We start from the raw sequence: 56,594 nt of genomic DNA, 5'->3' as shown, positions 1-56,594 counted from the left end.
CGCTGGCGCCGGACATCAACCTCAAGACCATCGCGCGCGGCACTCCGGGTTTCTCGGGTGCCGATCTGATGAACCTCGTCAACGAGGCTGCTCTCACCGCCGCGCGCCGCAACAAGCGCATGGTGACGCAGGCCGAGTTCGAAGAGGCTAAGGACAAGGTGATGATGGGCGCCGAGCGCAAGTCGCTCGTCATGACCGAGGAAGAGAAGCTGCTGACGGCGTACCACGAAGGCGGTCACGCCATCGTCGGCCTCAACGTCGTCGCGACCGATCCGATCCACAAGGCGACCATCATTCCGCGCGGCCGTGCGCTTGGCATGGTCATGCAGTTGCCCGAGCGCGACAAGCTGTCGATGTCGCTCGAGCAGATGACGTCGCGTCTTGCGATCATGATGGGCGGCCGTGTCGCCGAAGAACTGATCTTCGGCCGCGAGAAGGTCACGTCCGGTGCATCGTCCGACATCGAGCAGGCGACAAGGCTTGCTCGCATGATGGTGACGCGTTGGGGTCTGTCGGAAGAACTCGGCACGGTGTCCTACGGTGAGAACCAGGACGAGGTGTTCCTCGGCATGTCGGTGTCGCGCACACAGAATGCTTCGGAAGCAACCGTGCAGAAGATCGACAAGGAAATCCGCCGCTTCGTCGAGGAAGGCTACAACGAGGCGACGCGCATTCTGACCGAGAAGCGCGCCGATCTTGAAACGCTCGCGAAAGGTCTGCTGGAGTTTGAAACGCTCTCCGGCGACGAGATCACCGATCTGCTGAACGGCAAGAAGCCGAACCGCGAGTCGGTGCTCGAGCCGTCGGGCCCGCGCACCTCGGCGGTGCCGCCCGCCGGCAAGCCGCGCCCGCGCCCCGATCCGGGCCTGGAGCCGCAGCCGCAGGCGTGATTGCTGCGCACGGATGGAATGAAAAACGCTGCGGAAACGCAGCGTTTTTTTGCGCTGCGTCTTGGGCATTTCGCCTTCGGTACTGGCCGGTGCGCTGTGGGACTTTGCGAGGTCCAGCGCGACGTTCTTCGCCGGTGCGGCGTTCACCGCCGTTGCGCTGCTGGGGATGCTGTCAATCTGTCCGGCTGCCTGCGCGCCGACGCATCCGAACGCCTGTCAGGAGGCTCATGTATCGGGTCATTTTAAGCCTTCCTCAAGTCAAAACAGGCAGTCTCGGGCCGCGTGAAATGCTTCGCGCGCAAGGGTTCTAAAGGGTTTTGCATGTTGTCGCCGGCTGCCCAATCAGCATCTGCTTGCAGCGTGCCTGCGCCGACGTCGCCGTTCGTCGGCGCGTCGCGTCAGACCTCGGCGATACGCGCGCGATGACAGCGGCGGCGCCTCCCGGCAACGATCCGGCGTCCGCACTTCCACGCGTCGTGATCTCGGTCGCGCTGGCTTTGTGCGTCATGAGTGCGGTGTCGCTGCTGGTCTCGGCGCTGAGCGGCCAGTGGATTCTCGATAGTCATGGGCTCGGCATCCCGACCGATTTCGCCAATGTCTACGCCGCGGGCCGGCTTGCGATCGAGGGCCAGCCGGCGCTGGCCTATGACTGGGATGCGCACAAGCAGGTACAGACGCTCGTCCTCGGCCAGAATTTCGACGGCTATTTCGGCTGGCATTATCCGCCGCCATTTTTGTTCGTCGCGGCGTTGCTTGCGAAGCTGCCTTACACAGTGGCGTTCGCGGGTTGGGTCGTTCTCACCTTCGTTCCTTATCTTCTGGTGACGCGCGCGCTGGTCGGGCATCGTCTCGGCTGGCTGTTCGCCTGCGCGTTTCCCGCAGTCCTCACCAATGCAATGATCGGACAGAACGGCCTGCTGACGGCGGCGCTGATCGGCGGCACGCTGGTGGCGCTGCCGAAGCGTCCGATCGTCGCCGGAATCTGTCTCGGCCTTCTGACCTACAAACCGCAATACGGGTTGTTGTTTCCGCTGGTGCTGATCGCGGGGCGGCAATGGACGGCATTCCTGTCGGCGGCGGTCACGGCGCTGCTGCTCGCCGCCGCGTCGTGGCTCGCGTTCGGCAGCGAGACATGGCTGGCGTTCTTTCACTGGCTGCCGCGGGCGTCGGAGGCTTTCCTATCCGATGGGTATGCCGAATTCGGCAAGATGCAGAGCGTGCTGTCGCTGGTGCGATTTGCCGGTGGCGGCGACAGTCTCGCATTCGCGATGCAGTGGAGCGTGGCGATCGCCGCCGCCGTCGCGGTCGTGATGGTGTGGCGCAGCCGTGCCGCTTACGAGATCAAGGCGGCGGCGCTGGCCACCGGTGCGCTGCTGACGACGCCCTATCTTTATCTCTACGATCTGGCGGTGCTTGCGGTGCCGATGGCGCTGCTGCTGCGGATCGGCATCGCCACCGGCTTTCTCCATTATGAACTTCCCGCGCTGGGATGCGCGATTGCGCTGCTGGTATCGTTTCCGTTTATCGTTGCCCCGGTGGGACTGGGCGCGACGCTGATCGTTGCCGCTCTCATTGCCGGCCGGTTACGCGCCGGTCAGTTTGATGCGGCGGCCCTCGTTGTGGCGCGCACATAGCGCATATGCGCTGCCGTTATTGACGCGCCGCGCCGTTCCCGACGACTGTCGGCGCGGGGAGAATCAATGTCACCGCCTGACCATTTCCATGCGCCGGCCTACTGGTCGCGAGCCGCGATCATGCCCGGGATTTACGCCATCGCGCCGATGCTGCCCGGCACCATCGCGTTCGGTCTGGCGTTCGGTGCGCTGTGTGCGCAGAAGCATTTCTCCCTGTTCGAACTGCAAACCATGATGGCCATCGTCTATGGCGGCCTCTCGCAGTTCGTCGCCGTGCAGTCATGGCCGGCTACGCTCACGATATCGTCGATCGCGACGCTTGCACTGCTGACGACCACGGTGAACATCCGCTTCGCGCTGATGAGCGCCAGTTTGCGGCCATGGTTCGGCACCCTGCCGGCATGGCAGGCCTATCCGTCGATGTTGCTGGTGACCGACGGCGGCTGGCTGGCGGCGGAACGCTACCGCAAGCATGGCGGCGCGGATGCCTCGTTCTTCGTCGGCGGCGGCATCGTGCTGTATGTGGCGTGGTGCTTCTCCTCGATTCCGGGCTTCCTGCTCGCAGAGCAACTCACCGATCCGAAGAAATACGGCGTCGATCTGGTGATGCCGGCGTTCTACGCCGCGATGCTGGTGCCGGCGTGGCGCGGGCCGCGGCGTGCAATCCCGTGGGCGGTGGCGGGCGCTGTCGCGGTGGCGATGCATCACTTCGTGCCGGGGTGGTGGTTCATCATCGCGGGCGCGCTGTCGGGTGCGATCAGCGCCGGCCTGATGGAAGACGACGACACGGAGCGAGCCGCATGAGCGAGTTCGCGCGCTCCGATGTGATGCTGGCGTTCGCGGTGATGATGGTCGTCACCGTGGCGTCGCGGCTCGGCGGTTTCTGGCTGATGGGCTATGTCAACATCACGCCACGGGTGCGGCGGATGCTCGATGCGCTGCCGGGATCGATCATCGTCGCGGCGTCGCTGCCGATGGTGACGACCGGCGACCCGGTGATGATCTTCGCGATCATCGCGGCGATCGTGGTCACCATCGTCCGCCGCAACGAATTCCTCGCCGTCGTCACCGGCATGACGGTGGCCGCTCTGGCGCGGGCGGCCGGATTCGGCGGCTAACGGGCGATTTTCGGCCGATTTCAGAAAATGCTGCAGTGCGAATTTTATCACTCGCGCAATCAACACCTTGTCACCTTATTTGAACTGGTGTTCACTCTTTACCGGGGAGACTAACACCTTCAATGGTTTATCGCCGGACACATCAGGTGGTGAAGCGCCTCGCGGCGCGCCGCACTTCCATCCTTTCCGCCGCCCGGGACGCCGCCGCAGAAGGCGGCATGGTGGCAGTGCAAATCGCACCGGTTGCCGCGCGCGCCAATGTCGCAGCCGGCACGGTTTATCGGTACTTCCCGTCAAAGGCCGATCTGATTTCCGAACTGATCGCCGACGTGTCGCGCGCCGAACTGATCGCGATCCGCCGCGCCGCCGATGCCGCGCCGGGGCCGTCGTCGGCACTCGCCGCCGCCGTCACCACGGTCGCGGTGCATGTGGTGTCGAATCGCAAGCTGGCCTGGGGAATTCTCGCCGAGCCGGTCGATGTCGACGTCACCGCGTCGCGGCTGGCGAGCCGGCGCGAAATCGCCGCCGAGATCGAGACCCGCATCGAAGCGGCCGTCCGCGCCGGGCATCTGCCCGCGCAGGACACCGCTCTGGCTGCGACCGCCTTGATCGGCGCGTTGCACGAGGCGCTGGTCGGGCCGCTGACGTCGGAGGAGATCGACGATCCGGTCAAGCTGCGCGATGCGGTGCAGAATATCGCGCTGTTTGCGTTGCGCGCCGTCGGTGTGCTCGACGCCCGTGCCCGCGGGCTCGTGGTGCAGGCGGTGCTGCCGGTGAAGATGGTGGTCGGCGCCTGAGCGCGGCAGCATTTTCGGACTTGCAAAAGCTGCATTGATGCCGACAAAGGCCCAATGTTTGCGGCCTATCCAAATGCGCCCGGACATGCTTGTTTCAAGGACAGCGAGACGCCCGCGATGGCGCGCGATCGCAACGCCGGAGTGTTCCAAATGTCCATCATGATGCCCGCCGCAGACGAGGCGATTCTGGGCCGTCGCGACGAGATCGTGGCTGCGCTGCGCAACATCGTGCCGGGAGAGGGCGTGATCGCCAATCCCTCCGAGATGCTGCCCTACGAATCCGACGCGCTGACCGCCTATCGCCAGCTGCCGATGGTCGTGGTGTTGCCCGACACCACCGAGCAGGTGTCGCAGGTGCTGAAATATTGCCACGCCAACGGCATCAAGGTGGTGCCGCGCGGCTCGGGCACGTCGCTGTCGGGCGGCTCGCTGCCGCTCAAGGACGGCGTGCTGCTTGGTCTGAGCAAATTCAAGCGCGTCCGCGAGATCGATTTCGAGAACCGCGTCGCCGTGGTCGAGCCGGGCGTGACCAATCTCGCGATCAGCCAGGCCGTCGCCCACGCCGGATTTTACTACGCACCCGATCCGTCGTCGCAGATCGCCTGCTCGATCGGCGGCAACATCGCGGAAAATTCCGGCGGCGTGCACAGCCTGAAATACGGCATGACCACCAACAACGTGCTCGGCTGCGAATTCGTGCTGATCACCGGCGAGATCCTGCGGATCGGCAGCAAGGCGCCGGAGAACGACGGCTACGACCTGATGGGCGTCATCACCGGCTCCGAAGGTCTGCTCGGCGTCGTCACCGAGGTCACGGTGCGCATCCTGCAGAAGCCCGAAACGGCGCGGGCGCTGATGGTCGGTTTTGCCGAGGTCGAGGCCGCGGGCCAGTGCGTCGCCGACATCATCGGCGCGGGCATCATTCCCGGCGGCATGGAAATGATGGATCGCGACGCAATCCACGCCGCCGAAGCCTTCGTTCACGCAGGCTATCCGCTCGATGTCGAGGCGCTGCTGATCATCGAACTCGACGGACCGAAGGTCGAGGTCGACGAACTGATCGCGCGGGTCGAAAAGATCGCGCTCGGCTGCGGCTCGACCACGTGCCAGATTTCCAATTCCGAGCAGGAGCGGCTGCTGTTCTGGGCGGGCCGCAAGGCGGCATTCCCGGCGGTCGGGCGGCTGTCACCGGATTATCTGTGCATGGATGGCACCATTCCGCGCGGCAAGCTGCCCGAGGCACTGGCCGGCATCCGTGATCTGTCGAAGAAATACGGCCTGCGCTGCGCCAACGTGTTCCACGCGGGCGACGGCAATCTCCATCCGCTGATCCTGTATGACGCGAACATTGCCGACGAGATGCAGCGGGCGGAAGATTTCGGCGCCGATATCCTGCGGCTGTGCGTGAAGCTCGGCGGCGTGCTGACCGGCGAGCATGGCGTCGGCGTCGAGAAGCGCGATCTGATGCCGGAGATGTTCACCGAGATCGATCTGGCGCAGCAGCAGAGGCTGAAATGCGCGTTCGATTCCGGCGGACTGCTCAACCCCGGCAAGGTGTTCCCGACTCTGCATCGCTGCGCCGAACTCGGGCGCGTGCATGTCCATCACGGCAAGCTCGCGTTCCCCGACATTCCGAGATTTTGATGTTTCGTGTGTTCCAGGCGTTGTCATTGCCGGGCATAGACGTCCAAAGGACGGCGTCGCTTCGCTTGCCTATGCCCCGGCAATCCATCGCACCGGAAATGTTTCTTTTTATGGATGCGCGGGTCGAGCCCGCGCATGACGGGCAGAAGATGCTCGTGAGAAAAGGCAATCGACGTGGATACCCTGAAAGTACGTGACGCAAAGGATGTCGAGCTGGCGGTGCGCGATGCCATCGCCGCCGAACAGCCGCTCGGGATTATCGGCCATGGCAGCAAGCGCGCCATCGGTCAGGTCACCGCGACCAACGCGGTGCTCGATCTGTCAGCGCTCAACGGCGTGACGTCGTATGAGCCGAACGAACTGATCATCACCGTGCAGGCCGGTGCGCCGCTGGCAGACGTGCTGTCGCTGATCGATTCCAAGAACCAGGAATTCGCCTTCGATCCGATGAACACATCGGTGCTGCTCGGCACGCAGGCTCTGGCCGGGACCATCGGCGGCATGATCAGCGCCGGGCTCGCGGGACCGCGGCGGATCAAGGCGGGCGGCGCGCGCGATCATCTGCTGGGTGCGACCGCAGTGTCGGGCTTCGGCGATACGTTCGTCGCCGGCGGCAAGGTGGTGAAGAACGTCACCGGCTACGATATCTGCAAGCTGCTGGCGGGGTCGTGGGGCACGCTGTCGGTGATGACCGAGGTGACGCTCAAGGTGATGCCGAAGGCGGAAAGCGAGATCACGCTGGTGCTGCGCGGTCTCGACGATGTCACCGCCAACCGCGCCATGAGCGCGGCGCTCGGCTCGCCGTTCGATGTTTCCGGCGCGGCGCATCTGCCGGGGACAGCGCTGCGCGGCGCGAACGGCCCGCTGGCGCTACTTGCAGGCCCGGACCAGAGCGTGACGCTGCTGCGGCTGGAAAGCATCAAGGTCTCGGTTGCCGAGCGCGCCAGATCGCTGGCCACGTTGCTTGCGCAATACGGCAAGGCGGAGACGGTCGAGGATGCGGCCTCGGCGGCGCTGTGGGCCGCGATCCGCGACGTCACGCCGTTCGCGGCGGCGGGTTCACGCGGCAGCCTGCCGGTGTGGCGGATCGTCTGTCCGCCGGCGTCGGGCGGCGCGTTCGGCGAACGGCTGGCGCGCGAGACCGGCGGCGAGGTTGTGTATGACTGGGGCGGCGGGCTGATCTGGGCCGCGTTGCCCGAGGCGCCCGATGCCCATGCCGGTTCGCTGCGCGCGGGGCTGAAGGCGATCGGTGGCCACGCCATGCTGCTGCGCGCGCCGGAAACCGTACGCAGCGCGATCGACGTGTTCCACCCGCAGGCGCCCGGTGTGGCGGCGCTCAGCCAGCGCGTCAAACACAGCTTCGATCCTCGCAACATCCTCAATCGCGGTCGCATGACCAGAGACAGCCAGCCATGAAGACCGAATTCTCCCTCGCCCAGCTTGCCGATCCGGACATCAAGGAGGCGGACAAGATCCTGCGCGCCTGCGTGCATTGCGGATTCTGCACCGCGACCTGTCCGACCTACGTGCTGCTCGGCGACGAACTCGATAGCCCGCGCGGCCGCATCTACCTGATCAAGGACATGCTGGAGAACGACCGCAAGCCGACGCAGGAGGTGGTCAAGCACATCGACCGCTGCCTGTCGTGCCTTGCCTGCATGACCACGTGCCCCTCGGGGGTGAACTACATGCACCTCGTCGATCAGGCGCGGGTGCGGGTCGAGCAGCAGTATACGCGGCCGCTGACCGAGCGGGCGCTGCGGGCGATTCTCGCTTACGTGCTTCCGCGCCCCGGCCTGTTCCGGGTCAGCATGATCGCGGCGCGGCTGGCCAAGCCGTTGGCCGGCCTGCTGCCGTCATCTCCGGCCGGCAATGTGTCGCCGACGGTGTTCGACCGGCTGCGGGCGATGTTGGCGCTGGCGCCGATCAAGCTGCCCGAGCCCGGGCCGGCCGGCGGCACGGTGTTTCCGGCGCAGGGTGCGAAGAGAGGGCGCATCGCGCTGTTGCAGGGCTGCGCCCAGCAGGTTCTGTCGCCTGGAATCAATCAGGCCGCGATCAGGTTCCTGACTCGGCACGGCATCGAGGTCGCGCTGGTCGCCGATGAACAATGCTGCGGTTCACTGACGCACCACATGGGGCATGACGACGATGCGCTGGCGCGGGCGCGCGCCAACATCGATGTGTGGTGCGCCGAGGCCGACCGGAACGGTCTCGATGCCATCCTCATCACCACGTCGGGATGCGGCACCACCATCAAGGATTACGGTTATCTGCTGCGCGAGGACGCAGCCTATGCCGCAAAGGCCGCGCGCATTTCGGCGCTTGCCAAGGATGTCACCGAGTATGTTGCCGGCATGGATATCGCGTGGCCAAAGCGCAGCGACGGTCCTGTTGTCGCCTATCACTCCGCATGTTCGCTGCAACATGGGCAGAAAATCACACAGCTTCCGAAAGAATTGCTTTCCAAGAGTGGATTCGTGGTGAAAGATGTGCCGGAGAGTCATTTGTGTTGCGGTTCGGCTGGCACGTACAACATTCTCCAGCCCGATATCGCGAGGCGATTGCGCGAACGCAAGATCGCCAACATCGCTTCGGTGGAGCCGGACATCATTTCAGCCGGCAACATCGGATGCATGGTGCAGATCGGCTCTGTGAAAAACTCCGCAGGGGCGCAGGTGCCGGTCGTGCACACCATTGAATTGCTTGACTGGGCAACAGGCGGTCCCCGGCCGGAATAAGGTGCGTCGATGGAAAGCCTCCGGATCCGGAGTGCTTGAACGCCGGATGGGACATCCGGACCGGCGGAAACAGGAGGATGGCAATGGCTAAAGCGAAAAAGAAGAAGGCTAAGAAGGTCAAAAAGGTAGCGGCCGCGAGAAAGACGGCCAAGAAGTCGGCAAAGAAATCCGCGAAGAAGGCGGCGAAGAAGTCTGCCAAGAAGGCTGCGAAGAAGAGCGCGAAGAAATCTGCCAAGAAATCCGCGAAGAAGTCTTCAAAGAAATCCGCCAAGAAGTCGGCGAAGAAGTCCGCGAAAAAGTCGGCCAGGAAGGCTGCAAAGAGCCCTGCGAAGAAGGCTGCCAGGAAATCCGCGCCGCGCAAGCGCGCCGCCAAGCCAGCCCCGGCGCCAATGGCCGAGCCTGCTTCCGAGCCAGCTCCGGCCCCGAGCTGGTCGACGCCTGCGCCGTCACCGGCTTCGTCGTCGAGCTGGGGGTCGTTCGGTAACGGTGACGACGACAGCAACCACTGAACCGGTCACCGCGTTCTCAGCGGTGAGCCTGACCGGATCGAAGGCCGCAACCTCCGCGTTGCGGCCTTTTTCGTTTGCCGCGCCGCCCCCGATGCACCGGCCTGACATGCCGCATCGTTGCCTTATCCGCCCCGCCCGATCTGCATCGAGGCTTGATCGTTCCGGCGAAGTTGCGATGCGCGATCGTGTCGGCCGGCTGTGAGGGCATCGCCCGAATCGTACTGCGCACGCCCGCCGTGAGGCCGTTGCGGGAGGCGCAAAAGATTGTTGTGCGAATGTCACACCACTGCGGAAGTCGATGTGACGATACCTCGCCGGGGGCTTGAACGCCTAAAAAGGCGGCATTTGCTCGGGTTTTTTGCTTTCGGTTTATCGCATCCCCTCGCAGATTGGCTTCACCGGAATATCAATCGCAGCCGATGAGCCGTTGTCATCAGACCTCGATCATCCGGCTGGACCACAAACGATGATGGGGATCGTCATGAAGAAAGTCAGTCTGTCAGTCGCGGCGCTGGTCGCGATGGGGGTGGGCACCGCCTCCGCCGCCGACCTCGGCAAGGTCTACACCAAGGCTCCGCCGGTCGCTTATGTCTCACCGTGGGATGTCGCCTTCGGCGCCGGCATCATGAACGACTACGTTTTCCGTGGCATCACCCAGTCGAACCACAAGCCGGCGGTGACTGCGTATTTCGAACCGCGCTACAACATCAACAAGGACCTGCAGCTCTACGTCGGTTCAGCGTTCTCGAGCATCTCCTTCGCCAACCGGGCCTCGGCTGAAGTCGACATCTACGGCGGTATCCGCCCGACCTTCGGTGCGCTGTCGTTCGACTTCGGCGCCTGGGGCTATCTCTATCCGGGCGGCCAGTGCGTCGATACGGTCGTTGGCGGCGGTGGCGTCTGCCCCGTCGACGTCAACACGATCGTGCTGCCGAACGGCAACGTCATGAAGAAGGACGTCAGCTTCTACGAAGTCTACGGCAAGGTCGCCTACGCATTCACCGACAGCTTCACCGCAGGCGGCAGCGTGTTCTACTCGCCGAACTTCCTGAACACCGGCGCCGACGGCACCTATGCGGCGATCACCGCCAAGCTGACCGCGCCGAGCGGCTGGCTGCCGAACGGCATCGGCAGCTACGTCTCGGGTGAGTTCGGCCATCAGTGGCTCGGCACCTCGGATGCGTTCTACGGTCTGGCCCCGCTGTTCCCGAACGGCATTCCCTATGCCGACTACAACACCTGGAACATCGGCGTCGGCTTCACCTACAATGTGTTCACGCTCGATCTGCGCTACTCGGGAACCGATCTCGACAAGGGCGCCTGCAACGCCTTCACCAGCGACTTCACCGCTTCGGGCACCGGCTTCCCGGCCGGCGGCATCAATGGCGGCGCTCCGTCGAAGTGGTGCGGCGACACGTTCATCGCCAAGCTGTCTGCCGACCTGACCGCCGCCACCAACCTCAAGTAAGCCTTCCCCCGGGAAGACCGAACTGGGCGGCAGATGCCTCTGCCGCCCTTTTCTTTTGTGATGTTTCGCGGCTAAGAGACGGGTATCGATCCGCACGCCGTTAGCCGACAGCCATGAAGCTCAATCGTTATGCCGCGCACATGGGAACCCGCTCCCGCATCGCGTTCAAGCGATGGACGCGACGGCTGATGTTCCTTGCGGGCGGCATTGTCGTCGGTCTCGCCGCGATTCTGATGGCCTATCTCGCCGATCATGCCCAGGCCGCGTTCGGCCGGCTGCTGGCTTATTCTCCTTATCTGGCGCTGCTGGTGACGCCGCTGGGCTTCGGGTTCGCCACGTTTCTGGCGACGACGGTGTTTCCCAATTCGCAGGGCAGCGGCATCCCGCAGGTGATCGCGGCGCTGCGGCTGCCGCCAGCCGCGAGCGCGCCGCTGGTGTCGTTACGGGTGGCGCTCGGCAAGATCGTGGTGATGGGGCTTGGCCTGCTGTTCGGCGCGTCGACCGGCCGCGAGGGCCCGACGGTCCAGGTCGGCGGTGCGATCATGTACGGCATCGGGCAATGGGCGCCATTCCGGCAGCCGGGCTTCCTGGTCGCGGGCGCGGCCGCCGGTGTCGCCGCCGCCTTCAATACGCCGCTTGCCGGCATCGTGTTCGGCATCGAGGAACTGAGCCGCTCGTTCGAGACGCGCACCAGCGGCCTGATCATCGGCGCAGTGATCGCCGCGGGCCTGACCTCGCTCGCCATCCTCGGCAACTACAATTATTTCGGCCAGACCGCGGCCGAACTGCCGCTCGGCAAGGCATGGATCGTTGTGCCGGTTTGCGCGATGATCTGCGGCATCGCGGGCGGGCTGTTCAGCCGCATTCTGGTGTTGTTCGCACGTGGCGTGCCGGGAACCACTGGTGCTGCGATCAAGCGTCGGCCGGTGATTTTCGCCGTCATCTGCGGCCTCGGCGTCGCGCTGTGCGGCGTGCTTTCAGGCATCCATGTCTATGGCACCGGCTACGATCAGGCCCGCGCCATCCTTCATGCGACCGAGGCTGGCGACTACGGCTTCGGCCCGCTGAAATTCATCGCCACGGTGCTGTCGGCGATTTCAGGCCTGCCGGGCGGCATCTTCTCGCCGTCGCTGGCGATCGGCGCCGGGATCGCGTCCGATCTCAGTTACTTTTTCCCGCATTCGCCGCTCGGCGCGCTGGTGCTGATCGGCATGGTCTCGTACCTGACCGGCGTGGTGCAGGCCCCGATCACGGCCTTTGTCATCACGTCCGAGATGACCAACGATCAGGCCATGGTGATTCCGTTGATGGCGGCGGCGCTGATCGCCAACGCCGCATCGAAGACCGTCGCGCCCGAGGGCGTCTACCATGCGCTCGCAAAACAGTTCATGCGCGCGGCCGAACCGGTCGTCAGGACAGAGTCCGGTCCGGCCTGAGCATGGTCACTGTGTCTTCGCCGTCTCCGCGTCCGCGATCGTGAACTGCTCGCCGCTGCGCTTGAGCGCGATCTGGCGCTGGTGGAAAGCCGCGAGCGTGTTGCGGTGGCCGATCGATATCACGGTGGTGTCGGGGAGGCGCTCGGCGATCAGCTTGTAAAGGGCCGCTTCCGACGGCTCGTCGAGCGAGGCGGTGGCCTCGTCGAGGAACAAATATTGCGGCGCGTGGAGCAGGGCGCGGGCAACGCCAAGCCGCTGCTGTTCGCCGAGCGACAGCATCCTGTTCCAGTGCTCCTGCTCGTCGAGCCGCGTTGCCAGCGCCGGGATACCGACCGCCGTCAGCACCTCGGCGAGATGTTTGGCATCGTAGCTGCCTTCCTTCGCGGGATAGGTGATCGCGCCGCTGAGCGTGCCGACCGGGAAATACGGCCTCTGCGGCAGCATCATCAGCGAGGCGTTGGCCGGAATCGACACCGCGCCCTTGCCGAATGGCCAGATGCCCGCAATGGCGCGGAACAGCGTCGACTTGCCGGAGCCGGACGGGCCAGTGAGCAGGGTGCGTTCGCCGGCTTTCAGGCTGAAGTCGTTCGCGGCCACCAGCGGCTTTCCGTTCGGCAATTGCAACAGCAGGTCGCTCAGTTCGATCGCCTTGCCGGTGGCGGGCTTGATCGCGATGGTGCCGTTGTGTGTGGTCATCGCCGCGGCATGGGCGATCGAGGCCTCGAAGCCTTCGAGACGGGCGACGACCGCTCGCCATTCGGCGAGCGAGCGATAGGCGCTGACGAAGAACGACAACGCGCCCTGAACGCTCAGGAACGCCGATCCCGCCTGCATCATGCCGCCAAGCTGGGTCTTGTTGGCGAAGTAGGCGGGCGCGACCAGGATATACGGGAAGATCTGCGAGGCCTGCGCGTAGCTCGCGGTGAAGGCCGTGATCTTCTTGGTGCGGTTCATGATGTCGATCCAGTTGCCGACGACAAGGCTGAACTTGCTCATCAGCCGCTGGCGCTCCGCCGGTTCGCCATGGAGCAGCGCGATCTGCTCGGAGTTCTCGCGCACGCGCACAAGGTTGAAGCGGAAATCCGCTTCGTATTGCTGCTGCTTGAAGTCGAGATTGACGAGCGGCCAGCCGATCACATGTGTAAGCCAGGTGCCGAAGATCGCGTAGATCAGCGCGCTCCACACCAGATAGCCGGGGATCGCGAGTTCGGACCCGAACAGGTGCAGCGGCGCTGCTTCCGAAAGGCCCCACAGGATGACCACGAAGGAAACCAGCGTGACGACCGAGTTCAAAAGGCCGAGGGCGATGTTGAGGGTGCGATCGACGAACAGCTTGACGTCATCGGTGATGCGCTGGTCGGGGTTGTCGGCGGGATCGCCCTCGAGCTGCATCCGGTAGTGATTGGCGTCGTGCAGCCAGTCGCCGAGATAGCGCGCCGTCATCCAGTTGCGCCAGCGAATCTGAAGCCACTGGTTGAGATAGAGCTGGTAGACCGCGATCGCGATGAAGATCGTCACGATCACCGAGAAGTAGATGATCTCGTGAACGAAGTTGTCCCAGTTGCGCTCTTGCAGGGCGTTGTAGAACCGGTTGCGCCACTGATTGAGAAGGACGTCGATGGCGACCACCGCCAGCTCGATGGCGATCACGGAGGCCAAAAGGATACGTCCGGCCCATTTGTCGTCCGAGCGGAAATACGGAATGGCAATGCGCCAAACCGTCGCGAGCGTCGAGCGGATGCTATTCACAGATTTGATATCTCCGGGAAAAAGGCGGCAATACTTTGATAAATCACCATAAATTCATTTCAATCGTCTGACGCCGCGAGCAGGCCTTGCCTGCGTCATCTTGTCTCGACTCCCCAACCCACCCTACCATAGTGACGTCGGCGAGGGTCGGGGGGCCCTGAGTTCGCGGTTTTGTGACGAGTCGTGCATCCGCAGCACCTTCGTTCGCCGTTGGATCAGTCCTCCGCCACGCCTCAGCTCCTGACCCAGCCACGCTGGTCCGGCGGCATAACAATGGCGTGGGGAGAATCCACAATGTGGAATCAGGTTTATAATCCATTCAATAATGCGGTGTTGTCGACGATCGCGGCGGCAATTCCCGTGGTCACGCTGCTTGTCCTGATCGCCTCCAACAAGGTCAAGGTCCACATCGCCGCGATCATCGCGCTGGTTGTGGCCAATCTTGTGGCGATCTTCTTCTTCACGATGCCGGCCGGCATGTCGATCCGCGCGTCGCTGCTCGGTGTCGTTACCGGCTTCTTCCCGATCGGCTGGATCGTGCTCAACGTCATCTTCCTCTACCGGCTTACGGTGGAGAAGGGCGTGTTCGAAACGCTGCAGACCACGATCGGCGGCGTCACCGAGGACCGGCGCCTGCAGATCCTGCTGATCGCATTTTCGTTCGGCGCGTTCTTCGAGGGCGCGTCGGGCTTCGGCACCCCGGTCGCGGTGACCGGCGCAATCCTGATCGGCCTCGGCTTCTCGCCGCTCGCCGCCTCCGGCCTGTCGCTGATCGCCAACACCGCGCCGGTCGCTTACGGCGCGCTCGGCACCCCGATCGCCGGCCTGTCGAGCGTCACCGGCATCGACCCGTTCCTGCTCGGCGCGATGGTCGGCCGCCAGTTGCCGTTCTTCTCGCTGATCGTGCCGTTCTGGGTGGTGTGGGCCTTCGCCGGCTTCAAGGGCATGAAGGAAGTGTGGCCGGCGATCCTGGTCACCGGCGTCTCGTTCGCGGTGCCGCAGTTCCTGATCTCGAACTACGTCAATCCATGGATCGTCGATATCGGCGCGTCGCTGATCTCGATGGCAGCCCTGATCGGCTTCCTCAAGATCTGGCAGCCGAAGACGATCTGGCGCAACGCCACGCTCGGCGCACAGGATGAATCGGCTGCGACGATGCCGCCGCCCAAGATCAACACGGAAAAGCCGAGCCGGGCTCAGGTCTGGGCGTCGCTGACGCCGTGGATCATCGTTTGTATCGTGTTGCTGATCTGGGGCACCGACCACTTCAAGAACGTGGTCAATTCGTGGGCGACCTGGAAGTACGCGGTTCCGGATCTCGACAAGATGATCATGAAGGTTGCACCGATCGTGGCCAAACCGACGCCCGAAGGCGCGGTGTTCGCGTTCACCTGGCTGTCCTACACCGGTTCGGGCATGTTGATCGCCGCGATCATCTCGGGCTTCATCATGGGTTACACACCGGCGGGCCTGATCGCGACCTACGGGCGCACGATCAAGCTGTGCGCCTATTCGCTGATCACAATCTCGGCGATGCTGGCGATCGGCACGCTCACCCGTCTGTCGGGCATCGACGCCACGCTCGGTCTGGCCTTCGCCGCGACCGGCGTGCTGTACCCGTTCTTCGGCACCTTGCTCGGCTGGCTGGGCGTCGCCTTGACCGGATCGGACACCGCGTCGAACGTGCTGTTCGGTAATCTGCAGAAGATCACCTCTGAACAGCTCGGCCTGTCGCCGATCCTGATGAGTGCCGCGAACTCATCGGGCGGCGTCATGGGCAAGATGATCGACGCCCAGTCGATCGTGGTGGCCTCCACCGCGACCAACTGGTACGGCCATGAAGGCTCGATCCTGCGCTTCGTGTTCAAGCATTCGATCGCGCTGGCCTGTCTGGTCGGCGTGCTCGTGATGCTGCAGGCTTATGTCCATCCATTCACGGAGATGGTCATCGTCGCGCCGAAATAAGCGCGCATCCCGCACAACGAAATCCCTGCGGCGCAAGCCGCGGGGATTTTTTTATGGCGCGATTCTTTATGACACGATGGCGTGCGGCAAATTTGACCGCTGCCGCTCTGGCCATCGCCGCCGTCGGTGGCTAGAACGGCGGTGCCCTGGATAGCCAAAGGTTTGCCGATGACAGTCTCGCGATATGCCGCGCTCATTCTCGCCGTCATGTGCCCGGTGCTCGGAACCGCTTCGGCGCAGGCGGACAACGAGTTTCCGTTCGGCGTCGACATGATGCTCGAAACGCGGCCGCAGCCGGGCTCGAAACGGATTCCGTCACTGGAGATCGGCGATCAGGGTGAAGCCCGGCTCGATCTGTGGTGCAAGCGCGGCAGCGGTCAGTTCTCGGTCGCCAACGACACCGTGATTTTCGTGCCCGGCACGATGGCCGAGACGGCATGCACGCCCGACACGGCGCAGGCCGACGATGCGCTGGTCAATGCGCTCGCGCAGGCGACCAACTGGAAGCGGCAGGGCGACATCGTGTCGTTTATCGGCCCGACCACGCTGCGGTTTCGCGTCAATACGAACTGATTTCTTTTCTCCCTCTCCCCGCTTTCGGGAGAAGGGAAGGGGGACTGTCGCTCATGGAGAGACGGGCCAACGCGCGACTTACCCTTCGCCCAGGATCATGTCCGCGCATTGTCCGGCCGCCTGGATCACGCCGGTGTAGCCGCCGAAGCCGGCATAGGCCGACGACAGATAAAGCCCCGGGATCGGCGTTTGCGGCGACCGCGCGGGCGTATCCAGCAGCGAGCGCGGCGGCCGTGGCGCGAAGCCATAGACCGCGCCATGCGGCGCGCCGAGATATTGCCGCACCGACCACGCGGTGTTGAACGACGCGGCGACCACCGCGCCGGAAAGGCCCGGATAGTGCGTGTCGAGATAGGCAAGGATCGCATCCTGCCAGTGCGCGCGCTTCTCGCGATAGGCGTCCTGATCGAGGCCATCCCAGTTCGACAACTGATCCGGCGCGATAATCGACAGCACATAAGGCGGCGCCGGCACGCCGGACTCGATCGCCGCGAAATCGACGATCGCCAGCGGCGGCATCCTGTCCGCGGGCTCGCCCGCCATCAGTGCTGCCGCCTGTGCGTAGTCGTCGAGCGTTGTCATCCAGTCCGGCAGCAATTGTGTCGAGTAGCTGGTGACGCCGAATTCGCCGGGCGGCCTCGACAGCCCGAGCGTCAGCGCGAACAGCGAGATCGAAGGCGACAGGTCGCGATAGCGTGCGGTGAATTTGCTCGCAGCGTCATCCGGCAGCAATATCGCGATACTCTCCGGCGCGCCGTTGCAGATCACGCGCGTGGCCTCGACGTTCTGCGGATCGCTGCCGTCCTTCGCGGTGTGGGTGATCGTGAACGGCCCGCCGCCGGAGCCGGGCGCAATCGCCGTCACCAGCCGCCGCAACACGGCATCGCTTCCGGCCTTCTTGATCTCGCGGGCCAGCGCGCTCGACAGCCGCTGCGATCCGCTGTGGACGTAGCGCGCGCCGCTTTGCAGCAGGCTGCCCTGCGCCAGCGCGAAGAACACCCACCACAGCGTTTTCGGATCGCCGTGATAGTAGCAAAGATTGGCGGCGATCGCGGTTTTGACCGCTTCGTTGTCGCCGAAGGTGCGGTCGAGTTTTTGTGCCAGCGACAGGTTCCAGTCGCGGACCGCCGGCGCGAGCTTGAGCACCGCGCGCAGGCCCTCGAGCGGATTGCGGAACGCGCTGGCGCCGCGCGACAACGTGCTCATCGCCGTGGCGATACGCTCCATGTCGGTCAGCAGGCTTTCGATGCCGTCGCGGGCTTCGGGGAAGCGTTCAATCAGTGCGCGGCGAGCGCCGTCGAAATTGTCGGGCACGGCGAGGGGCGCACCGAGCGGGCCGCCGCGTACCTCATAGAGCGTGTCGCCGGGAATCCATTTGACCGCGTCGAGCACGCCGGCGCGTTTCAGCACATCGTGCTTGGGGTCACGCGGGTCGTGCGGATCGCTGGTCTCATGCAGCGAGCCTTCGACGAACAGGTCGCCGACCTTGTAGCTCGAGGCCGCGCCGCCGACCGAATTGCTCTTCTCGATCACCAGCACCTTGCGCCCGGCACGCGCGAGGATCGCACCGGCGGTGAGGCCGCCGAGACCGGCGCCGGCAATCACGATGTCATAATGCGCCATCCGCCGTCAGACTCCGTGACGTCGGCCGCGCCGGATGCGGGCTGCTATTTCCATGACGATTTGTCGGAGTCCCAGCGTTGCCCCTTGAGCGCTTCGGCCACTGACTGGATCACGCCGTTATCCTCGGTGAAGCTGCCCTCGTCGTCGCTGTTGTCGGGCTCGGTGAATTCGAGGCGCGAGCCGGTGGCGTCATCCTTGGTGGTGCTTGACGGCACCCAGAGCCAGACGATCAGGCGGTCGGATACGCCGGGCCGCTCGGGGCCGACCAGCACGGTCAGCTCCAGCGTTTCGGTGAAGCCGAGCGCCGGCGCCAGCGTGCTCGGGCGCGCCGCCGACAGCGTCAGTTCGCCGGTGGTGTCGTTCCATTTCGGCGGCAGCGCCTTGCCGCCTATCGCTTTCGCCACTGCGTCCGACAGCGCGGTCGCGAGCTTGTCCTTGTTCAGCACGGTGCCGTCGCGCCATTCGGCGGCGGGAATCCGGATCGCGCGCTCCATCTCGTAGGTGCCGGTGGCCCAGCCGGCGGCGACGACGCCGGGCGCGGTCTTGAGTTTTGCGATCAGCGCCGGTGCCCGCGCCGGATCGATGGTGAGGCGCAGCGTCTGTTCGCCGGTGCGCAGCACGGTGCAGTCGGTGGCGAGGCTGTCGAGCGAGATTCGCACCGGCTCGCTCTTCAGGCTTTTGACCAGATCGACGAAGGCGTCGCGCTTGACCTGCACGGCGACCGATTGCGGCGACACCTCGGTGAAGTTCGCGGGCGCTCCGACCAGATCGTCGTCGGCGGTCTGCGACTGCTCGAATTCGTTTTCGTCGGACTCGGAATTCTCGGTCGACGACACCAGCGAGGCCTTGCCGCCGACGGTGATCTTGCCGTCGAAGCTGACGGTGTCGCCCGACGGCTTGCGGGTGAGGCTGACGGTGACCGGCTGCTTGTCCTCAAGACTCGTTCCGGTGCCGGTGAATTTCTGACCGTCGGGTTTCAGTTCGACCACGAACCGGTCCTTGTGGTCGGAGGTCGGCGACACCGAATAGCAGGCGTCGAGCACGGCCGAGACGACCTTGCCGCCCTGGCGGGTTTCCTTGATGAAGGCGTCGACCGGCAGGTCGCCGAGGATATCGCCGAGCGAGGCGAAGTACCGCACGGTGGTGGTGCTCTTGGGAGCTTGCGCGTGCGCAAGGGACAGGCCGCCTGCGATTATCGCGGCGGTGAAACAGGCAGTCGGAAGGCGCATGGCAAGAATCCGGAGAGTGTCGGGGAATCGGATGCGATCAACGGCGGGCGGACCATAGGGCATGATCCCGATGCTGTCATGGCGGAGCATGGGGAAGCACCCGTTACATTTTTCGTCATGCCCGAGCTTGTCCCAGCCATGACGATGTGAGATCGAACCCAAGAAAAAAGCCGCCCGAAGGCGGCTTTTTGAAGATCGTGCGAGGGAAGAGACGTGGGCTCAGAAGCCCATGCCGCCCATTCCGCCCATGCCACCCATTCCGCCGCCGCCCGGCATCGCCGGAGCTGCTTCCTTCGGCAGTTCAGCGACCATGGCTTCGGTGGTCACCAGCAGGCCGGCAACCGAAGCGGCGTCCTGCAGTGCGGTGCGCACCACCTTGGCCGGATCGATGATGCCCTTGGCGACCATGTCGACGTACTCTTCGTTCTGCGCGTCGAAGCCGTAGGTCTCGGACTTGTTCTCGAGGATCTTGCCGACAACGATCGAGCCTTCGACGCCGGCGTTCTCGGCGATCTGGCGGATCGGAGCCTCGAGCGCCTTCAGTACGATGTTGATACCGGCCTGAACGTCCGCGTTGTCGTTGTTGATACGGCCGACCGCCTTCTTGGCGCGCAGCAGCGCGGTGCCGCCGCCCGGCACGATGCCTTCCTGGACGGCTGCGCGGGTCGCGTTGAGCGCGTCTTCGACGCGGTCCTTCTTTTCCTTCACTTCGATTTCAGTCGCGCCGCCGACGCGGATCACCGCGACACCGCCCGCGAGCTTGGCCAGACGCTCCTGGAGCTTCTCGCGGTCGTAGTCCGAAGTGGTTTCCTCGATCTGCGACTTGATCTGGTTCACCCGCGCCTCGATGTCGGCCTTCTTGCCGGCGCCGTTGACGATGGTGGTGTTCTCCTTGTCGATCACGACCTTCTTGGAACGGCCGAGCATCTTGACGGTGACGTTCTCGAGCTTCATGCCGAGATCGTCGGAGATCAGCTGGCCGCCGGTGAGGATCGCGATGTCCTCGAGCATCGCCTTGCGGCGATCGCCGAAGCCCGGCGCCTTGACGGCGGCAACCTTGAGGCCGCCGCGCAGGCGGTTGACGACGAGGGTGGCGAGCGCTTCGCCTTCGATGTCCTCGGCGATGATCAGCAGCGGCTTGCCGGTCTGCACCACGGCTTCGAGCACCGGCAGCATCGCCTGGAGGCCCGACAGCTTCTTCTCGTGGAGGAGGACGTAGGCGTCTTCCAGCTCTGCGGTCATCTTCTCCGGGTTGGTGACGAAGTACGGCGACAGGTAGCCGCGGTCGAACTTCATGCCCTCGACGATGTCGACTTCGGTGTCGAGCGACTTGGCTTCCTCGACGGTGATGACGCCCTCATTGCCGACCTTCTGCATCGCCTTGGCGATCATCGAGCCGATGGTGTTGTCGCCGTTGGCCGAGATGGTGCCGACCTGGGCGACTTCCGACGACGAGGCGACGGGCTTGGCGCGCTTTTCGATGTCCTTGACGACGGCGGCGACCGCGATGTCGATGCCGCGCTTGAGGTCCATCGGGTTCATGCCGGCCGCGACCGACTTCGCACCTTCACGGACGATGGCCTGAGCCAGAACCGTGGCGGTGGTGGTGCCGTCGCCGGCGGTGTCGTTGGTCTTGGAAGCCACTTCGCGCAGCATCTGCGCGCCCATGTTCTCGAACTTGTCCTCGAGCTCGATCTCCTTGGCGACGGTGACGCCGTCCTTGGTGATGCGCGGTGCGCCGAAGCTCTTGTCGATGACGACGTTGCGGCCCTTCGGGCCGAGGGTGACCTTCACCGCGTTGGCGAGAGTGTCGACGCCGCGCAGCATACGGTCGCGGGCATCGCCCGAAAATTTAACGTCCTTGGCAGCCATGTTTGATTACTCCGATTGTTTTACAGGAACCGTCATCCTGAGGTGCGAGCGAAGCGAGCCTCGAAGGATGACCGGCGATGCGTGGGGCCGTTCATCCTTCGAGGGCCGGCGCGCCGGCCGCCTCAGGATGACGGAGCAGAGTGTGGTGTCAGACCAGCACGCCCATGATGTCCGACTCCTTCATGATCAGGAGTTCCTCACCATCGAGCTTCACTTCGGTTCCGGACCATTTGCCGAACAGCACGGTATTACCGACCTTGAGGTCGATCGGGATCAGCTTGCCGGCCTCGTCGCGGCCGCCCGGGCCGACGGCGACGACCTGTCCCTGCGACGGCTTTTCCTTGGCGCTGTCGGGGATGATGATGCCGCCCTTGGTCTTTTCCTCGGCGTCGATGCGCTTGACGACGACGCGGTCATGGAGCGGGCGGAAAGTAGTCTTGGCCATGGGTCGTTTCCTTTGATGGCTGAATTGATGGCGGAAGCAACTGGTCTTAAGCTGCCGGCCCACAGGAGCGGACGTTGCCTTCAGGCACCGTCCATTTCCTTTAGCAATCGCTCTTCCGGAGTGCTAATTGTACGCCCGGAAATATGGGTTGGCGCCAATCCTGTCAAGCAACGCTTAAGGCCTTGGTGAGGTCATTATGAGATGGTCTGGAAACCGATGAGGGGTTGGCAACGTAGCTTTTCGAACCCCTCCACATGGCCGATCGCACCTCGCCGGTCAGGCATCAGCGACAAATTCGTCATTTATCCGGGAGACATCATGGCCAGTTCACGCAGCGCGCGCACCGTCGTCAATATCGGGATCGTCTCGGTGTTGGCCATCCTCCTCGCGGGATGCAACAGCATGAGCCTCGGGCCGACGCAGAGCACACAGCAGGAACCGCTGCCTGAACCCGAAATTCCCGCCACCATCCGCGCCGACGAACTGGTCGGACGCTGGGGCCTCGCATCCTTTCACAAGCCGGACGACCGGGTCCGGACCGAGAATGCCGCGCGTGGTCAGTGCAAGCAGCCTTACGTGATCGGCAAGGGCCAGACCGGCGGCGTCATCATGCATCTTGCGGACGAGGCGACCCCGCAGGAACTGCGCGTCAAGGGCAGCCGCAGCGGCAAGAACTATATCGGCCCGGCAGGCCCTGCGGGCGGCGATCAGGATCGCGAGATCGTCTCGTTCGACGGCCGCGTGCTGATGACCCGGTTCATCAATCCCGACGCCAACAGCCGCTACGGCACCATGGTTTATGTCCGTTGCGCGCCGCGTGCCTGAGGGCCGACCGAGCGCGCCGCTTTCCAATCTCGTCCATTGCGCGGTCGGCGCAATGCCGGTTCCTCCCGTGAAGCCTGATATCGTCACATGACCTCGAGTGCCGGACCGACCAGTTTTCTGTCCGGCCCCAACCGCGCCATCGCGGTGCTGTGCGTCACGCAGATTCTCGGCTGGGCGGCGCTGTTCTATCCGCCGGGCCTGACGATGACGCACATCGCGGCGGCCCATGGCTGGTCGCTGGCGCAGGCGCTGTCCGGATTCTCGATCGCGCTCGGTGTCTCGGGCCTGTGTGCGCCGTATGCCTGCGGGCTGGTCGATCGCTACGGCGGCAACGGCGTCATGGCCGGGGGCGCGCTGATCGGCGCGGCCGGTCTTCTGGTGCTGCCGCTGGCCGGTAATTTCTGGGTCTACACCGCCGGTTGGGTCCTGCTCGGCATTTCGATGGCGTGCAATCTCTACGACCCCGCGTTCACCGTGCTGACCCGCATTTTCGGCACCGCGTCGCGGCGGCCGATCACGTTGGTGACCTTCGTCGGCGGTCTGGCCTCGACCCTGTCATGGCCGACGACGCAGCTTCTGATCACTCATGGCGGATGGGAAAGCGTCTATTACGCGTTCGCGGGGGTGCTCGCGTTCGTGGTCGCGCCGCTTTACGCCTTCGGCCTGCCGCGCAACGTGGCCTACGTCGCGCCGCGGGTGGCCGCCGATGCACCGGTCGTCGCCCCGGCGAAATTCGTGTCGCCCACCGGCGCGACCTTCATCCTGGTAACGGCCGGGTTCGCCTGCCATGCCTTCATGCAATCGGGCACGCTGGCCCATCTGCTGGCGATCCTGCAGCGCGGCGGCATCAGCGTCGAGGCATCGGTGGCGATCGGCGCGATGTTCGGCCCGGCGCAGGTGCTGACGCGGATGGCGGACTTCGCCACCGGCGGGCGGCTGCATCCGCTGTGGGTGGCGCGGCTGGCGATGGGGCTGATGGGGTGCGGCTTTATTTTTCTGATCGTCGTTGGTTTTTCGACCGAGGTCGCGGCGCTGTTCGCGATCACCTTCGGGGCCGCGAACGGCGTGGTGACGATCGCGCGCGGGGCGCTGCCGCTGTCGCTGTTCGGGCCGGTCGGTTATGGGAGGGTGGTGGGGCGGATCGCGCGTCCGGCGCAAATCTGCCAGGCGCTGTCGCCCTTCGTGCTGGCTTATGCGATCGACCGCTGGTCGGATCGGACCGCGATCGAAATCCTGATCGCGATGGCACTGATCGCGCTGATCTGTTTCAGCGCGATCCGGCGGCCGACGTAGGTCCGGCGCTGTTCAGTTGAACAGCGCGTCGATGTCGTTCTGCGAGGCGTGGCCTTCGTCGCCGTCGAGCTTCGGGCCGTTGAGCAGACGGTCGTCACCGACGCGGGTATCGATGATCGCCGGCGCGTGAACCTTGATCGCGTCGACGCCGCCCCAGATGTCCATCATGACGTTGATATGATGCTCGATGAACTTCATCGTGTTCATCACCTTGCCGATGCGCTGGCCGGTGAGGTCCTGGAAGTTGCAGGCCTCGAAAATGCTGACGACGCGCTCCTGGATGTCTTCGCTCAGCGCCGCCTGCTGATCGGGTGAGGGGATCTTGCCGAGCGCGGCGGCGGCCTGGTCGATCGCTTCCGCGGCTTCGAGGATCTGCTGGGTTGCTTCCTCGGTGCCGCCGACCACAGCGCCGAGTTCGCCGGTGACCTTGGACATTTCCTCGCCGCTGAAGCTCGTGCCGTGCAGCACGGCGATTTCCTGCTTGGTGCGGTTGATCGCGTCGTGGATCAGGTCGAGCTCGACCTTGAGCTTCTCGCACTGGGCGATCTGTGCGCGATAGGTGTCGAGCATCGCCTGCGCTTCGGCGGCCTCGTGGCTCGTGACAACATGATCATCCGCGGGCTTCGCGTCGCTGCGGTAGGCGCGGGCCATCTGCTCGCGGATCGCGCGCAGCTCGCTCATGATCTTGTTATGAAAAGGCATCATGTCGCCGTCGACTTCATCGAGGACGACCGGGCTGCCGGATTGCAATTCTTCAATACGGAAGCGCTTGCGCTGAACACTCATTGAAACCCCCAACCATTCTGGTGACAGGTTTGTAGCGCGGCGTGTTTTAACGCAGGGTTTCATATGCGCGAAAAGGTTCCGGAAAAAACATCGCGGCGGTCTCGCGCGGATACGGTCGATTAACCATGAGCCGCGCGCGTTCATCCAAAATAAACGCTACCGCGCAGAACAGTGCGGCCGGGCCTCATGGTGAATCGAAAGGCCGCTTTCGTTTACCAAACCTGCGCGATTTCAATTCAAAATTATCCCAGTTCCGGCGCGCTGTCCGCGCGTCTCCGACGAAACAGTGCAGAGTACGTCGATGTTCATGAAATTATTTCCCGCGCTTGTCGCCGGCGCGTCGCTTCTTGGCGCCACCTCTCAGTCACTTGCATACGACAGCCGGATGGCGAATGACCCGAGGGTCATCACCTTCCAGCGCGAGCCTGCGCCGCCGGCGCCGATCCGCGTCGCCTATCTCGAACGCTCCAACATGGGCGGCGGCTTCATCGAGTTCATCTTCAGCGGCGGCCAGTCGGGCCGTCTCGATGCCCAGCCGCAACCCGAGCCGCACGGCCGCATGATGGTCGAGCCGGATGATCCGCGCGCGGTCTATGCGCCGGAGCGGGAGATGTCGCCGGCGCGCCAGGGTTTCGATCCGCGATTTGAAAAGCAGATGGTCGCGTATGACGGCAAGGAGCCGGCCGGCACCATCATCATCGATACGCCGAACAAGTTTCTCTATCTGGTGCAGGGCAACGGTCAGGCGATGCGCTACGGCGTCGGCGTCGGCAAGCCGGGCTTCACCTGGTCCGGCGTGAAACGGATCTCCGCCAAGAAGGAATGGCCGGCGTGGACGCCGCCGGCGGAAATGCTCAAGCGCCGGCCCGATCTGCCGCGCCACATGGAAGGCGGCCCGGAAAATCCGCTCGGCGCGCGGGCGATGTATCTCGGCTCGACGCTGTACCGCATCCACGGCTCCAACGAACCGTGGACCATCGGCACCAACGTGTCGTCGGGCTGCATCCGGATGCGCAATCAGGACGTGATCGACCTCTACGGCCGCGTCAATGTCGGCACCAAGGTGGTGGTGCTCTGAGTTCGACCGGCTTCGGTTAAAAGAAAACGGCCACCGTGAGGTGGCCGTTTTGATTTCCGGGTAACGCTCTGTGAGCGGCTCACGCGTAATCGCTGTCGCCGCCGTCGAAATCGTCGTCGCCGTAATCGTCGTCGTCGTCATGGCCATCGTTCGACGCATAGTCGTCGCGGCCATTGTTGTCGTCGCGATCGCCGGCATTGTCGGCGAAGTTCTGGCGCTGGTTATCCTGCGCGTTCTTGCCGATGTCGTTGACGCCGGCGTCGCGCGAGAGATCGCCGTTCGACTTGTCGCCGCCGCCCCACGGGCTCGCGCTCTTGTCGCCGCCCAGCGAAGCGTTGTCGCCGAAACTCTGCTGGTGGCCGCCGCCGGTCAGGCCGCGAATGCTGTTCATCAGCAGCGAGCCGCCGATCATGCCGGCCGCCGCCGCTGCTGCCGTGCCGAGGAACGACGAGCCGCCGCCACCGCCGGCAAACGCACCGCCGCGCGGATCGGCAGTGGCGCCGCCCTGCGGGCCGCCGCCCATCACCTGGCCGCTGGTCCACACCGGGCGATCGCCGCCACGCGGCGGCACATTCGGCACCGAGCCGCGTCCGGTATTTTCGCCGAACAGCGCGCCGCGCATCGAATCGAGGAAGCCGCCGGACGGCTGCTGTTCCGCCGCGCCGCCTTCGAGTTCCTGAATCCGGTCATTGGCGCGCTTCAGCGCCTCGTCCTGCACCAGCACCGTCTGCACCAGCGCATAGGCGGCGTTCGGCGCGCGGCGCAGGCCGGCCAGCACCGCCGCTTCCGCTTCCGGGTCGCGTGGCGAATTTTCCAACGTCGCGAGCCGGTCGAACAGGCCGTCGACCATCTGGCGTTCCTGCGGTGTCATCGGATCCCTCCCAAAGCGTTCCAAATCATGGACGCGCGTCCAGAATCTAGGTGCCGTTTGTGTCGCGATAAGAGCCGGAGCGGATTAATTTTGCGACAGACAACCTGTCGCGGCTGCGACAATTCGCGCGGGTCAGAGCGTGATCCGGTGCGCCGCGAGCAGGTGCGGAAAATCGTCGCTCGCAAGATACGCGTGCTCGCGCTCGCGCTGGTGGGTCAGCGGATCGAGCGCAATCAAGGTGTCGTCGACGAAGCCCGGATGGCACATCACCAGTCCGCGCTCGGGCAGGTCGCGGATGAACTGCGCCATCAGCGCGGCAAAATCATTCTGCCGCGTGAAGTCGTAAGCGCCCGCGAACGCCGGATTGCTGGCGACGCCGGAGCCGGCGCTCAATTTGCGGAAGGTCGCGCTCAAGGTGTCGAGCAGCAGCGCCTTGGGATTGTTGAGCCGCTTGCCCAGCGGCGCGTCGCGGCCGCACTGGCGCACCCACGCATCCGGCGCGGCGGTTTTGATGGCATCGAGAAAAGCGTCGCGCACCTGCGGAAAGATCTGCACGTGCTGGTGACCGTCGGCGTAATCCGGCGGCCTGCCGAAACGCTCGGTGAACGCCGCGATCTGCGCGGCGATCTCGGAGTGGATCATTTCGCGGTCGAGCCGGCGCAGCAGCGCCGCGAGCAGCATCGCGCCGAGCGGCAGGAACATGCCGCCGTCGAGCGGCCGGAAGTGCAGGGTCAGCGGCGTGAACGGCGCGGTCAGCGTGGTGTGCAGGCCGATCGCGCAATCCGGATTGGCTTTCACTGCCTGCTGCAGCGCGCCGATCTCGGTGCGGTCGAGCGCCGGTCCCAGCATCATCACCGAAGTGGCGTTGATGCGCCGGCGTTCGATCAGGTCGCGGATCGCGCGGTTGACGCCGGGGCTGATGCCGTAATCGTCGGCGCACAGCACGATGCGGCGGAGCGGCGCATCGTTCATTCAGCGGCGTTCCGGGGCACGATGCTGTCCGGCGTTGCCGATGCGACGCCGTCGCCGGTGTTCTTCACGCTGTGCTCGGCGACGAAGTAGATCGGCCGTGCTTTCAGTTCGGAGAGAATCTTGCCGACGTATTCGCCGAGCACGCCGATCATGATGAGCTGGACGCCGCCCAGCGTCATCAGGCCGACCACCAGCGACGGATAGCCGGGCACGGATTCGCCGCTCATCACGGTTTCCCACAGGATCGACAGGCCGAACAGGAAGGCGCCGAACGCGAGCAGCAGGCCGACCAGCGTGGCGAGGCGCAGCGGCGCCACCGAGAACGAGGTCAGGCCCTCGATCGACAGGCCGAGCAGGCGCGAGATGTTGAATGTGGTGACGCCGTGCGCGCGTGCTTCGGGTTCGTAGTCGACGCGAATCTGGCGGAAGCCGATCCAGCTCGCCAGCCCCTTGAAGAAGCGGTTGCGCTCCGGCAGCTGCTTCAGCGCCGCCACCGCGCGCGGCGACAGCAGGCGGAAGTCGCCGGCGTCCTCGGGGATTTTCTGGCGCGCGCCCCAGTTGATCAGCGCATAGAAGCTGTGAACCGCGACGCGGCGCAGGATCGATTCATTGTCGCGATGCGCCTTGGCGGTGAAGACGACGTCGTAGCCGTCGTCGATCCAGTGGCTGACCAGCTTCTCGACAATATCCGGCGAGTGCTGGCCGTCGCCGTCCATGAACAGCACAGCGCCGAGCCGGGCGTGGTCGAGGCCGGCCATCAGCGCGGCCTCCTTGCCGAAATTGCGCGACAGCGACACCACCTGCACGTCGAGCGCGGTGGCGGGCAGCGCGCGGGCAATGCTCAGCGTGTCGTCACGGCTGCCGTCATCGACATAGATCACCTCGCATTGCAGGCCGTAGCGCTGCTTCAGCGTCGCCGCCAGCGCCACGATGCGATCGTGCAGCCGCGCAAGGCCGGCAGCCTCGTTATAGGCCGGGACAACGATCGACAGACCCTGCGCGGCGGGGGGCCGCGCTAGGCCTGACAGGTTCGAGACGTCGGCGCCGAGTGTCATCGGTCGGATTCCAGAAAGTTCATCCGGATCATATGGCAAGAGTCATGCGCTGTCGCCACGAACGGGCTTAGCCTTTCGGCGCTGGCAAATGTTGGAATCGGACCACTAGCGCCCCAGGAAGGCCTCAAGTTTGGCGAAAAGCGGGTTCTCGCGGTCCATCACGTAATCCAGTGAAGCGACGGAGATGGTGTCGGCGCCGTGCGCGCGCAGGAAACTGCCGAGCGCGTAAAGCTGCGCCGGCGGGCAGTGCAGCGTCACCATGCCCGACGAGGTCGGCCCGCCGAACGGCGACACCACGCCGAACTTCTCGTGGGCTTCGGCGAGCAGCGCATCGTTGCAGCCGGAGAAGCGGGTGCGGACTTCCTTGTACTTCGCGGCGCGGGCGCGGGCGGAGATGTGGTCGAAGATCACCCGCGCGGTCTCTCGCGCCGCGGGCGACCAGTCGGCGTCGCGCGCGGCGACGAGGTTGGCCTGGCTGCGCAGCATCGTGCCGTCGTCGAGCACCTTGAGGCCATTGGCGGCGAGCGTCGCGCCGGTGGTGGTGATGTCGACAATGAGCTCAGCCGAGCCGGCCGCGGGCGCGCCTTCGGTCGCGCCGGCGCTCTCGACGATGCGATAATCGACGATGCCGTGCGCGGCAAAATAGGCGCGCGTCAGATTGATGTATTTGGTGGCGACCCGCATCCGGTGATTGTGCTTGGCGCGGAACGAAGTCGCGACGTCGTCGAGGTCGGCCATGTTGCGGACGTCGATCCACGCCTGCGGCACGGCGACCACGACATTGGCGCTGCCGAATCCGAGCGACTCGATCAGCAGCACGCGCTTGTCGGCATCGACGATGCTCTCGCGCACCAGATCCTCGCCGGTGATGCCGAGGTGAACCGCGCCGCGCGCCAGCTGCGCCGCGATCTCGCTGGCGGACAGATAGGCGATCTCGACATTGTCGAGGCCGGTGATGGTGCCGCGATAATCACGGGCGCCGCCTGCCTTGGCGAGCGCGAGGCCGGCGCGCGCGAAAAACGCATCGGCGTTTTCCTGCAGGCGGCCCTTGGAGGGAACGGCGAGAACGAACGGCGTGGTCATGACGCGCTCCCGGTTTGCGTGAGCGCTTCGATCCAGATCGAGAATCCGACCGCCGGGATCGGCTCCGGCGCGCCGAGGCGCGTCAGCAGGCCGTCGTAACGGCCGCCGCCGACCAGCGGTTCGGCGCCGTTGCCCTTGCGGTGCAGTTCGAACTCGAAGCCGGTGTAGTAATCGAGGCCGCGTCCGAACGAGGTCGAGAACCGGATCGTCTTGGTGTCGACGCCGCGCGCCGCCATGAAGCCGGTGCGGCTTTCGAATTCGTCGATCGCAGCGGTGAGGTCGAGTTTGGCGTCGGCGGCAAGGCCACGCAGTTGCGCCGCCGCCTCGTCGGGTTCGCCGGCGATGCCGAGGAATCGCTCGATCAGTTGCAGCGCCTCGCGCGGCAGCGCGCCGCCTTTGAGCGTCGATTGTTCGAGAAAGCGATCGGCGATTTCGGCGACGTCACGGCCGCCGACATTGGTGGTGCCGGCGATCGACATCAGGTCGGTGACCAGCGCCAGCGCCGCCTTGCGGTCGGAGCCGGCGAGCGCGGCCAGCACGCCTTCGTATTCGTTGCCGGCGCCGGTGGCGATGGTGAGCTGCGCGAGATCCTCCGCCAGCGAAACCTTGCGGTTGAAATCCTTGATCAGGCGGCGCTTCCACACTGGAAACAGATCGAGCGCGTCGATCAGCGCCGAGAACAGCGCGACGTCGCCGGTGCGGATGTCGACGTCGTCGGGGATCATCCCGAAGGCGGCGGCGGATTCGAGTGCGAGCGCGAGAATTTCGGCGTCGGCGGCGGCGCGGTCCTGACGGCCGAACGATTCGACTCCGGCCTGGTTGAATTCACTGGTGCGGCCGCCGCGATAGCGGAACACCGGACCGAGATAGCAGTAGCCCGCCGGGCGTCCGGCGCGCAGCGAGGCGAGATAGTCGCGCGCCACCGGGATCGTCAGGTCCGGCCGCAGGCACAGTTCCTCGCCGGTGGCGTCGCTGGTCAGATACAGGCTTTTGCGGATGTCCTCGCCCGAAAGATCGAGGAACGGCTCGGCCGGTTGCAGGATCGCGGGGGCGACATGGGTGTAGCCCGCCTGCGTCAGCGACAACAGCAAGGCGTCCGCCTTCAAGGCGGCGCCGGTCGCGAGAGGGGCGGCGGTCCTGATCATCGGTTAAGTCCGTTACAGCTCGAAAGTCTCAAGAGGTGCGGCCCTTTAGCACGGCTAGGGGCGGGTTTCGACGGCGAAGCCAAAAAGGGCTTAATAAGTTTCATTGCAACTTTTGCGTGCATATCAGGGTTGTGCCCAGTCGCCCAGCGTCGCCTGCACCACCGCCAGCGCCGCCACCGCTGCGGTATCGGCGCGCAGGATCCGCGGCCCGAGCGACAGCCGGACGATATCGGGCTGTTTGAGCAGAGCCGCGCGCTCCTCGTCGGCGAAGCCGCCTTCGGGGCCGATCAGCACGTCGATGCCGCCGGCTTTCGGCAGGTCCGTCAGCGCGGTGAGGGGATTTGCGGTGTCGGCGCCCTCGTCGCAGAACACCAGCCGCCGCGCGCCGTCGCGCTGGGCGAGATACTTGTCGAGCGCCATCGGCTCGGCGACGGCGGCCAGCGCGATGATGCCGCATTGCTCGGCGGCCTCGACGACATTGGCGCGCATCCGCTCGGTGTTGACGCGGCTGACCTGGGTGAACCGCGTCAGCACCGGATGCAGCGCCGCGATCCCCATCTCGACCGCTTTCTGCACCATGTAATCGAGCCGGGCATGTTTCAGCGGCGCGAACGCCAGATGCAGGTCGGGCAGGGCCTGTTGCGGCCGGGTCCGTTCGCCGACGGTGAGCTGGTCGGGACGCTTGCGGCCGCCGACCGCCGCGCGCCATTCGCCGTCGCGGCCGTTGAACACCAGCACGGTGTCGCCCGCTGACAGCCGCAGTACGTTGCCGAGATAATTGGCCTGATTGCGGTCGAGATCGATGGTGCCGCCGGTGGCGAGCGGCGCATCGACGAACAGGCGGGGGCTGCGGAAATCGGTGCTCAATGGACGGTCCTCGAATGACCGACTTCTAGCTGAACGGGCCTCGATTGCCAGCGTGTACGACGCGCATCACCGGATGCTTTTACCTCTGCCCCTTACGGGGAGAGGGAGTTCCCGCCGGACAGTGAGGATCACGATGACGGCATATCGGCTCGCGTGCGAGGGTTCCTATCCTGCTGCCGATGAAGGGATTTTATCGCTCACGCGGCGAACCGCCGCGCTGCTGCCTGATTCGCCGGGTTGTTATGCGCGGGCGAGAATCGTAAAAGCCGTCAAAGCCTGTTTGAGCCGCGAGTCCCGGGCGCTGGAACCCGCCGGAGGAGAACCTTGATTGTGATCCGTTCGATGTCGCCGCGTTTTGCGCTTCCGCTTGCCGTGTCGGCCTGCGTGATGGCTGCGCTGTTGAACTCAGGCGCGCAGGCCCAGACGCCGTTTCCCGCGCCGCTGCCTGGCCAGGCCGCGAATGCGCCGGCATTTCCCGCGCCGCTTCCAGGACAGGCCGCGCCGCCGGCACAGCCGGCCCGGGTGTCGCCGTCGACCGCGCCGATGAACCCGATAAACAGCGCGCCGATGGCATTTCCGTCGGACGGTGCCGCGCCGATGAGCCGCGGATTCTCGCAGCCGGCTCCGCAGGGCGGTCCGCCGCCGGCCGCAGCGAACTGCCAGAACGAGTTCTTGCCGTTGCGCAAGGAAGTCGAGAAGCGCATGGCGACGATTCAGGGCATGGGCAAGCGCAAGGCGCCGCCCTCCGAAGCGTGCAAGGCGCTGCGCGGGCTGAGCACCGCCGAGACCAAGATGATCAAATATGTCGAGGTCAACGCGAAGAAGTGCGGCATCCCCGAGCAGGCCCACAAGCAGCTCAACGACAATCACAGCCACACCACCAAGCTGACCACCCAGGTCTGCAACGTCGCGGCCCAGCAGGCCGAAGCGCAGCAGCGCGGCCCGGCCGGGCCGAGCCTGAGCGATGTGCTCGGTTCGACGGCGCTGCCGGAAGCGAGACCGTCCAAGCGCGGCGGCGGTTCGACCTTCGACACCCTGAGCGGCAATGTGCTCGCGCGCTGAGACGATTTGCGCGGCTGCCCGGCGCATGATCGCCGATCCTCATGAGTAACGCTGCGGCGCGCGTCGCCGATTCCACCGGCAACTGGGTCGATACCCGCGCGCCGGTGTGGGCGCGGCCCTATCTGCGGCTGTCGCGGTTCGACCGGCCGATCGGCTCGTGGCTGCTGCTGATGCCGTGCTGGTGGTCGGCGGCGCTCGCCGCCGGCGTTGCGCATGACGTCCACGATCTGGCGCGCGTCGTCGTGCTGTTCTTCATCGGTGCTTTCGTGATGCGCGGCGCCGGCTGCACCTGGAACGACATCACCGACCGCGATCTCGACGGCAAGGTCGAGCGCACCCGCTCGCGTCCGATTCCGGCGGGGCAGGTGACGGCGACGCAGGCGGCCGTATTTCTGGTGGCGCAGGCGCTGGTCGGGCTCGCGGTGCTGCTGCAGTTCAATTCGTTCGCGGTGATGACCGGCATCGCTTCGCTCGCGATCGTTGCGGTCTATCCGTTCATGAAGCGCATCACCTACTGGCCGCAGGTGGTGCTCGGCCTCGCCTTCTCATGGGGCGCGCTGATGGGCTTCGCGGTCATCCTCGGCCGGATCGATCCCGCAGCGCTGGCGCTGTACGCCGGATCGATCTCGTGGGTGATCGGCTACGACACCATCTACGCCCATCAGGACACCGAAGACGACGCGCTGATCGGCGTTAAATCGACCGCGCTGTTGTTCGGCGCGCGCACCAAACAGATGCTGGCGCTGTTTTACGGATTGGCGGTGGTGCTGATCGGAACGGCGCTGTGGCTTGGCGGCGCGGGCTTGCCGGCGTTCGTCGGGCTTGCCGCGTTCGCCGTTCACCTCGCGAGACAGATCGCGCGCATCGTGATTTCCGATTCCGCGCTGTGCCTGCGGCTGTTCAAATCGAACCGCGACGCCGGGCTGCTGCTGTTCGCCGGATTGCTGGTCGACGCCGTGCTGCGCGCGGGGTGAGGGGCAACTTGCGCGCCTCGAAGGATGACGGTGAAGAAGGATGTATGCAGCCGTCGCCCTTCGAGGCCTTCGCTGCGCTCCGGCTCCTCAGGGTGACGGCGTTCCAAGATTTCACGTCCGCGCGATGATCTCGCGTTCGTCGCGATGCACCGAGGTTTCGCCGAGGCGATAACCGGCCTTGCGCCGCATCAGGAATTTCGGCCGCCGCATCCGGATCACGTTGCGCCGCCGCCGCCGCTGCGCCGGTTCGCGGGCGTCGTCGCTTTCGTCCTCGATCTGCGGCAATGCCAAGAGGTCGCTCCACTGCGACCAGACATTGTCGATCTCGTTATTGTCCGACGTCACCAGCAGCGGCACCGACAGCGACGGATCGCGATGGGTCAGCACCAGCGCTTCGCCCTCGTCGGTGGCGCGCCGCGCGATGCCGAGAAATTCGCGAATGCGAATCTGCACCGTCATGTTCATGCCGCGGACGGCACGACGCACGACGACACGTTCACGATCGATCTGGATGTGCCGCATCTCCCCGTCGGCGCGGCCATCGCGCGCCTGGAAGCTGATGGGCAAGGAATGGGGGTCGAGCCGCATGTCGCGGCTCGACCCGACGGGTTGCACCCCGCCGACTCCGAATTGACGCCTCATTTTATCTCCCCGCCGGAATTATGTTCCCGGTCGATGCGTGGAGAATGTCAGAGCGCCGTCCGAATCCGCTTAACAAGGCTGGTTAATCGGGTCTTGCCCGGTCTTGTTCGATTCTCATGATTGACGGGAGGTTGTCCGGCATGATTGACGAGACCTTGCACCCTTGCTGAAATATGTTGCCGGGCGGGAGCGCCAAACGCTTGAAGTCAGCGTAAAACAGGCACATCTGATGATTCGGAAAATTCATATCGAAGTTTAGCAGGGCAGGATCGTTTCGGGACACCAGCTCCGGCGTCCCAATCTCGCTCCAAGCGTCAGGATTTTGTTCGTGATCTCTTCACCAAACGCGCAATCGTCTTCGCCGTCGGCTTCCACCACATCCGATCTGCTCGATCAAAGCGCGCTGAGTGCGCTGGCGCAGCGTCTCGTCGAGGCGGCGAAAAAAGCGGGCGCCGATGCCGCCGATGCGGTCGCGGTGCGCGGTGTGTCGCATGGTGTCGAGGTGCGCGACGGACGTGTCGAGGAATCGGAACGCTCCGAAGGCGACGATGTCGGCCTGCGGGTGTTTGTCGGCAAGCGTCAGGCGGTGGTCTCGACCAACGACATCAGCGGCGATGGCGCAGCCAGACTCGCCGAGCGCGCGGTGGCGATGGCGCGCGTCGCACCCGACGATGCGTATGTCGGTCTCGCCGATCCGTCGCTGCTGGCGAAAGAGTTTCCCGATCTCGATCTGCTCGATCCGCAGGTGCCTTCGACCGCCGAGCTTGAGCGGCGCGCACAGGAAGCCGAAGCGGCCGGGCTTGCGGTGAAAGGCGTTGCGAAATCCGGCGGCGCGTCGGCATCGTCCGGCATCGGCGGCATGGTGCTGGTGACCAGCACCGGCTTCCACGGTTCTTATCTGCGCTCGAGCCAGGGCATCTCGATGATGGCGATTGCCGGCGAGGGCACCGGCATGGAGCGCGATTACGATTTCACCTCGGCGATCCATGCGTCCGATCTGTTGTCGCCGGCCGCGATCGGCCGCAGCGCGGGCGAGCGCACCATCGCCCGGCTCAATCCGCGCAAGGTCGCGACCTGCAAGGTGCCGGTGGTGTTCGATCCGCGGATTTCCGGCTCGCTGGTCGGCCATCTGGTCGGCGCGGCCAACGGCGCGTCGATCGCGCGCAAGACCAGTTTCCTCAAGGACAAGCTCGGCCAGCAATTGTTCGCGGGCGGCATCCGCATCGTCGACGATCCGCTGCGGGTGCGCGGCCTGCGCTCGCAGTCGTTCGATGCCGAAGGCGTCGCGGTGAAGAAACTCAACATCGTCGATGACGGCGTGCTGACCTCGTGGCTGCTCGATTCCGCGACCGCCCGCGAACTCGGCATGACGACCACCGGCCATGCCCATCGCGGCGTGTCGTCGTCGCCGTCGCCCGGGGCCTACAATCTGCATCTCGAAGCCGGCCAGGCGACGCCGAAGGAATTGATCGCGGACATCAAGGAAGGCTTCTACGTCACTGACCTGATCGGTTCCGGCGTCAACGGTGTCACCGGCGATTACAGCCGCGGCGCCGCCGGCTTCTGGATCGAGAACGGCGAGATCACCTATGCGGTGAGCGAGGTCACCATCGCCGGGCATCTGTTCGACATCTTCAAGTCGATGACGCCGGCCAACGATCTCGAATTCAAGTACGGCGTCAACGCGCCGACGGTGCGCATCGAAGGCCTGACGATTGCGGGACGCTGACACGGTGACAAGCGACGCGGCGCTGCTGGCGGACACGGTTCGCGAGGCCGGCGCGCTGGCGCTCAGTCTGTTCCGCACCGATCTCAAGACTTGGACCAAGGGCGCATCGTCGCCGGTGTCGGAAGCCGACATCACCGTCAACGATCTGATCGAGGCGCGGCTTGTGGGCGCCCGGCCCGATTATGGCTGGCTGTCGGAAGAGAGCGCGGAGAACACCGCGCGGCTCGAGCGGCCGTTCACCTGGGTGGTCGATCCGATCGACGGCACCCGTGCCTATCTCAACCACCAGCACGACTGGTCGGTCAGCGTCGCGCTGGTGCAGGACGACGGCAGGCCGGTGCTCGGCGCGGTGTTCGCGCCGGCGGATCAACAGTTCTATTTCGCAACCCGCAACGGCGGCGCCACGCTCAACGATGCGGTGACCGGTGTTGCGGCGGGATCGGCGCTCGATCTGGCCCGCATGGCCGGTCCCAAGCCGCTGGTCGAACGTCTCGAATCGGCTGCAACCGGGACTGCGAGCCATCCCCGGATCGGCTCGCTGGCGCTGCGGCTGTGCCGGGTCGCCGACGGCGGGATCGATGCCGCTTTTGCGGGCGGCCGCAGCCGCGACTGGGACCTTGCCGCGGCGGACTTAATCGTGCACGAAGCGGGCGGGAAAATGACTGCGTTGACCGGCGAACCTCTGGTTTATAACCGGGCCGACGTGACGCACGGATTGCTGGTGGCGGCGGGACACGCTCGTCACCAACGCATCGTCGATCATTTCCGGAGCCATCCGGTTTTTTGATGCAGGCGTTCCGATTCGGTGCTTCAATTCGCGCGCAGGTCATTGTTCAGGAAAAATTCCGGGAATAATTCCATGTCCGATACCGCGCAACAACTGCTCCACCTCGTCATCGGTGGAGAGCTTCTCGATCTCGAACACATCACCTTCAAGGATCTCGACAAGGTCGAGATGGTCGGGCTGTACCCGAACTACGCGGCCGCCTACGCCGCGTGGAAGGCGAAGGCACAGCAGTCGGTCGACAACGCCCACATGCGTTATTTCATCGTCCACATCCATCGCCTGCTCGATCCCCAGCACGACGCGAAACCCGCATCTTGAAATCCTCGCTGCGAAAACTGAGCAGGGCCGGCTGGGTTCAGCAGACCGCGGGTTTCCTCGCGGCCGAATTCCTGCGTCTGGTGTGGCTGACCAACCGCTTCACCATGGAGCCGATCGACGTCTATGAGCGGCTCGAACCGGACATGCCGGTGATCGTCGCGTTCTGGCACGGCCAGCATTTCATGATGCCGTTCCTCAAGCGCAAGAAATATCCCGCCAAGGTTCTGGTCTCGCGTCATCGCGACGGCGAGATCAACGCCATCGCCGCCGAGCGGCTGAATGTCGGCACCGTGCGCGGTTCGGGCGATCATGGCGCGGCGTTCCACCGCAAGGGCGGCGTCGGCGCGTTCAAGAACATGGTTCGCGCGCTCGACCAGAAGTTCAACATGGCGCTGACCGCCGACGTGCCGAAAGTCTCGCGCAAGGCCGGGCTCGGCATCATCATGCTGGCGCGCGAATCCGGCCGCCCGATCGTGCCGGTGGCGATCGCCACCAGCCGCTTCAAGCGTCTCAACAACTGGGATCGCTCGGTGATTCATCTGCCGTTCGGCCGCGGCGTGATGATGGGCGGCGACCTGATCCGGGTGCCGCCGGATGCGGACTCGGCGACGATGGAAACGCTGCGTCAGCAACTCGAAACCGAACTGAACGCGATCACCCGTCGCGCCTATGCTTATGTCGGCCGTCCGGACGAGGGCCTTCATGCCTAGCGCGCTGCCGATCACGCTGCGGTTGTACCGGCGGGCATCGTCGCTGGCGACGCCGCTGCTCGGCACCATCGTCAAGCGGCGGCTGAAGCAGGGCAAGGAAGATCGGTTGCGGCTCGGCGAGCGGCGCGGCATCGGCAGCGCGCCGCGGCCTCAGGGACCGCTGATCTGGATTCACGGCGCCAGCGTCGGCGAAGTGCTGGCGGCCGCCGGTCTGATCGAGCGCCTGCGCAAGCTCGATGTCCGTGTTCTTCTGACCTCGGGCACCGTGACTTCGGCGGAGGTCGCGGCACGGCGTTTCCCGCCCGACGTGATCCATCAATATGTGCCGTTCGACGCGCCGCGTTTCGTCACGCCGTTCCTCGAACACTGGAAGCCGGACCTCGCGCTGTTCATCGAGTCGGACCTGTGGCCCAATCTGGTGTTGTCCACCGCCGAGCGGCGGATTCCGATGGTGCTGATCAACGGCCGGATGTCGCAGCGCTCGTATCCGCGCTGGCGCCGCGCCTACGGCACGATCTCGACGCTGCTGTCATGCTTCGATCTGTGCCTCGCGCAATCGGACACCGACGGCGAGCGCTTTTCGACGCTCGGCTGCCCCAACGTCGTCACTTCCGGCAACCTGAAACTCGACGTGCCGGCGCCGCCGGCCGATCCGCGCAAGCTCGAGCGCCTGAAGGCCGCGACCCAGCGCCGCACGGTGTTCGTCGCCGCCTCGACCCATCCCGGCGAGGAAGAGATCGTGCTCGATGCCCACCGCAGGCTGGGCGCGGGAATTCCATCGCTGCTCAGCGTGATCGTGCCGCGCCATCCCGCACGCGGCGTCGCCATCGCGCGAATGCTGGCGGCGGGCGGGATGCAGGTCTCGCTGCGCTCCGCCGGTGAAGTGCCGTCCGCCAACACCGACATCTATGTTGCCGACACCATGGGAGAGATGGGATTGTTTTATCGCATCGCGCCGGTGGTGTTCATGGGCGGCTCGCTGATCGAACACGGCGGGCAGAATCCGATCGAGGCGATCAAGCTCGGCGCCGCCATCGTTCACGGGCCGCAGGTGTTCAATTTCACCGAGATCTATCAGGCGCTCGATTCGGCTGGCGGCGCATTCCGCGCCGAGGACAGCGAGCAGTTCGTCAAGCTGCTCGGACATCTGCTGGTCAATCCGATCGCGCGCCAGAACGCGCTGAACGCCGCGGAGGATGTGGTGGCGCGGCTCGGCGGCGCGCTCGACAAGACCCTCAGTGCACTGGAGCCTTATCTGTTGCAGATGCGGCTGGAGCGCGGCGCCGATGCGTGAACCGTCCTTCTGGTACGGTCCACCGTCGCTGATGTCGCGTCTGCTGTCGCCATTGGGCGCGCTCTACGGCGCGCTGACCGCGCGGCGGATGATGCGCCCCGGCGCGCGCGCGGGCCTTCCGGTGATCTGCGTCGGCAACTATCACGTCGGCGGCGCGGGCAAGACTCCGGCGACGCTGGCGGTTGCCGCTGTCTTGCTGGCGATGGGCGAACGGCCGGTGGTGGTCAGCCGCGGCTATGGCGGCGATCAGGAAGGGCCGGTGCGGGTCGACCCGCATTGTCACACCGCCGCGCAGGTCGGCGACGAGCCGCTGATGATGGCGGCACAATTGCCGGTGATCGTCGCGCGCGACCGCGTCGCCGGCGCTGCATTGGCGCAGCGCGACGACGCCAGCGTGATCCTGCTCGACGATGGATTCCAGAATCCGGCGCTTGAGAAGGACCTGTCGCTGCTGGTGATCGACGGCACGCGCGGTGTCGGCAACGGCGCGGTGTTTCCGGCCGGGCCGCTGCGCGCGCCGCTCGCGCCGCAGATCGCGCGCACCGATGCGCTCATCGTGGTCGGGCAGGGCACGGCTGCGGGTGGCATCGCGCGCGAGGTCGTGGCACGCGGCGGGCTGGTGGTCCGCGCGTCACTCACCCCGAACGAGGCATCGTTGTCGGACTTGCGCGGCAAGCGCGTGCTGGCTTTCGCCGGTATCGGCGATCCGGCGCGGTTTTTCGAAACGCTGCGCGCACACGGTGTGGATGTGGCCGCGAGCAGGACGTTCGCCGACCATCATCCGTTCACGCCGGAGGAGATCGGCGGCCTTGTCGCCGATGCAGCGAAGCAGTCGCTGGTGCTGGTGACGACGGCGAAGGACATGGCGCGAATCCGCAGCGACGCGCGGCTCGCGCCGCACGCCGGCGGCATTTCTGTTCTTGCGGTGACGATGACGTTCACGGACGAGCCGCAGATGCGGGCGTTTCTCACCGCGCGGGTTGAACGCGCGAGGTAGACGCACCGGCGCGTCCGTCTCCTTTCCCGTGCACGCTTCTGCATACGGGTGCGGTGGTTATGGGTCCCCGCCTGCGCGGGGACGACATCGAAAGGATGTGCGTTCGGGGATAAGTAGCGTGATGAGCGAGGGTGTGCCGGATCAGCCCGTCTTGATCGCGTTGGGGTAATGCCGCTCCAGCACCGCTTCCGGCGTCGCATAGGCTTCCTGGCGGTCGACGCTCCAGTATTTCAACTCGTCGAGCGGGATGTGCTCGCCGGTGACGGCGCAGCGAACATACGATCCCGGTGACAGCACGCGGAAATCGCCATCGAGATATTCCACCGTGGCTTCGCCGTGGCCGGAAGGGCCGAATTTATTGAGCACGATATTGTCCTTGCGAGTTCCCGGCACGGGCGTGAATTGTCGGTCCAATATATGTCCGAAGCGGAGGTTGTAAAACCCTCGATCGCGTGGCTCTTGTCCCGCCCGCCCGTCATGGCCGGCTTGACCCGGCCATCCACGTCTGGATTTCGCGAGATTGGAAAGGCGTGGAAAGCCCGGTGATGACGCCGGTGAGGGATCGCCTAGAACAGATCGCCCTGGACCTTCTTGACGCCGAAATCGGTGGTGCGTTTCGCCGCCGGCTTCTGTGCGGGTTTCGGCGTGTCTGCCGAGGTCGCTGCGGGCGGCTGCGCCCCGTCGCCATCGGCGGTGGCATTGAGGCTGCCGTCGGCGAATTCGATGGCGAGATGCTGGCCGGGGGCGATATTCGCGGCGGCATGAAGCGGATGGCCGTCGGCGTCGCGCACCAGCGCGAAGCCGCGCGACAGCACGCCCTTGTAGGACAGCGCCGACAGAAGTTGGTCCATGTGCTTCAGCCGTGTGCGGCGCTGCTCGATGGTCTGCGCGCTGCAACGCCGGGCCGAGACGGCGAGGCGCTCGACGCGTTCGCGGCCGCGCGCGATCTGCTCTTTCAGCGTGCGCACCGTCAGCCGGCCGCCGATGGTCGACAACCGCCGGTCGTAGACGTGGGTGTTGGCGCGCAGCGCACGCGGCAGTTGTGCCGAGGCATTGTCGAGACGCTGACGCGGGATCGCCAGCAGGTCCTGCAGCTTCGGCAGCGCACGGGCGGCGCTGCGCAGTTCGGTCCGGCGCGCTTCATGGCTGCGCTGCCAGCAGGCGAACGAGCGCCGCGCCAGCGACGAAATCTCCAGCGCCAGTTCGGCGCGCACCGGCACCGCCATTTCGGCGGCGGCGGTCGGCGTCGGCGCGCGCTTGTCGGAGGCGAAGTCGATCAGCGTCACGTCGGTTTCGTGGCCGACGGCGGAAATCAGCGGGATCATGCTGTTGGCGGCGGCGCGAACGACGATTTCCTCGTTGAACGACCACAGGTCTTCCAGCGAGCCGCCGCCGCGCGCGACGATCAGGAGATCGGGCCGTGGAATCTTGCCGCCCGCCTCCAGCGCGTTGAAGCCGTCGATCGCGGCGGCGATCTGTTCGGCCGAGCCTTCGCCCTGCACCCGCACCGGCCACACCAGCACGCGGCGCGGGAAGCGATCTTCCAGCCGGTGCAGAATGTCGCGGATCACGGCGCCGGTCGGCGAGGTGATGACGCCGATCACCTCCGGCAGCCATGGCAGTAATTGCTTGCGGGCTTCGTCGAACAGGCCCTCGGCGGCGAGCTTCTTCTTGCGCTCTTCCATCAGCGCCATCAGCGCGCCGACGCCGGCAGGCTCGATCGCTTCGATCACGATCTGATATTTCGACGAGCCGGGGTAAGTCGTCAGCTTGCCGGTGGCGATGACCTCGAGGCCCTCCTGCGGCTTGAACCGCATCCGGCCGTGGACGCCTTTCCACACCACCGCCTCGATCTTGGCGCCTTCGTCCTTCAGCGCGAAATAGCAGTGGCCCGACGAATGCGGCCCGCGAAAGCCGGAAATCTCTCCGCGCACCCGGACATGGCCGTAGGTGTCCTCGACCGTGCGTTTGAGCGCGGAGGACAGTTCCGAAACGGAGTATTCCGGCGAGTTCACAAGGGTTTCGGCAGCGCGTGCGGGCATCGGGACTCGAATCGGTTGCGATAGGAAAGCATCATGATAAACCCTTCTATCATTCTCCCAATGTCGGTTCGACCCTTCATCCCGGCCCTGATCCCATGAATATGCTCCTTCTCGGCGCCGGCGGGCGCGAACATGCGCTGGCCTGGAAAATTGCGGCCTCGCCACTGTTGACCAAATTGTGGTGCGCGCCGGGCAATGCCGGTATCGCCCGCGAGGCCGAATGCGTCGCGCTCGATGTTGCGGACCACGCGGCGGTGATCGCGTTCTGCAAAACCAACAAGGTCGATCTTGTCGTGGTCGGGCCGGAAGCGCCGCTCGCCGCCGGCATCGTCGACGATCTTGCGAGCGCCGGGATCAAGGCGTTCGGGCCGAGCAAGCTTGCTTCGCAGCTTGAAAGCTCGAAGGGCTTCACCAAGGATCTGTGCCGCGACAACAACATTCCGACCGGTGCATACGAGCGCTTCCGCGATGCCGAGGCGGCCAAGGCGTATATCGCGGCGCGCGGCGCGCCGATCGTGATCAAGGCCGACGGGCTTGCGGCCGGCAAGGGCGTCGTGGTCGCGATGACGCTCGATGAAGCCAATGCCGCGATCGACATGATGCTCGGCGGCGGCTTCGGTGCTGCGGGCGCCGAAGCGGTGGTGGAAGAATTTCTCGAAGGCGAGGAAGCCTCGTTCTTCGTGCTGTGCGACGGCGACAACGCGTTGCCGCTGGCTGCGGCGCAGGACCACAAGCGCGCCTTCGACGGCGATCAGGGCCCGAACACCGGCGGCATGGGCGCTTACTCGCCGGCACCGGTGTTCACCGATGATGTGCAGCAGCGCACCATGGCCGAAATTATTCTCCCGACGCTGCGGGCGATGAAGGCGAAAGGGATGCCCTACAAGGGCGTGCTGTTCGCCGGTTTGATGATCGGCAAGGACGGCCCCAAGCTGATCGAGTTCAACGCGCGGTTCGGCGATCCTGAAACGCAGGTGCTGATGCTGCGGATGATGTCGGACATCGTTCCGGCGCTGATGGCGTCGGTCGACGGCGAATTGAAACATTTCGATCTGCGCTGGTATCAGGATTCGGCGCTCACCGTGGTGATGGCGGCGAAAGGCTATCCCGGCGATTACGCCAAGGGCACGGTAATCGCGGGCCTCGACGAGGCAGCGAAGGTGGAGGGCGTCGAGATTTTCCACGCCGGCACCAAGGCTGATGGCGGCAAGATTCTCGCCAATGGCGGGCGGGTGCTCAACGTCACTGCGATGGGTGCGAGCGTCAGCGAGGCGCAGCGCCGCGCCTATGATGCGATCGACCGCATTCAGTGGCCCGAAGGCTTCTGCCGCCGCGACATCGGCTGGCAGGCGGTGAAGCGGGAGCGGGACGCGAAGACGTGAGGCGGCTGCGATAGCAAATACTTTCGTCATGCCCGGCCTTGTGCCGGGCATCCACGTTTTTCTATGTTGCGATATCGCAAGACGTGGATGGCCGGGACGAGCCCGGCCATGACGGTGAGTGGGACGCGTACGATGTGCCACACACTCGATGTCGTCCCCGCGAAGGCGTCGCTTGAGTCCAGGGAGTATGGGTCCCGGCTTTCGCCGGGACGACGATTGAGAGTGAAGGAACGCCCCCCCATGCCCGATCTTGCCGATCTGTTTCCGAACTTCGCCTCCGAATGGATCAGCACGAAACACGGCCGCATCTTCGCCCGCGTCGGCGGCAAGGGGCCGCCGTTGCTGCTGTTGCACGGCTATCCGCAGAGCCATGTGATGTGGCACCGCGTCGCGCCGCAGCTCGCGGAAAAGTTCACATTGGTGATCGCCGATCTGCCCGGCTACGGCTGGTCGGACATTCCCAGAAGCGACGACAACCACACGCCCTACACCAAGCGCGCGATGGCGCAGGCGATGATCGCGGCGATGGAGCAGCTCGGTCATGTCCGCTTCGCGCTCGCAGGCCACGATCGCGGCGGCCGCGTCGCCTATCGCCTCGCGCTCGATCACCCGGGGCGGCTGTCGCAACTCGCGGTGCTCGATATCCTGCCGACCTACGAGTACTGGGCGCGGATGGATCGCGCGTTCGCACTGAAAATCTATCACTGGGCGTTTCTGGCGCAGCCGGAGCCGTTGCCGGAAACGCTGCTTGGCGGCAATCCGGATTTCTATATCCGCTTCAAGATGGCGCATCAGACCGCGACCGGCGATCTCACCCCGTTCGATCCGCGCGCCTTCGAGCACTATCGCATCGCCTTCAACGATCCGGCGCGGATTCATGCGATGTGCGAGGATTATCGCGCCGGCGCCTACGCCGATTTCGAGTTCGACAAGGCCGATCGCGAGGCTGGCAGAAAGATCACAGTGCCGCTGCTGGCGCTGTGGGGCTCAACCGGCATCGCATCGTCGGACGCCACGCCGCTCGACACCTGGAAGACATGGGCAACCGACGTGCGCGGCGCGCCGATCACCGGCGGGCATTTCCTGTGTGAGGAAAATCCGCAGGCTACCGTGCAGGCGCTGCTGAACTTCTTCGACGGAGGACGGTGATGGCCTTGCGTGAAGCCACGCGCGCGGATGTCCGCCGCATCGTCGAGATGCTGGACGACGACGAGATCGCGAAGGGGCGCGAGAACCTGTCCGACATGACGCCTTATGAAGTCGCGTTCGACGCCATCGCCGCCGATGCCAACAACACGCTCTATGTCTGGGAGGAGGGCGGCAAGGTGGTCGGCTGCCTGCAACTCACCTTCCTGCCGGGTTTGTCGTACAAGGGTGCGTGGACCGCGCAGGTCGAGGGCGTGCGGGTCGATCGCGCGCTGCGTGGCTCGGGCATCGGCGCGACCATGATGGAGGCGGTGGCGGCGATCGCGAAGGCGCGCGGCTGCAAGGCGTTGCAGCTTAAGACCGACAAGCGCCGCGTTCATGCCCATCGCTTTTACGAGCGATTGGGTTTCGCGAAGTCGCACGAAGGCATGAAGCTGGGGTTGTGATGCTTTTTTCTCTCCCCTCGCAGGAGAGAGAAAAGAGTCTCATCGGACAGGAAAGTCTTTGTGTTTTCCGCAGCGTCATGGCCGGACTTGTTCCGGCCATCCCGATCAAGTGAGCCCAGTACGCTCTAAGCGGGGTCACCGGAACCTAGGCGAGCGGAAGCGACGCCGTTCTTCGAACAGCTATGCCCGGTGACGACACTGAGTGCGAGGCACCCTCTTTCCCTCCCCCCTTGTGGGGAGGGTGGCGCGCAGCGCCGGGTGGGGGTGAAGAACCGGACGAGCGTTACGCGCTCACCTTCTCGCCTTGAAAAAATCCGTCAGCAGCGTGGCCGCCTCGCGCTCGCCGACGGACGGGTAGATCTCCGGCGCATGATGGCAGGTCGGCTGCGCGAAGAAGCGCACGCCTGAATCGACCGCGCCGCCCTTGGGATCGGCCGCTCCGTAATACAGCCGCCGGATTCGCGAAAACGAGATCGCGCCCGCGCACATGGTGCAGGGCTCCAGCGTGACGTAGAGGTCGCAGTCGACCAGCCGCTCGCTGCCGAGCGCCCGGGCCGCTTCCCGGATCGCCAGGATTTCGGCGTGCGCCGTGGGGTCGCGGTCGGTCAGGGTGCGGTTGCCGGCCGCCGCCAGCACCTTGCCGTCGCGGACAATGACGCAGCCGATCGGCACTTCGCCCGCGTTTTCGGCGCTTTTGGCCTGTTTCAGGGCCAAATCCATGAAAGAAGCTGCCGTCATCCTTCCTTTCCTGCCTCGTTTCCCGCAAAGAACTCTGTTATGACGGCGCCTTCAGCAAAGCCGGTTTTGCGCTAATGTGCTCTGATTGATCGAGAGCGCCTGTTGCCGCGAGCCGTTCGCCCGAAGTCTGACAGTCCAGCAGCCCCGAGAGATCCTTCATGCCCCGCGATAACGATAAAAACAACGGCCGTCCGCCGCGCCGTGACGGCGGAGCAGGCGGCGGCAAGGGCCGCCCGGGTGGTGCAGGTTCGCGCGGCGCGGGCGGGCGCGGCGCGGGCGGGCGCGGCGGGGCAGGCGCACGCGGTGGAGAGCGATCGTCGGCGCCGCGCGGCGACCGCAAATTCGGCGACAAGAAGTTCGGTGACAAGAAATTCGGCGACAAGAAGCCGTACGCCGCGCGCAGTTCCGGCGACAAGCCTTACGCCGGCAAGCGCGACAGTTTCCGCAAGGATGATGACCGCGGCGCATCGCGGCCGCGTTTCAATCGTGACGACCGTCCGCAGCGTGACGATCGCGGCCCGCGCAAGGAGTTCGGCGCGCGCAGCGCCGGGCCGCGCGGCGAAGGTCGTTCGTTCAAACCGCGCGAGGACCGTGGTGAGGGCCGTTCGTTCAAGCCGCGAGAGGATCGTGGCGAGGGCCGCTCGTTCAAGCCACGCGAGGATCGCGGTGAAGGCCGTCCCTTCAAGCCACGCGAGGATCGTGGTGAAGGCCGCCCGTTCAAGCCGCGTGAGGACCGTGGCGAGCGTTCCTTCAAACCGCGCGAGGATCGCGGCGGCGGTGATCGTCCGTTCAAATCGCGCGGCCGCGACGATGCGCCGCGCGGGGCGGGAGCAGCGCGCTCCGGCGACAGGAAATTCGGCGACAAGAAACCCTATGCGCCGCGTGGCGACCGCGGCGATGCGCGTCCGGCGCGGTTCAACCGTGACGACCGCCCGCAGCGCGACGAGCGCGGTCCGCGCAAGGAGTTTGGCGCGCGCAGCGCCGGTCCGCGCGACGAAGGCCGCTCGTTCAAACCACGCGAGGATCGCGGCCCGCGCAAGGATTTCGGACGCGGCGAGGATCGCGGCAGCGACAAACCGTGGCAGAAGCGCGGCCCGGCCCGCGAGGGCGCCTCCGACCGTCCGCGTTTTTCGCGCGATCGTGACGAGCGTTCATCCGGTGCGGATCGCGGTCCGCGCAAGTTCGACCGGCCGCGCGAGGATCGCGGCGGCTCCGAAGAGCGTTCGCGCTTTTCACGGCCGCGTTTCGACAAGCCGCGCGAGGAGCGCGCGCCGCGTCGCAGCGAGTGGCAGGAGCATCCCCGCAGCGAGGGGCCCGACCGCGACGACCGTCCGCGCCGCGACAACGAAGACGACAGCAAGGTGTTCGCCAGGCGTCCGGCGTTCGGCGGCCGCGGTGCTTACCGCGAGCGCAAGCCGGACTTCGACAAGCGCACGCCGCGTGAGGCGCCTGCGAAAAAGAAAACCGGCGAGCGCATCGCCAAGCTGGTGTCGCGCGCGGGAATGTGTTCGCGCCGCGATGCCGAGGAGTGGATCGTGCAGGGCCGCGTCGCGGTCAACGGCCGCGTCATCAATTCTCCGGCGCTCGATGTCACCGCCAACGATGTGGTGACCGTCGACGGCGAGAAGTTGCCCGAGCGCGAGCGTACCCGGCTGTTCTTGTATCACAAGCCGCGCGGCCTGATGACGACCCACGACGATCCGGAAGGCCGTCCGACGGTGTTCGACAATCTGCCGGAGGGCCTGCCGCGCCTCATTTCGATTGGGCGGCTCGACTTCAACACCGAAGGCCTGCTGCTGCTGACCAATGACGGCGGTCTCGCCCGCGCGCTCGAACTGCCGGATACCGGCTGGCTGCGGCGCTATCGCGTCCGCGCCCACGGCGAGGTGACGCAGGCGCAGCTCGATCAGCTCAAGAACGGCATCGAGGTCGACGGCGTCAAGTACGGTTCGATCGACGCGACGCTGGAGCACGACAAGGGCGCCAATGTCTGGATCGTGTTCGCGATCCGCGAGGGCAAGAACCGCGAAGTGCGCAACGTGATGGCGCATCTCGGGCTCGAGGTGAACCGCCTGATCCGTATTTCCTACGGTCCGTTCCAGCTCGCCGAGATCGAGGAAGGCCAGGCCGAGGAGGTCAAGACCCGCGTGCTGCGCGAGCAGCTCGGCGACCGCATCGTCGCGCTGTCCGGCGCCGAGTTCGGCAAGCCGGTGCAGGATGTCGCGAGCGCCGAGGCGAAGCCTGCGAAGCCGCCGCGCCCGAAGCGCGCGGTGATCGCCGACCGCAAGGGCCGCAGCGTCGTGGTCCAGCGCACCGGCAGCGACGAGGCCCGTGCGCGCAACGAGGACGCCGCCGCAGGCTACGGCCCGCCGCGCCGCCCCAAGCGCGGCTATCACGGCAAGCGCGATCTCAAGCCCAAGGATTGAGTGAGATCGTCGATGGGTGCGGGAATTGCGGTTTACGCAGAGTTGTCATGGCCGGGCTTGACCCGGCCATCCACGACTTTTGTGGTCGAGTGTTTCAAGGCCGGGCATGACGAGATTCTCGTTGTGCCTCACCATGAGGGACCGGCACTGTCGGGTGGGTTGATCTGATGCGCGTGGTGGGAGGGCGGCTGCGGGGCCGCAACATCGCGTCGCCGTCGTCGAACGACATCCGGCCGACGCAGGATCGCCTGCGCGAGTCGCTGTTCAACATCCTGATGCACGCCTACGGCAATCCGATCGACAACGCGCGGGTGCTCGACCTGTTCGCCGGCACCGGCGCGCTCGGCATCGAGGCGGTGTCGCGCGGTGCGGCATTCGCGCTGTTCGTCGACAATGGCGCCGAGGCGCGGGCGCTGTTGCGCAACAATGTCGAGGCGCTGGGCCTTGGCGGCGTGACCAAGGTCTATCGCCGCGACGCCACCAATCTCGGCCCGTGTCATCCGATGGAGCCGTTTTCGCTTGTCTTCCTCGATCCGCCGTATGGGCAGGGGCTGGCGCCGAAAGCGCTGGCGTCATTGCGCGAAGGAAAGTGGCTCGCGCCCGACGCGCTGGTGGTGGTCGAGGAATCGACGACGGCGGCCTTCGTTGCGCCGGAAGGCTACGATGAACTCGAACGCCGCGCCTATGACGAGACCGAGTTCGTGTTTTTAAGGGCGGGCGGTACTTCCTGAAGTGTCATGCGCGGGCTTGACCCGCGCATCCATCAAATGATTTTTCAAAGCGATGGATTGCCGGGTCAAGCCCGGCAATGACAGAAAGAGCTCTCACCTTCGCCCGAACAGCTTCTCGATATCCGCGAGTTTCAGTTCGACATAGGTCGGGCGGCCGTGGTTGCACTGGCCGGAGTTCGGCGTCGATTCCATCTCGCGCAGCAGCGCGTTCATTTCCTCGGGCTTGAGGATGCGCCCGGCGCGCACCGAGCCGTGGCACGCCATCGTCGCGGCGACATGCAGCAGACGGCGTTCCAGCGGCAGCGCTTCGTCCCATTCCGCCATGTGCTCGGCGAGATCGCGCAGCAGGCCTGCGGCGTTGGTCTTGCCGAGCAGCGACGGCGTCTCGCGCACTGCCACCGCGCCGGGGCCGAAGGATTCGATGACGAGGCCGAAATTTTCCAGTTCGTCCGCGCGCGCGATCAGCTTCTCCACCGTCGCCTCGTCCATTTCGACGATCTCGGGGATCAGCAGCATCTGGCGCTGCACGCCGTCGCGCGCCATCGACGCCTTGAGGCGCTCATAGACGATGCGCTCATGGGCGGCGTGCTGATCGACCACCACAAGCCCGTCGCGGGTCTGCGACACGATGTAGGTCTCATGGATCTGCGTGCGCGCCGCGCCGAGCGGGCGGTCGAGCAGGTCGGATGCCGGCGTCTCGTTGAAGCGCACGTCGGCGGATGGCGCGCCGGTGTCGAATGCGGCCTGCGCCGCCTCGGCGAACACGTTCGATGTGAACGCCGGCGCGGCGCCGCCGTCAAAATTGGCGGGCGCGTTCGGCGAGCGCTGCCAGTCCCAGTTGCCGCGCGGCAGCGGGTTGTTGGGGCGGAATGCCATGATCGCCGCGCCACCCGAATTCGCCGCCGTCCTTCGTCCCTCGCGGGCGAGGCCGTCTTTCAATGCGTGAATGATCAGCGCACGCACCAGCCCCGCGTTGCGGAAACGCACTTCGGTTTTCGCCGGATGGACGTTGGCGTCGACCTCCTGCGTATCGAGCGTAACGAACAGCGCCACCACCGGATGACGGTCGCGCGGCAGATAGTCGGAATAGGCGGCGCGTACCGCGCCGAGAATGAGCTTGTCGCGCACCGGGCGGCCGTTGACGAACAGGTATTGCCCGAGCGCGTTCGCTTTGGTCAGCGACGGTGCGGCGGCGAAGCCCTCGACGCTGACGCCTTCGCGTTCGGATCGCACCTCGATGGCGCTGGCGCGAAAATCCGCGCCCAGGATGTCGCCGAGCCGCGTCAGCCGCCCCGGCGCGCCGGGCAGCGCCGCCGCCCACGTCACCGGCGCGCGTTCTTCGCCCGCGAGAGAGAACGCGATGTCGGGCCGCGCCATCGCGAGACGGCGCACCACCTCGCGGATCGCCTCGGCCTCGGTGCGGTCGGTCTTGAGAAACTTCAGCCGCGCCGGTGTCGCGTAAAACAGATCGGCGGCCTCGACGCGGGTGCCCGACGACAGCGCGGCGGGCACGATCGGAGATTTGACGCCGCCGTCGACATTGAGCGCCCAGGCGTGCGGCTCGCTGGCGTGGCGCGTGGTGATCGCGAGCCGGGCCACCGCGCCGATCGAGGGCAGCGCTTCGCCGCGAAAGCCGAGCGTGCGGATGCGCAGCAGATCCTCGTCGTCGAGTTTCGAGGTGGCGTGGCGGTCGACCGCAAGCGCAAGGTCGCCGTGCGTCATGCCCGCGCCGTCGTCGGTGATGGCGATGCGCCGCCGGCCGCCGCCTTCGGTGAAAATGTCGATCCGCGTCGCGCCTGCGTCGATCGCGTTCTCGACCAGTTCCTTCACCGCGCTGGCGGGCCGCTCCACCACTTCGCCGGCGGCGATGCGGTTGACGATCTGTTCGGGAAGCTGGCGGACAGGCATGGATTTAAGCGACTCGATGATGAGGGGGCAATTTAGGAAGTTTTGGCGGGCAAATCACCCCTCCCTCCCCCTTGTGGGGAGGGTGGTGCGTCGAGAGCGCAGCGAACGATGCACCGGGTGGGGGTATGTGGAACGTCGATGCTAGGTGAGCCCCCACCCCGGTCTCGCTTCGCTCAACCGACCCTCCCCGCAAGGGGGAGGGAGAGAAAGAGCGCATCAATCACCCTAATCCTCAAACCGTCCGCCGCCACGTTTCGATTTGACATCGCTGCGGCGCTTCTTGCCCTCGAGGCGGCGCATCTTCGAGCCGAGGGTCGGCCGCGTCGCACGGCGCGGCTTCGGGCGCACCGCCGCCTCGCGCAGCAGTTCCAGCAGCCGGTCGATGGCGTCGGCGCGGTTGCGCTCCTGAGTGCGGAATCTCTGGGCGTGAATGACGATGACGCCGTCCTTGGTCATGCGCTGGCCCGCGAGCGTCGCGAGGCGCGTCTGCATGTCGTCCGGCATTGCAAGACGTCTGGCGTCGAAGCGCAGTTGCGCCGCGGTCGAGAGCTTGTTGACGTTCTGCCCGCCCGGCCCGGAGGCGCGGACGAACTGGATGTCGATGTCGTTCTCGTCGAGGACGATCGTGCGGGTGATCCGCAGCATGGCGCACCAGGGCATGAGATTCCCGGCCATCGGGAATCAGCGCGCCATCTTACTCGCTTGCGGAGGATTTGCTCGCGGCACCGCTGTCGCGGGCGGCCGGATCGGGAGAGCCGGCGGCGGCGGCGCTTGCAGACGTTGCGCTGTCGGCCGCAGCGGCGGGCGTCTGGGGCGCAGCCGTCACAGAGGTTTCGGCAGAGGTTTTGGCCGCAGCCTTGGCGGCCGCCGCTTTCTCCGCCTCGCGCTCAAGCAGGATCCGGAACACCATGGCGCCTGCTCCGGCTCAGTTCTGCGCCTTGGCCGCTGGCGCCACCGGCGCGGTCTGCGCCGTCGCCTGCACCGCGCGGCCGACGCTGACCGACAACAGGCCCTGGCCCCAGATCCGTTTCGCGACGCGTTTCGCGTCGTCGAGCGTCACCGCGTCGATGATCGCCGGGCGGCGCTGAATGTAGTCGATGCCGAGATTGTCGAGCTGATACTGCACCAGCGCGCCGGCGATCTTGGTCGAGGAATCGAGCGACAGCATCTGCGCCCCCTTGAGATAGGACTTGGCGCCGTCGAGTTCTTCCTGCGTCGGGCCCTGCTCGCTCATGCGGCGCAGTTCGCCCGCGATGGTCGCCACGGCTTCATCGGCCTTGTCGGTGCGGGTCGCGGTGGCGCCGATGAACTGGTCGGCGTGCTGCATCCACGACAGCGATTCCGACACCGAATAAGCGAGGCCGCGCTTCTCGCGCACCTCGTGATAGAGCCGTCCGGACAGCGAGCCGCCGCCGAGCACGTGGTTGACGATATAGGCCGCCATGAAATCGGGATCCGCGCGCTTGATGCCGGGGCCGCCGAACATGATCGCGGTTTGCGGCACATCGAGCGGAAGGAACACCTGCTTCGGCGTCGTGACGAATTTGGCGTCGGGCACCGGCGCAAGCTGCGCTTTTGCGGGCAGGCCGCCGAACGCGATGTCGAGCAGCTTGCCGACATGCTCGGCGTCGATGTCGCCGACCACGGCGATCTTCACATTGTCGCGGGCGAAGGCGTGCCGCACGTAAGCCTTGAGATCGGCGGCTTCGATGGTTGGCAGGCTTTCGAGGGTGCCGGTGGTCTCCCGCGCGTAAGGGTGGCCGGGATAGGCGTTGGCCCAGAATTCGCGATGGGCGATCGAGTTCGGATTGGTCGAGGACCGCCGCACAATCGAGAGCAGCTGCGAGCGGATCCGCACCATCGGTTCGTCATCGAAGCGCGCCGAGGTCAGCGCGCGGCGCAGCAAATCGAAAGCCTCGTCGCTGTTCTCCTTCAGCATTTTCAGCGATCCGCGCACGTAATCGCGGCTGACGTTGAAGTTGAGCTGAATGGCGCGGCGCTCGAGACGCTCGTGATAGGCGCTGGAGTCGAGATCCCCGGCGCCTTCGTCGAGCATGCTGGCGGCGAAATTGGCGACACCCGGCTTGCCGGCGGGGTCCTGCGCGCTGCCGCCGGTGAAGGCGAACTGGATCGCGACCAGCGGCACGGTGGCGTCCTGCACGAACCAGGCCTCGATGCCGCCGGGCGACACCACGCGCTGGATATTGGTCGCGGCGTGCGCGGGGGTCGGCGCGAGATGAAGCGTGCCGAGAGCGGCGGCGGTGGCGGCGATGGCGCTGAGCGCAGCGCGGCGTGTGAAATGGCGAACGGTCACGAGCGCTTCTCCTCGCGCTTGCGCGCTTCGTCCTTGATCAGATAACCGGTGACCGAGCGTTTGTTGTCGAGCAACTTTTTCGCGGCGTCGCTGACCTGCTGCGCGGTGACGGCGCGGATGCGGTCCGGCCAGTTCTGGATGTTGTCGACGGTGAGGCCGACTGTGACGGCGCCGCCGAACCAGCGCGCCAGCGTGCTCTGGCTGTCGCGCGCGTAGACCGCTTCGGCGATCAGCTGGGTTTTGGCGCGTTCGAGATCCTCGGCGGGAATCGGATGATCGGCGACCTTGGCGATCGTGCTCTCGATGACCTGTTCGAGCTGCGCGAAGGTCACGCCCGGCTTGGGCGAGGCCGAAATGGCGAACTGGGTCTCGTCGATCGATGTGCCCTGGTACCAGGCACCGGCGCTGACCGCGAGCGGCTTGTCGACCACCAGCGCGCGATAGAGATAGGCATTGCTGCCGCTGCCGAGCAGTTGCGCCAGCACCTCCAGCGCCTCGCTCTCGCCATGGGCGGCGGTGAGCGCCGAGGGCACCAGATAATAGCGTTGCAGGCTCGGCTGTTCGACGCGCGGATCGGCGAGGGTGACGGTGCGCGGGCCGGCCGGCGGCGGCTCCTGCGGGCGGATGCGCTTGGCGGGAATGCCGGGTTGGGCCGGAATCTTGCCGTAGGTCGCTTCAATGGCCGGACGGATGTCCTGCACGGTAACGTCGCCGGCGATCACCAGCGTGGCGTTGTTCGGCGCGTAGAACCGCTTGTAGAACGCCAGCGCGTCCTCGCGGTTGAGCTTCTCGATTTCCGAACGCCAGCCGATCACCGGGCGGCCGTAGGGATTGTTGAGATACAGCGCCGCCATGATCTGCTCGCCGAGCCGCGCTTCCGGGCTGTTGGCGACGCGCATGTTGTATTCCTCGAGCACCACGTCGCGCTCGGGCAGCACGTTCTCGTCCTTGAGCACGAGGCCGGTCATGCGGTCGGCCTCGAACGCCATCATCGATTCGAGTTTGTCGCGCGGCACGCTCTGGTAATAGGCGGTGTAGTCGCGCGAGGTGAAGGCGTTCTCGTTGCCCCCGGAGCGCACCACGCTTTGCGAGAACTCGCCGGCCGGGTGCGCCTTGGTGCCCTTGAACATCAGATGCTCGAGGAAGTGCGCGAGGCCGGATTTGCCGGGCGTCTCGTCGGCGGAGCCGACCTTGTACCAGATCATCTGGGTCGCCACCGGCGTGCGGTGATCGGGAATGACGACGACCTGAAGTCCGTTGTCGAGGGTGAAGGTGGCCGGGCGTTCGGCGGTCGCGGAAGATGCGGCGAGCGCGGGTGCCGTGAGCAGCGTTGCGGCGAGCATCAGGCCGGTCGCCGTGGCGCGGCGGGACATGGCGCGTAAAGACATGCGGAAGGTCGGTGTCATGATCTGTCTGTCGACTCCTCGAATCGTCCGGCACGACATCGCGTTCAGGACCTGACGATCATCGTGCGATCTGATCGCGGTAAAAGAGTCGCGGAACGGCGGGCAAGGCGGCGGGTCGCCTCGCGCAAGACCGGCTTACTGGTCGCCGTATTTGCCGCTCGCGGGATCGTACACGCCGTTCAGCGGCTTCATCGGGCCGCTGCCATAGGCGTAGTTCGGCGATGGCGTCTGGTAGCCGGCCGGCGGTTCGGTCAGCGTTTCGCGGTCCGGCTCGCCCTTGAAGGGCGCGGTTTCGACGTTGGTGCCGCCGAACATCTTCGAGAACATGCCGTTGGTGAAGCCGAGCTGGCTCGGGCTGAGCAGGTGATTGTTGTAGTCGCGCGCATCGTCGGGGCCGGTGTCGGCGACGGTGCGCCGCTTGCGCGCCGGCTTGATGTTCAGTTCGCTCGGGGTCAGCGGACGCGCCGCCTCGCGCTCGTCGGGCAGCGGCTTGCGGTTGGCTTCGATCGCTTCCTTGCGCGCGATCTCGTCGGGATCCTTCGGCCAGTTCGGCGCGAGCTTCGGCTTGCCGGTTTCCGGCGGCGGCAGAGCGGTGACGTTCGACGGCACCACCAGCGGGGAGCGTTCGCGATAATTGATGCCGCGGTCCTCGACCGACTTGCCGCCGAGGCCGTGCATGATGTTCTTGATGATGCCCGCCTCGAAGCTTTCGTCGGGCTGGTCTTCGTCATCCTGGGCGCGGGCGGTGGTCGCCGAGACCAGCAGGCCGACGCCGAGCATGACGGCGGCGAGGCGCAGGGCGCGCAGCCAGCCGTGTGTTGCGGACAGTCGGTCGGTTGTGGAGTGGCGCATCGCAGTTATCCCGAATGGTCGGTTCCAGGCCAGGCATGGCGGCAGGGACTAAAGCCCTGAAAAACAGCCGGTCGCCAGACGTCAACGTGCCCCGGATATCGGTTGCTATCAGGGCGTTTTTACGGCGTCTGGCCTTACAAAAGAGTCATACAGCAGGCCGATGACCCCGGCAACGATGGCCACGTCCGCAAGGTTAAACACGTACCAGTTGTAGGTTTTTCCGCCGATTTCGGCGTGGAGCAGGGCGAAATCGACCACCGCGCCATAGGCCAGGCGGTCGATGGCGTTGCCGATCGCCCCACCGATGATCAAACCGAGCCCGATGACCGCGAGGCGGGTCTGGGAACGCGCCATCCAGACCGCCAGCAGGATCACCGCCAGCGCCTTGATGCCCAGCAGGATCGCCTGGCCGAGCGCGCCCTCGTTCTGGAACCAGCCGTAGCTGATGCCGGTATTCCAGGCCAGCACGAGGTCGAAGAACGGCGTCACGCGGACCGCGCCGTGCCGGCCGATCTCGAAGATGTGAAGCAGCCACAGCTTCGACGCCTGATCGGCGATCAGTGCCGCGATAGCCGCGATCAATCCGGAGCGGAGGTGAGGGGACATCACATTGCAGCTTTCACGTTTATGCGGACCCCCACCCCGGCTTCGCTTCGCTCGCCGATCCTCCCCACAAGGGGGAGGGAGAAGAAAGAACCGATGTCGCCACGCTTATCCCTCCCCTCGATGGGGAGCGTGGCTGGCCGCAGGCCAGCCGGGTGGGGTGATCCTTAGTTGCAACGAGGCAACTTGAAAAGTTCAAACCCGCCCCAGCGCCTTCCATTCACGCAGCGCCTGTGCATCACGCGGCGAGACGTCGGGATACTCAGGGTCTTCGCCCACTGTCGGCAGGATCTTCCACGACCGCGCGCATTTGGTGCCGATCGCTTTCTCGACCACCACGGCGACACCGGGCACGTCGCTGAGCCGGAACGCATCGGCCGGCGCGTCGTCGTTGGTGATCATCGCATTCGAGGTGATGCACA

Annotated in this window: 54 protein-coding genes (2 of these 54 cut by a window edge); 30 read left to right on the top strand and 24 right to left on the bottom strand. The window is 65.5% G+C overall.

The window, feature by feature from the left end:
- The 11 genes from ftsH to ASC80_RS13675 all read left to right on the top strand — a co-directional run.
- Positions 1 to 890, top strand: partial view of an ATP-dependent zinc metalloprotease FtsH gene (gene ftsH, locus ASC80_RS13730; protein WP_056297947.1) — the 3' portion only. It extends 1,027 nt beyond the left edge of the window; only the last 890 of its 1,917 coding nucleotides appear in the window; its start codon lies beyond the left edge, outside the window; the stop codon is at positions 888 to 890.
- A 422-nt stretch (positions 891 to 1,312) separates the two neighbouring features.
- Positions 1,313 to 2,524, top strand: a complete 1,212-nt coding sequence (locus tag ASC80_RS13725) for a glycosyltransferase family 87 protein (RefSeq protein WP_056298965.1) — start codon at positions 1,313 to 1,315, stop codon at positions 2,522 to 2,524.
- Between the two features lie 66 nt (positions 2,525 to 2,590).
- Positions 2,591 to 3,328 carry an AzlC family ABC transporter permease gene (locus ASC80_RS13720; protein ID WP_056297944.1) on the top strand — a complete coding sequence of 246 codons (738 nt, stop codon included), beginning with the start codon at positions 2,591 to 2,593 and terminating at the stop codon, positions 3,326 to 3,328.
- Positions 3,325 to 3,642: an AzlD family protein gene (locus ASC80_RS13715; RefSeq protein WP_056297941.1), complete on the top strand. Its 318-nt coding sequence runs from the start codon at positions 3,325 to 3,327 to the stop codon at positions 3,640 to 3,642. Before ASC80_RS13720 ends, ASC80_RS13715 begins: the two co-directional genes overlap by 4 nt.
- Before the next feature lie 122 nt (positions 3,643 to 3,764).
- Positions 3,765 to 4,439, top strand: a complete 675-nt coding sequence (locus ASC80_RS13710; RefSeq protein WP_056297938.1) for a TetR/AcrR family transcriptional regulator — start codon at positions 3,765 to 3,767, stop codon at positions 4,437 to 4,439.
- Positions 4,440 to 4,589: 150 nt separating this feature from the next.
- The gene (locus tag ASC80_RS13705) at positions 4,590 to 6,083 is read left to right on the top strand and encodes an FAD-linked oxidase C-terminal domain-containing protein (protein ID WP_056298962.1); all 1,494 of its coding nucleotides are present in this window, start codon (positions 4,590 to 4,592) and stop codon (positions 6,081 to 6,083) included.
- A gap of 174 nt (positions 6,084 to 6,257) precedes the next feature.
- Positions 6,258 to 7,499 carry an FAD-binding protein gene (locus tag ASC80_RS13695; RefSeq protein ID WP_056297932.1) on the top strand — a complete coding sequence of 414 codons (1,242 nt, stop codon included), beginning with the start codon at positions 6,258 to 6,260 and terminating at the stop codon, positions 7,497 to 7,499.
- Positions 7,496 to 8,821 carry a glycolate oxidase subunit GlcF gene (gene glcF, locus ASC80_RS13690; protein ID WP_056297931.1) on the top strand — a complete coding sequence of 442 codons (1,326 nt, stop codon included), beginning with the start codon at positions 7,496 to 7,498 and terminating at the stop codon, positions 8,819 to 8,821. The genes ASC80_RS13695 and glcF overlap by 4 nt, the downstream gene beginning before the upstream one ends.
- A gap of 83 nt (positions 8,822 to 8,904) precedes the next feature.
- A complete protein-coding gene (locus ASC80_RS13685; protein ID WP_056297928.1) occupies positions 8,905 to 9,330 on the top strand; it encodes a hypothetical protein in 426 nt (141 codons plus the stop codon).
- A gap of 481 nt (positions 9,331 to 9,811) precedes the next feature.
- Entirely contained in the window at positions 9,812 to 10,798 is a 987-nt protein-coding gene (locus ASC80_RS13680) for a TorF family putative porin (protein ID WP_082512619.1), read from the top strand.
- Between the two features lie 113 nt (positions 10,799 to 10,911).
- A complete protein-coding gene (locus tag ASC80_RS13675) occupies positions 10,912 to 12,234 on the top strand; it encodes a chloride channel protein (protein WP_082512573.1) in 1,323 nt (440 codons plus the stop codon).
- Between the two features lie 6 nt (positions 12,235 to 12,240).
- Here the strand turns inward: ASC80_RS13675 and ASC80_RS13670 are convergent, their stop codons facing one another.
- Entirely contained in the window at positions 12,241 to 13,983 is a 1,743-nt protein-coding gene (locus ASC80_RS13670; protein ID WP_056297925.1) for an ABC transporter ATP-binding protein/permease, read from the bottom strand.
- A gap of 294 nt (positions 13,984 to 14,277) precedes the next feature.
- On the opposite strand from ASC80_RS13670, the gene ASC80_RS13665 reads away from it, so the two are divergent.
- Positions 14,278 to 15,948, top strand: a complete 1,671-nt coding sequence (locus ASC80_RS13665; RefSeq protein ID WP_056297922.1) for an L-lactate permease — start codon at positions 14,278 to 14,280, stop codon at positions 15,946 to 15,948.
- Between the two features lie 168 nt (positions 15,949 to 16,116).
- Positions 16,117 to 16,521: an META domain-containing protein gene (locus ASC80_RS13660; RefSeq protein WP_056297920.1), complete on the top strand. Its 405-nt coding sequence runs from the start codon at positions 16,117 to 16,119 to the stop codon at positions 16,519 to 16,521.
- A 78-nt stretch (positions 16,522 to 16,599) separates the two neighbouring features.
- Here the strand turns inward: ASC80_RS13660 and ASC80_RS13655 are convergent, their stop codons facing one another.
- The 4 genes from ASC80_RS13655 to ASC80_RS13640 form a co-directional block, all read right to left on the bottom strand.
- Positions 16,600 to 18,144: a phytoene desaturase family protein gene (locus ASC80_RS13655; protein WP_056297915.1), complete on the bottom strand. Its 1,545-nt coding sequence runs from the start codon at positions 18,142 to 18,144 to the stop codon at positions 16,600 to 16,602.
- 44 nt (positions 18,145 to 18,188) lie between these two features.
- On the bottom strand, positions 18,189 to 19,373 hold the full coding sequence (locus ASC80_RS13650; RefSeq protein ID WP_056298957.1) for a hypothetical protein: 1,185 nt from the start codon (positions 19,371 to 19,373) through the stop codon (positions 18,189 to 18,191).
- A 219-nt stretch (positions 19,374 to 19,592) separates the two neighbouring features.
- The gene (groL, locus tag ASC80_RS13645) at positions 19,593 to 21,245 is read right to left on the bottom strand and encodes a chaperonin GroEL (RefSeq protein ID WP_056297914.1); all 1,653 of its coding nucleotides are present in this window, start codon (positions 21,243 to 21,245) and stop codon (positions 19,593 to 19,595) included.
- A gap of 148 nt (positions 21,246 to 21,393) precedes the next feature.
- Positions 21,394 to 21,690, bottom strand: coding sequence for a co-chaperone GroES (locus ASC80_RS13640; RefSeq protein WP_056297912.1), 297 nt, complete (start codon positions 21,688 to 21,690; stop codon positions 21,394 to 21,396).
- Positions 21,691 to 22,008: 318 nt separating this feature from the next.
- On the opposite strand from ASC80_RS13640, the gene ASC80_RS13635 reads away from it, so the two are divergent.
- Together ASC80_RS13635 and ASC80_RS13630 are read left to right on the top strand one after the other, a co-directional pair.
- On the top strand, positions 22,009 to 22,515 hold the full coding sequence (locus ASC80_RS13635; protein WP_056297909.1) for a hypothetical protein: 507 nt from the start codon (positions 22,009 to 22,011) through the stop codon (positions 22,513 to 22,515).
- Between the two features lie 87 nt (positions 22,516 to 22,602).
- The gene (locus ASC80_RS13630) at positions 22,603 to 23,808 is read left to right on the top strand and encodes an MFS transporter (protein ID WP_056297907.1); all 1,206 of its coding nucleotides are present in this window, start codon (positions 22,603 to 22,605) and stop codon (positions 23,806 to 23,808) included.
- A 12-nt stretch (positions 23,809 to 23,820) separates the two neighbouring features.
- Here the strand turns inward: ASC80_RS13630 and ASC80_RS13625 are convergent, their stop codons facing one another.
- Complete coding sequence (locus tag ASC80_RS13625; protein WP_056297904.1) at positions 23,821 to 24,594, bottom strand: protein phosphatase CheZ; 774 nt, start codon at positions 24,592 to 24,594, stop codon at positions 23,821 to 23,823.
- Between the two features lie 301 nt (positions 24,595 to 24,895).
- Here ASC80_RS13625 and ASC80_RS13620 point away from each other — a divergent pair, with 301 nt between their 5' ends.
- Complete coding sequence (locus ASC80_RS13620) at positions 24,896 to 25,672, top strand: L,D-transpeptidase (protein WP_056298956.1); 777 nt, start codon at positions 24,896 to 24,898, stop codon at positions 25,670 to 25,672.
- A gap of 79 nt (positions 25,673 to 25,751) precedes the next feature.
- Here the strand turns inward: ASC80_RS13620 and ASC80_RS13615 are convergent, their stop codons facing one another.
- From ASC80_RS13615 to ASC80_RS13590, 6 genes are all read right to left on the bottom strand, one after another.
- The gene (locus tag ASC80_RS13615) at positions 25,752 to 26,543 is read right to left on the bottom strand and encodes a DUF2076 domain-containing protein (protein ID WP_056297900.1); all 792 of its coding nucleotides are present in this window, start codon (positions 26,541 to 26,543) and stop codon (positions 25,752 to 25,754) included.
- A gap of 132 nt (positions 26,544 to 26,675) precedes the next feature.
- The gene (locus ASC80_RS13610; protein WP_056297897.1) at positions 26,676 to 27,515 is read right to left on the bottom strand and encodes a ChbG/HpnK family deacetylase; all 840 of its coding nucleotides are present in this window, start codon (positions 27,513 to 27,515) and stop codon (positions 26,676 to 26,678) included.
- Positions 27,512 to 28,570 (bottom strand): glycosyltransferase family 2 protein, encoded by a 1,059-nt coding sequence (locus ASC80_RS13605; protein ID WP_056297894.1) that lies wholly within the window; start codon positions 28,568 to 28,570, stop codon positions 27,512 to 27,514. Before ASC80_RS13605 ends, ASC80_RS13610 begins: the two co-directional genes overlap by 4 nt.
- Before the next feature lie 105 nt (positions 28,571 to 28,675).
- A complete protein-coding gene (gene hisG / locus ASC80_RS13600; RefSeq protein WP_056297892.1) occupies positions 28,676 to 29,653 on the bottom strand; it encodes an ATP phosphoribosyltransferase in 978 nt (325 codons plus the stop codon).
- Entirely contained in the window at positions 29,650 to 30,798 is a 1,149-nt protein-coding gene (locus ASC80_RS13595; protein WP_056297889.1) for an ATP phosphoribosyltransferase regulatory subunit, read from the bottom strand. The genes hisG and ASC80_RS13595 overlap by 4 nt, the downstream gene beginning before the upstream one ends.
- A 123-nt stretch (positions 30,799 to 30,921) precedes the next feature.
- Entirely contained in the window at positions 30,922 to 31,665 is a 744-nt protein-coding gene (locus ASC80_RS13590; RefSeq protein WP_056297888.1) for a 16S rRNA (uracil(1498)-N(3))-methyltransferase, read from the bottom strand.
- A gap of 330 nt (positions 31,666 to 31,995) precedes the next feature.
- Between ASC80_RS13590 and ASC80_RS13585 the strand changes: the two genes are divergently transcribed.
- Positions 31,996 to 32,727: a hypothetical protein gene (locus ASC80_RS13585; RefSeq protein ID WP_056297886.1), complete on the top strand. Its 732-nt coding sequence runs from the start codon at positions 31,996 to 31,998 to the stop codon at positions 32,725 to 32,727.
- A 41-nt stretch (positions 32,728 to 32,768) separates the two neighbouring features.
- A complete protein-coding gene (gene ubiA, locus ASC80_RS13580; RefSeq protein ID WP_056297884.1) occupies positions 32,769 to 33,701 on the top strand; it encodes a 4-hydroxybenzoate octaprenyltransferase in 933 nt (310 codons plus the stop codon).
- 111 nt (positions 33,702 to 33,812) lie between these two features.
- Here the strand turns inward: ubiA and ASC80_RS13575 are convergent, their stop codons facing one another.
- Complete coding sequence (locus ASC80_RS13575) at positions 33,813 to 34,343, bottom strand: DUF6101 family protein (RefSeq protein WP_056297882.1); 531 nt, start codon at positions 34,341 to 34,343, stop codon at positions 33,813 to 33,815.
- A gap of 328 nt (positions 34,344 to 34,671) precedes the next feature.
- Between ASC80_RS13575 and ASC80_RS13570 the strand changes: the two genes are divergently transcribed.
- From ASC80_RS13570 to lpxK, 6 genes are all read left to right on the top strand, one after another.
- Complete coding sequence (locus ASC80_RS13570) at positions 34,672 to 36,072, top strand: TldD/PmbA family protein (RefSeq protein WP_056298952.1); 1,401 nt, start codon at positions 34,672 to 34,674, stop codon at positions 36,070 to 36,072.
- On the top strand, positions 36,059 to 36,859 hold the full coding sequence (locus ASC80_RS13565) for a 3'(2'),5'-bisphosphate nucleotidase CysQ (RefSeq protein WP_056297880.1): 801 nt from the start codon (positions 36,059 to 36,061) through the stop codon (positions 36,857 to 36,859). Before ASC80_RS13570 ends, ASC80_RS13565 begins: the two co-directional genes overlap by 14 nt.
- Before the next feature lie 72 nt (positions 36,860 to 36,931).
- Positions 36,932 to 37,177, top strand: coding sequence for a DUF4170 domain-containing protein (locus ASC80_RS13560; protein ID WP_056297878.1), 246 nt, complete (start codon positions 36,932 to 36,934; stop codon positions 37,175 to 37,177).
- Positions 37,174 to 37,887: a lysophospholipid acyltransferase family protein gene (locus ASC80_RS13555; protein WP_056297875.1), complete on the top strand. Its 714-nt coding sequence runs from the start codon at positions 37,174 to 37,176 to the stop codon at positions 37,885 to 37,887. The genes ASC80_RS13560 and ASC80_RS13555 overlap by 4 nt, the downstream gene beginning before the upstream one ends.
- Positions 37,880 to 39,181 (top strand): 3-deoxy-D-manno-octulosonic acid transferase, encoded by a 1,302-nt coding sequence (locus ASC80_RS13550; protein WP_056298948.1) that lies wholly within the window; start codon positions 37,880 to 37,882, stop codon positions 39,179 to 39,181. Before ASC80_RS13555 ends, ASC80_RS13550 begins: the two co-directional genes overlap by 8 nt.
- Positions 39,174 to 40,178: a tetraacyldisaccharide 4'-kinase gene (gene lpxK, locus ASC80_RS13545; protein ID WP_056297872.1), complete on the top strand. Its 1,005-nt coding sequence runs from the start codon at positions 39,174 to 39,176 to the stop codon at positions 40,176 to 40,178. Before ASC80_RS13550 ends, lpxK begins: the two co-directional genes overlap by 8 nt.
- Positions 40,179 to 40,319: 141 nt before the next feature.
- Here lpxK and ASC80_RS13540 read toward each other — a convergent pair whose 3' ends face one another.
- Together ASC80_RS13540 and xseA are read right to left on the bottom strand one after the other, a co-directional pair.
- Positions 40,320 to 40,544 carry a DUF2093 domain-containing protein gene (locus ASC80_RS13540; protein WP_056298946.1) on the bottom strand — a complete coding sequence of 75 codons (225 nt, stop codon included), beginning with the start codon at positions 40,542 to 40,544 and terminating at the stop codon, positions 40,320 to 40,322.
- 200 nt (positions 40,545 to 40,744) lie between these two features.
- A complete protein-coding gene (gene xseA / locus ASC80_RS13535; protein WP_056297870.1) occupies positions 40,745 to 42,220 on the bottom strand; it encodes an exodeoxyribonuclease VII large subunit in 1,476 nt (491 codons plus the stop codon).
- A 95-nt stretch (positions 42,221 to 42,315) separates the two neighbouring features.
- On the opposite strand from xseA, the gene purD reads away from it, so the two are divergent.
- The 3 genes from purD to ASC80_RS13520 all read left to right on the top strand — a co-directional run bounded on the left by purD (position 42,316) and on the right by ASC80_RS13520 (position 45,194).
- Entirely contained in the window at positions 42,316 to 43,602 is a 1,287-nt protein-coding gene (gene purD / locus ASC80_RS13530) for a phosphoribosylamine--glycine ligase (protein WP_056297867.1), read from the top strand.
- A 240-nt stretch (positions 43,603 to 43,842) separates the two neighbouring features.
- Positions 43,843 to 44,751 (top strand): alpha/beta fold hydrolase, encoded by a 909-nt coding sequence (locus ASC80_RS13525; protein WP_056297863.1) that lies wholly within the window; start codon positions 43,843 to 43,845, stop codon positions 44,749 to 44,751.
- Entirely contained in the window at positions 44,751 to 45,194 is a 444-nt protein-coding gene (locus ASC80_RS13520) for a GNAT family N-acetyltransferase (protein ID WP_056297862.1), read from the top strand. The genes ASC80_RS13525 and ASC80_RS13520 overlap by 1 nt, the downstream gene beginning before the upstream one ends.
- Positions 45,195 to 45,485: 291 nt before the next feature.
- Here ASC80_RS13520 and ASC80_RS13515 read toward each other — a convergent pair whose 3' ends face one another.
- The gene (locus ASC80_RS13515; protein ID WP_056297859.1) at positions 45,486 to 45,932 is read right to left on the bottom strand and encodes a nucleoside deaminase; all 447 of its coding nucleotides are present in this window, start codon (positions 45,930 to 45,932) and stop codon (positions 45,486 to 45,488) included.
- Between the two features lie 158 nt (positions 45,933 to 46,090).
- On the opposite strand from ASC80_RS13515, the gene ASC80_RS13510 reads away from it, so the two are divergent.
- From ASC80_RS13510 to rsmD, 3 genes are read left to right on the top strand one after another with little or no spacing between them, the layout of a single operon-like run.
- Positions 46,091 to 48,358: a pseudouridine synthase gene (locus tag ASC80_RS13510; protein ID WP_056297856.1), complete on the top strand. Its 2,268-nt coding sequence runs from the start codon at positions 46,091 to 46,093 to the stop codon at positions 48,356 to 48,358.
- A 12-nt stretch (positions 48,359 to 48,370) separates the two neighbouring features.
- Positions 48,371 to 48,526, top strand: coding sequence for a hypothetical protein (locus tag ASC80_RS23765; protein WP_156464393.1), 156 nt, complete (start codon positions 48,371 to 48,373; stop codon positions 48,524 to 48,526).
- Positions 48,526 to 49,089, top strand: a complete 564-nt coding sequence (rsmD, locus tag ASC80_RS13505) for a 16S rRNA (guanine(966)-N(2))-methyltransferase RsmD (protein WP_056297855.1) — start codon at positions 48,526 to 48,528, stop codon at positions 49,087 to 49,089. The genes ASC80_RS23765 and rsmD overlap by 1 nt, the downstream gene beginning before the upstream one ends.
- 93 nt (positions 49,090 to 49,182) lie before the next feature.
- Here the strand turns inward: rsmD and mutL are convergent, their stop codons facing one another.
- The 8 genes from mutL to ileS form a co-directional block, all read right to left on the bottom strand.
- Positions 49,183 to 50,997, bottom strand: coding sequence for a DNA mismatch repair endonuclease MutL (gene mutL / locus ASC80_RS13500; RefSeq protein WP_056297852.1), 1,815 nt, complete (start codon positions 50,995 to 50,997; stop codon positions 49,183 to 49,185).
- A 225-nt stretch (positions 50,998 to 51,222) separates the two neighbouring features.
- Entirely contained in the window at positions 51,223 to 51,642 is a 420-nt protein-coding gene (gene arfB / locus ASC80_RS13495) for an alternative ribosome rescue aminoacyl-tRNA hydrolase ArfB (protein ID WP_056298943.1), read from the bottom strand.
- A gap of 49 nt (positions 51,643 to 51,691) precedes the next feature.
- Positions 51,692 to 51,907 (bottom strand): hypothetical protein, encoded by a 216-nt coding sequence (locus ASC80_RS13490; protein ID WP_056297850.1) that lies wholly within the window; start codon positions 51,905 to 51,907, stop codon positions 51,692 to 51,694.
- Between the two features lie 15 nt (positions 51,908 to 51,922).
- Positions 51,923 to 53,311 carry a M16 family metallopeptidase gene (locus tag ASC80_RS13485; RefSeq protein WP_082512571.1) on the bottom strand — a complete coding sequence of 463 codons (1,389 nt, stop codon included), beginning with the start codon at positions 53,309 to 53,311 and terminating at the stop codon, positions 51,923 to 51,925.
- Complete coding sequence (locus ASC80_RS13480) at positions 53,308 to 54,684, bottom strand: M16 family metallopeptidase (protein WP_082512570.1); 1,377 nt, start codon at positions 54,682 to 54,684, stop codon at positions 53,308 to 53,310. The genes ASC80_RS13485 and ASC80_RS13480 overlap by 4 nt, the downstream gene beginning before the upstream one ends.
- A gap of 168 nt (positions 54,685 to 54,852) precedes the next feature.
- Complete coding sequence (locus ASC80_RS13475; protein WP_056297847.1) at positions 54,853 to 55,569, bottom strand: hypothetical protein; 717 nt, start codon at positions 55,567 to 55,569, stop codon at positions 54,853 to 54,855.
- 108 nt (positions 55,570 to 55,677) lie between these two features.
- Positions 55,678 to 56,175, bottom strand: a complete 498-nt coding sequence (lspA, locus tag ASC80_RS13470) for a signal peptidase II (RefSeq protein ID WP_056297843.1) — start codon at positions 56,173 to 56,175, stop codon at positions 55,678 to 55,680.
- 192 nt (positions 56,176 to 56,367) lie between these two features.
- Positions 56,368 to 56,594, bottom strand: the 3' portion of a protein-coding gene (gene ileS / locus ASC80_RS13465; RefSeq protein WP_056297840.1) for an isoleucine--tRNA ligase. Its footprint extends 2,767 nt past the window's final position; only the last 227 of its 2,994 coding nucleotides appear in the window; its start codon lies off the right edge, out of view; the stop codon is at positions 56,368 to 56,370.

Source organism: Afipia sp. Root123D2 (assembly GCF_001425835.1).
Lineage (GTDB): Bacteria > Pseudomonadota > Alphaproteobacteria > Rhizobiales > Xanthobacteraceae > Afipia.
The sequence above is the reverse complement of the archived record's forward strand: the minus strand, read 5'-3'. Positions and strand labels throughout refer to the sequence as shown.

Coding starts and splice junctions, on each gene's coding strand:
- ASC80_RS13520 (WP_056297862.1), top strand. CDS start 44,751: ATGGCCTTGCGTGAAGCCACGCGCGCGGATGTCCGCCGCATCGTCGAG.
- mutL (WP_056297852.1), bottom strand. CDS start 50,997: ATGCCTGTCCGCCAGCTTCCCGAACAGATCGTCAACCGCATCGCCGCC.
- ASC80_RS13550 (WP_056298948.1), top strand. CDS start 37,880: ATGCCTAGCGCGCTGCCGATCACGCTGCGGTTGTACCGGCGGGCATCG.
- ASC80_RS13515 (WP_056297859.1), bottom strand. CDS start 45,932: ATGACGGCAGCTTCTTTCATGGATTTGGCCCTGAAACAGGCCAAAAGC.
- ASC80_RS13610 (WP_056297897.1), bottom strand. CDS start 27,515: ATGAACGATGCGCCGCTCCGCCGCATCGTGCTGTGCGCCGACGATTAC.
- groL (WP_056297914.1), bottom strand. CDS start 21,245: ATGGCTGCCAAGGACGTTAAATTTTCGGGCGATGCCCGCGACCGTATG.
- ASC80_RS13715 (WP_056297941.1), top strand. CDS start 3,325: ATGAGCGAGTTCGCGCGCTCCGATGTGATGCTGGCGTTCGCGGTGATG.
- ASC80_RS13630 (WP_056297907.1), top strand. CDS start 22,603: ATGACCTCGAGTGCCGGACCGACCAGTTTTCTGTCCGGCCCCAACCGC.
- ASC80_RS13620 (WP_056298956.1), top strand. CDS start 24,896: ATGTTCATGAAATTATTTCCCGCGCTTGTCGCCGGCGCGTCGCTTCTT.
- ASC80_RS13660 (WP_056297920.1), top strand. CDS start 16,117: ATGACAGTCTCGCGATATGCCGCGCTCATTCTCGCCGTCATGTGCCCG.
- ASC80_RS13625 (WP_056297904.1), bottom strand. CDS start 24,594: ATGAGTGTTCAGCGCAAGCGCTTCCGTATTGAAGAATTGCAATCCGGC.
- ASC80_RS13615 (WP_056297900.1), bottom strand. CDS start 26,543: ATGACACCGCAGGAACGCCAGATGGTCGACGGCCTGTTCGACCGGCTC.
- rsmD (WP_056297855.1), top strand. CDS start 48,526: ATGCGCGTGGTGGGAGGGCGGCTGCGGGGCCGCAACATCGCGTCGCCG.
- ASC80_RS13560 (WP_056297878.1), top strand. CDS start 36,932: ATGTCCGATACCGCGCAACAACTGCTCCACCTCGTCATCGGTGGAGAG.
- hisG (WP_056297892.1), bottom strand. CDS start 29,653: ATGACCACGCCGTTCGTTCTCGCCGTTCCCTCCAAGGGCCGCCTGCAG.
- ASC80_RS13655 (WP_056297915.1), bottom strand. CDS start 18,144: ATGGCGCATTATGACATCGTGATTGCCGGCGCCGGTCTCGGCGGCCTC.
- ASC80_RS13710 (WP_056297938.1), top strand. CDS start 3,765: ATGGTTTATCGCCGGACACATCAGGTGGTGAAGCGCCTCGCGGCGCGC.
- lspA (WP_056297843.1), bottom strand. CDS start 56,175: ATGTCCCCTCACCTCCGCTCCGGATTGATCGCGGCTATCGCGGCACTG.
- lpxK (WP_056297872.1), top strand. CDS start 39,174: ATGCGTGAACCGTCCTTCTGGTACGGTCCACCGTCGCTGATGTCGCGT.
- ASC80_RS13725 (WP_056298965.1), top strand. CDS start 1,313: ATGACAGCGGCGGCGCCTCCCGGCAACGATCCGGCGTCCGCACTTCCA.
- ASC80_RS13525 (WP_056297863.1), top strand. CDS start 43,843: ATGCCCGATCTTGCCGATCTGTTTCCGAACTTCGCCTCCGAATGGATC.
- ASC80_RS13480 (WP_082512570.1), bottom strand. CDS start 54,684: ATGTCCCGCCGCGCCACGGCGACCGGCCTGATGCTCGCCGCAACGCTG.
- ASC80_RS13665 (WP_056297922.1), top strand. CDS start 14,278: ATGTGGAATCAGGTTTATAATCCATTCAATAATGCGGTGTTGTCGACG.
- ASC80_RS13490 (WP_056297850.1), bottom strand. CDS start 51,907: ATGGTGTTCCGGATCCTGCTTGAGCGCGAGGCGGAGAAAGCGGCGGCC.
- ASC80_RS13475 (WP_056297847.1), bottom strand. CDS start 55,569: ATGCGCCACTCCACAACCGACCGACTGTCCGCAACACACGGCTGGCTG.
- ASC80_RS13680 (WP_082512619.1), top strand. CDS start 9,812: ATGAAGAAAGTCAGTCTGTCAGTCGCGGCGCTGGTCGCGATGGGGGTG.
- ubiA (WP_056297884.1), top strand. CDS start 32,769: ATGAGTAACGCTGCGGCGCGCGTCGCCGATTCCACCGGCAACTGGGTC.
- ASC80_RS13595 (WP_056297889.1), bottom strand. CDS start 30,798: ATGATCAGGACCGCCGCCCCTCTCGCGACCGGCGCCGCCTTGAAGGCG.
- ASC80_RS13705 (WP_056298962.1), top strand. CDS start 4,590: ATGTCCATCATGATGCCCGCCGCAGACGAGGCGATTCTGGGCCGTCGC.
- glcF (WP_056297931.1), top strand. CDS start 7,496: ATGAAGACCGAATTCTCCCTCGCCCAGCTTGCCGATCCGGACATCAAG.
- ASC80_RS13510 (WP_056297856.1), top strand. CDS start 46,091: ATGCCCCGCGATAACGATAAAAACAACGGCCGTCCGCCGCGCCGTGAC.
- ASC80_RS13575 (WP_056297882.1), bottom strand. CDS start 34,343: ATGAGGCGTCAATTCGGAGTCGGCGGGGTGCAACCCGTCGGGTCGAGC.
- purD (WP_056297867.1), top strand. CDS start 42,316: ATGAATATGCTCCTTCTCGGCGCCGGCGGGCGCGAACATGCGCTGGCC.
- ASC80_RS23765 (WP_156464393.1), top strand. CDS start 48,371: ATGGGTGCGGGAATTGCGGTTTACGCAGAGTTGTCATGGCCGGGCTTG.
- ASC80_RS13720 (WP_056297944.1), top strand. CDS start 2,591: ATGTCACCGCCTGACCATTTCCATGCGCCGGCCTACTGGTCGCGAGCC.
- ASC80_RS13650 (WP_056298957.1), bottom strand. CDS start 19,373: ATGCGCCTTCCGACTGCCTGTTTCACCGCCGCGATAATCGCAGGCGGC.
- ASC80_RS13685 (WP_056297928.1), top strand. CDS start 8,905: ATGGCTAAAGCGAAAAAGAAGAAGGCTAAGAAGGTCAAAAAGGTAGCG.
- ASC80_RS13635 (WP_056297909.1), top strand. CDS start 22,009: ATGGCCAGTTCACGCAGCGCGCGCACCGTCGTCAATATCGGGATCGTC.
- ASC80_RS13640 (WP_056297912.1), bottom strand. CDS start 21,690: ATGGCCAAGACTACTTTCCGCCCGCTCCATGACCGCGTCGTCGTCAAG.
- arfB (WP_056298943.1), bottom strand. CDS start 51,642: ATGCTGCGGATCACCCGCACGATCGTCCTCGACGAGAACGACATCGAC.
- ASC80_RS13605 (WP_056297894.1), bottom strand. CDS start 28,570: ATGACACTCGGCGCCGACGTCTCGAACCTGTCAGGCCTAGCGCGGCCC.
- ASC80_RS13675 (WP_082512573.1), top strand. CDS start 10,912: ATGAAGCTCAATCGTTATGCCGCGCACATGGGAACCCGCTCCCGCATC.
- xseA (WP_056297870.1), bottom strand. CDS start 42,220: ATGCCCGCACGCGCTGCCGAAACCCTTGTGAACTCGCCGGAATACTCC.